The 57,671-nt window shown below is 60.3% G+C and carries 40 protein-coding genes (2 of these 40 only partly in view); 24 read left to right on the top strand and 16 right to left on the bottom strand.

Translation table 11 applies throughout. The features are described from left to right. From mscK to FQ182_RS05430, 3 genes are all read right to left on the bottom strand, one after another. On the bottom strand, positions 1-2,940 hold the 5' portion of the coding sequence (mscK, locus tag FQ182_RS05420; protein WP_149411222.1) for a mechanosensitive channel MscK. It extends 444 nt beyond the left edge of the window; 2,940 of the gene's 3,384 nt are visible here — the first part of the coding sequence; the start codon lies at positions 2,938-2,940; its stop codon lies off the left edge, out of view. Positions 2,941-3,022: 82 nt separating this feature from the next. Continuing rightward, complete coding sequence (locus FQ182_RS05425) at positions 3,023-4,765, bottom strand: potassium/proton antiporter (protein ID WP_149411221.1); 1,743 nt, start codon at positions 4,763-4,765, stop codon at positions 3,023-3,025. A 124-nt stretch (positions 4,766-4,889) separates the two neighbouring features. After that, a complete protein-coding gene (locus FQ182_RS05430; RefSeq protein ID WP_149411220.1) occupies positions 4,890-6,515 on the bottom strand; it encodes a methyl-accepting chemotaxis protein in 1,626 nt (541 codons plus the stop codon). A gap of 274 nt (positions 6,516-6,789) precedes the next feature. On the opposite strand from FQ182_RS05430, the gene FQ182_RS05435 reads away from it, so the two are divergent. Both FQ182_RS05435 and FQ182_RS05440 read left to right on the top strand, forming a co-directional pair. After that, a complete protein-coding gene (locus FQ182_RS05435) occupies positions 6,790-7,020 on the top strand; it encodes a hypothetical protein (protein WP_149411219.1) in 231 nt (76 codons plus the stop codon). After that, complete coding sequence (locus FQ182_RS05440) at positions 7,017-7,319, top strand: cell division protein ZapA (protein ID WP_149411218.1); 303 nt, start codon at positions 7,017-7,019, stop codon at positions 7,317-7,319. The genes FQ182_RS05435 and FQ182_RS05440 overlap by 4 nt, the downstream gene beginning before the upstream one ends. Positions 7,320-7,328: 9 nt before the next feature. On the opposite strand, the gene FQ182_RS05445 is transcribed toward FQ182_RS05440, so the two are convergent. Both FQ182_RS05445 and putA read right to left on the bottom strand, forming a co-directional pair. Beyond that, a complete protein-coding gene (locus FQ182_RS05445; RefSeq protein WP_149411217.1) occupies positions 7,329-9,131 on the bottom strand; it encodes an acyl-CoA dehydrogenase in 1,803 nt (600 codons plus the stop codon). Between the two features lie 272 nt (positions 9,132-9,403). Continuing rightward, complete coding sequence (putA, locus tag FQ182_RS05450; RefSeq protein ID WP_149411216.1) at positions 9,404-13,357, bottom strand: trifunctional transcriptional regulator/proline dehydrogenase/L-glutamate gamma-semialdehyde dehydrogenase; 3,954 nt, start codon at positions 13,355-13,357, stop codon at positions 9,404-9,406. Positions 13,358-13,438: 81 nt separating this feature from the next. Here putA and FQ182_RS29700 point away from each other — a divergent pair, with 81 nt between their 5' ends. From FQ182_RS29700 to FQ182_RS05465, 4 genes are all read left to right on the top strand, one after another. Continuing rightward, the gene (locus FQ182_RS29700) at positions 13,439-13,693 is read left to right on the top strand and encodes a hypothetical protein (RefSeq protein WP_178114390.1); all 255 of its coding nucleotides are present in this window, start codon (positions 13,439-13,441) and stop codon (positions 13,691-13,693) included. 123 nt (positions 13,694-13,816) lie between these two features. Beyond that, positions 13,817-15,301, top strand: coding sequence for a sodium/proline symporter PutP (putP, locus tag FQ182_RS05455; RefSeq protein ID WP_149411215.1), 1,485 nt, complete (start codon positions 13,817-13,819; stop codon positions 15,299-15,301). A gap of 210 nt (positions 15,302-15,511) precedes the next feature. Then, positions 15,512-17,572 (top strand): type VI secretion system tip protein TssI/VgrG, encoded by a 2,061-nt coding sequence (gene tssI / locus FQ182_RS05460; protein WP_149411214.1) that lies wholly within the window; start codon positions 15,512-15,514, stop codon positions 17,570-17,572. After that, positions 17,569-18,282 (top strand): DUF4123 domain-containing protein, encoded by a 714-nt coding sequence (locus FQ182_RS05465; RefSeq protein ID WP_149411213.1) that lies wholly within the window; start codon positions 17,569-17,571, stop codon positions 18,280-18,282. The genes tssI and FQ182_RS05465 overlap by 4 nt, the downstream gene beginning before the upstream one ends. On the opposite strand, the gene FQ182_RS05470 is transcribed toward FQ182_RS05465, so the two are convergent. Further along, positions 18,283-19,551 carry an O-acetylhomoserine aminocarboxypropyltransferase/cysteine synthase family protein gene (locus FQ182_RS05470; protein ID WP_149411212.1) on the bottom strand — a complete coding sequence of 423 codons (1,269 nt, stop codon included), beginning with the start codon at positions 19,549-19,551 and terminating at the stop codon, positions 18,283-18,285. Between the two features lie 217 nt (positions 19,552-19,768). Here FQ182_RS05470 and FQ182_RS05475 point away from each other — a divergent pair, with 217 nt between their 5' ends. Further along, positions 19,769-20,605, top strand: a complete 837-nt coding sequence (locus tag FQ182_RS05475) for a 23S rRNA (adenine(2030)-N(6))-methyltransferase RlmJ (RefSeq protein ID WP_149411211.1) — start codon at positions 19,769-19,771, stop codon at positions 20,603-20,605. Between the two features lie 73 nt (positions 20,606-20,678). Here the strand turns inward: FQ182_RS05475 and msrA are convergent, their stop codons facing one another. The 4 genes from msrA to aceE all read right to left on the bottom strand — a co-directional run bounded on the left by msrA (position 20,679) and on the right by aceE (position 28,729). After that, the gene (gene msrA / locus FQ182_RS05480) at positions 20,679-21,326 is read right to left on the bottom strand and encodes a peptide-methionine (S)-S-oxide reductase MsrA (protein ID WP_149411210.1); all 648 of its coding nucleotides are present in this window, start codon (positions 21,324-21,326) and stop codon (positions 20,679-20,681) included. Positions 21,327-21,399: 73 nt separating this feature from the next. Continuing rightward, positions 21,400-24,090: a bifunctional diguanylate cyclase/phosphodiesterase gene (locus FQ182_RS05485; RefSeq protein WP_149411209.1), complete on the bottom strand. Its 2,691-nt coding sequence runs from the start codon at positions 24,088-24,090 to the stop codon at positions 21,400-21,402. A gap of 353 nt (positions 24,091-24,443) precedes the next feature. Then, entirely contained in the window at positions 24,444-26,072 is a 1,629-nt protein-coding gene (gene aceF / locus FQ182_RS05490; RefSeq protein ID WP_149411208.1) for a dihydrolipoyllysine-residue acetyltransferase, read from the bottom strand. Between the two features lie 11 nt (positions 26,073-26,083). Further along, positions 26,084-28,729: a pyruvate dehydrogenase (acetyl-transferring), homodimeric type gene (gene aceE / locus FQ182_RS05495; RefSeq protein ID WP_149411207.1), complete on the bottom strand. Its 2,646-nt coding sequence runs from the start codon at positions 28,727-28,729 to the stop codon at positions 26,084-26,086. Positions 28,730-29,111: 382 nt separating this feature from the next. On the opposite strand from aceE, the gene glnE reads away from it, so the two are divergent. The 8 genes from glnE to FQ182_RS05535 all read left to right on the top strand — a co-directional run bounded on the left by glnE (position 29,112) and on the right by FQ182_RS05535 (position 39,117). Then, positions 29,112-32,051 carry a bifunctional [glutamate--ammonia ligase]-adenylyl-L-tyrosine phosphorylase/[glutamate--ammonia-ligase] adenylyltransferase gene (glnE, locus tag FQ182_RS05500; RefSeq protein WP_149411206.1) on the top strand — a complete coding sequence of 980 codons (2,940 nt, stop codon included), beginning with the start codon at positions 29,112-29,114 and terminating at the stop codon, positions 32,049-32,051. A gap of 110 nt (positions 32,052-32,161) precedes the next feature. Beyond that, the gene (gene waaF, locus FQ182_RS05505; protein ID WP_149411205.1) at positions 32,162-33,196 is read left to right on the top strand and encodes a lipopolysaccharide heptosyltransferase II; all 1,035 of its coding nucleotides are present in this window, start codon (positions 32,162-32,164) and stop codon (positions 33,194-33,196) included. 1 nt (position 33,197) lies between these two features. Then, on the top strand, positions 33,198-34,256 hold the full coding sequence (waaC, locus tag FQ182_RS05510) for a lipopolysaccharide heptosyltransferase I (RefSeq protein WP_149411204.1): 1,059 nt from the start codon (positions 33,198-33,200) through the stop codon (positions 34,254-34,256). Next, entirely contained in the window at positions 34,256-35,380 is a 1,125-nt protein-coding gene (locus FQ182_RS05515) for a glycosyltransferase family 4 protein (RefSeq protein WP_149411203.1), read from the top strand. The genes waaC and FQ182_RS05515 overlap by 1 nt, the downstream gene beginning before the upstream one ends. Next, on the top strand, positions 35,377-36,183 hold the full coding sequence (gene rfaP, locus FQ182_RS05520; RefSeq protein ID WP_149411202.1) for a lipopolysaccharide core heptose(I) kinase RfaP: 807 nt from the start codon (positions 35,377-35,379) through the stop codon (positions 36,181-36,183). The genes FQ182_RS05515 and rfaP overlap by 4 nt, the downstream gene beginning before the upstream one ends. Further along, on the top strand, positions 36,183-36,917 hold the full coding sequence (locus FQ182_RS05525; RefSeq protein WP_149411201.1) for a lipopolysaccharide kinase InaA family protein: 735 nt from the start codon (positions 36,183-36,185) through the stop codon (positions 36,915-36,917). Before rfaP ends, FQ182_RS05525 begins: the two co-directional genes overlap by 1 nt. Continuing rightward, positions 36,914-37,666, top strand: coding sequence for a lipopolysaccharide kinase InaA family protein (locus FQ182_RS05530; protein WP_149411200.1), 753 nt, complete (start codon positions 36,914-36,916; stop codon positions 37,664-37,666). Before FQ182_RS05525 ends, FQ182_RS05530 begins: the two co-directional genes overlap by 4 nt. Then, positions 37,666-39,117 (top strand): lipopolysaccharide kinase InaA family protein, encoded by a 1,452-nt coding sequence (locus FQ182_RS05535; RefSeq protein ID WP_149411199.1) that lies wholly within the window; start codon positions 37,666-37,668, stop codon positions 39,115-39,117. The genes FQ182_RS05530 and FQ182_RS05535 overlap by 1 nt, the downstream gene beginning before the upstream one ends. A gap of 121 nt (positions 39,118-39,238) precedes the next feature. Here FQ182_RS05535 and FQ182_RS05540 read toward each other — a convergent pair whose 3' ends face one another. Next, on the bottom strand, positions 39,239-41,350 hold the full coding sequence (locus FQ182_RS05540; protein WP_149411198.1) for a TonB-dependent receptor: 2,112 nt from the start codon (positions 41,348-41,350) through the stop codon (positions 39,239-39,241). A 169-nt stretch (positions 41,351-41,519) separates the two neighbouring features. Here FQ182_RS05540 and FQ182_RS05545 point away from each other — a divergent pair, with 169 nt between their 5' ends. The 6 genes from FQ182_RS05545 to FQ182_RS05570 all read left to right on the top strand — a co-directional run bounded on the left by FQ182_RS05545 (position 41,520) and on the right by FQ182_RS05570 (position 48,288). Next, positions 41,520-41,843, top strand: a complete 324-nt coding sequence (locus FQ182_RS05545; RefSeq protein ID WP_149411197.1) for a YceK/YidQ family lipoprotein — start codon at positions 41,520-41,522, stop codon at positions 41,841-41,843. Positions 41,844-42,109: 266 nt separating this feature from the next. Continuing rightward, entirely contained in the window at positions 42,110-43,867 is a 1,758-nt protein-coding gene (locus tag FQ182_RS05550; RefSeq protein WP_149411196.1) for a carbamoyltransferase, read from the top strand. Next, positions 43,868-44,764: an antimicrobial resistance protein Mig-14 gene (locus FQ182_RS05555; protein WP_149411195.1), complete on the top strand. Its 897-nt coding sequence runs from the start codon at positions 43,868-43,870 to the stop codon at positions 44,762-44,764. It abuts the gene before it with no gap. Further along, a complete protein-coding gene (locus FQ182_RS05560; protein WP_149411194.1) occupies positions 44,761-46,173 on the top strand; it encodes a PIG-L deacetylase family protein in 1,413 nt (470 codons plus the stop codon). The genes FQ182_RS05555 and FQ182_RS05560 overlap by 4 nt, the downstream gene beginning before the upstream one ends. Before the next feature lie 88 nt (positions 46,174-46,261). Further along, positions 46,262-47,410: a glycosyltransferase family 4 protein gene (locus FQ182_RS05565; protein WP_149411193.1), complete on the top strand. Its 1,149-nt coding sequence runs from the start codon at positions 46,262-46,264 to the stop codon at positions 47,408-47,410. After that, positions 47,407-48,288 (top strand): glycosyltransferase, encoded by an 882-nt coding sequence (locus FQ182_RS05570; protein WP_149411192.1) that lies wholly within the window; start codon positions 47,407-47,409, stop codon positions 48,286-48,288. The genes FQ182_RS05565 and FQ182_RS05570 overlap by 4 nt, the downstream gene beginning before the upstream one ends. A 59-nt stretch (positions 48,289-48,347) precedes the next feature. Here FQ182_RS05570 and FQ182_RS05575 read toward each other — a convergent pair whose 3' ends face one another. Further along, positions 48,348-50,204: a bifunctional O-antigen ligase/aminoglycoside phosphotransferase family protein gene (locus FQ182_RS05575; protein WP_149411191.1), complete on the bottom strand. Its 1,857-nt coding sequence runs from the start codon at positions 50,202-50,204 to the stop codon at positions 48,348-48,350. A gap of 160 nt (positions 50,205-50,364) precedes the next feature. Between FQ182_RS05575 and msbA the strand changes: the two genes are divergently transcribed. After that, positions 50,365-52,170 (top strand): lipid A export permease/ATP-binding protein MsbA, encoded by a 1,806-nt coding sequence (gene msbA, locus FQ182_RS05580; protein WP_149411190.1) that lies wholly within the window; start codon positions 50,365-50,367, stop codon positions 52,168-52,170. A 139-nt stretch (positions 52,171-52,309) separates the two neighbouring features. Continuing rightward, positions 52,310-53,731, top strand: coding sequence for a bifunctional D-glycero-beta-D-manno-heptose-7-phosphate kinase/D-glycero-beta-D-manno-heptose 1-phosphate adenylyltransferase HldE (hldE, locus tag FQ182_RS05590; RefSeq protein WP_178114391.1), 1,422 nt, complete (start codon positions 52,310-52,312; stop codon positions 53,729-53,731). 222 nt (positions 53,732-53,953) lie between these two features. Here the strand turns inward: hldE and FQ182_RS05595 are convergent, their stop codons facing one another. From FQ182_RS05595 to FQ182_RS05610, 4 genes are all read right to left on the bottom strand, one after another. After that, positions 53,954-54,919, bottom strand: a complete 966-nt coding sequence (locus tag FQ182_RS05595; RefSeq protein ID WP_149411187.1) for a metal ABC transporter ATPase — start codon at positions 54,917-54,919, stop codon at positions 53,954-53,956. A gap of 41 nt (positions 54,920-54,960) precedes the next feature. Further along, complete coding sequence (locus FQ182_RS05600) at positions 54,961-55,773, bottom strand: aldo/keto reductase (protein WP_149411186.1); 813 nt, start codon at positions 55,771-55,773, stop codon at positions 54,961-54,963. Further along, a complete protein-coding gene (locus FQ182_RS05605; RefSeq protein WP_149411185.1) occupies positions 55,770-56,945 on the bottom strand; it encodes an FAD-binding oxidoreductase in 1,176 nt (391 codons plus the stop codon). Before FQ182_RS05605 ends, FQ182_RS05600 begins: the two co-directional genes overlap by 4 nt. Before the next feature lie 165 nt (positions 56,946-57,110). Then, a complete protein-coding gene (locus tag FQ182_RS05610) occupies positions 57,111-57,446 on the bottom strand; it encodes a multidrug efflux SMR transporter (protein WP_149411184.1) in 336 nt (111 codons plus the stop codon). A 103-nt stretch (positions 57,447-57,549) separates the two neighbouring features. Here FQ182_RS05610 and FQ182_RS05615 point away from each other — a divergent pair, with 103 nt between their 5' ends. After that, positions 57,550-57,671: the start of a LysR family transcriptional regulator gene (locus FQ182_RS05615; RefSeq protein ID WP_149411183.1), read on the top strand. Its footprint extends 769 nt past the window's final position; 122 of the gene's 891 nt are visible here — the first part of the coding sequence; the start codon lies at positions 57,550-57,552; the stop codon falls past the right edge of the window.

Consider the following 57,671-nt stretch of genomic DNA (forward strand, 5'->3'; position numbering starts at 1 on the left):
GGTCAGCGACCAGTTGATCAGTTGCCCGGTGATAAAGGTCTTGTTCGGGACAATGATGTCTTTGCGGTCGAAGTCGGTGATGGTGGTGGCGCGGATGCGGATTTTGCTCACCGTGCCCGACAGGTTGCCGATGGTGATGGTGTCGCCGATGCGCACCGGGCGTTCGAACAGGATCATGATGCCGGAGATGAAGTTGGCGAAGATCTCCTGCATGCCGAAGCCCAGGCCCACCGACAGTGCCGCCACCAGCCATTGCAACTTGTCCCAGCTCACCCCAAGGGTGGACAGGGTTGAGACAAAACCGATACCGGCAATTACGTAGGACAGCAGGGTGGTGGTGGCGTAGGCGCTGCCCTGGGCCAGGTCCAGCTTGGACAGCACCAACACTTCCAGCAGCCCTGGCAGGTTGCGCGCCAGAGCGAAGGTGATGCCGATGATGATCGATGCCCCCAACAAGTCGCCGATGCTGATGGGCACCATGCTGATATTGGCGCCGGTGCCGCTGGTGTATTCGTAGAGGGTGATGTTGTCGAGGTAGGAAAACACCGAGATCAGGTCGGACCAGACCCAGTACAGCGCGGCGATAAAGCCGCCGAGCAGGGCCAGACGGATCAGTCGCATCGACTGTTCATTGACCTGTTCGATGTCCAGGGTCGGCTCCTCGATCACCACGTCGCCGTCACCAGCTTCCTTGGCGGCCTGGCGTTTGGCCAAGGCGCGTGAATAGGCCAGGCGCCGCGCGGCAACCCCCAGGCCACGGACGAAGGTGGCTTCGATCACCAGCCAAAACATCAGCAGGTACAGGGTGTTGATCAGGCGGTCGCTGAGCTTGAGGGCGGTGTAGTAGTAACCGAAGCACACGGCGATAAACAGCGCGACGGGCAGTGCGGTAAATAGCACGCCGACGACCTTGCGAAACAGCGAGGCTTTCTCATGGGTCGGGCTGTTGAGCAGCAGGCGACTGAGCAGCCACGCCATCAGCGCGTAGCAGGTCAGTACCACGGCGATGCCCAGCACATCGTCAGCCAGCGCCGCCGGTTGATGCTCGGCGATGGCCACCACGGCCACCAGCGCCAGTACCACCAGCCCCAGCTTGCGAATCCAGCCTTGGAGGAATTCAACCTGGGGTTTTTCCCAGCGGAAATGTAGCTCGGCCACGCCGCCCGGCGCCAGGATCCGATAGGCGGTGTAGAACACCAGCCACGCCTGGGCGATCTGCAACAGGGCCACGCCAAGGTTGGCGTTTTGCCCGCGGGCGTCGATTTGCAGGGCATAGCCGCATAGCGCCAAGGCTAGCGCCACGGGCATTGCCAGCAGGATATTCACCAGGATCGCCATCGGCGTGTGCCATTGGCTGTCACGCTTGAAGTGGCCGATGTCCAGGTGGAACTTTTTCAGTCGGTCGTACAGGTGGCTGCGTCGCCACAGCAGCGCGCCGATCAACAGCAGCAGCGGCAGGAACAGCAGTGGGCGCTGGGTCAGGCCGTCGTAGAGCTCGCTGATGCTGGAGGCCCAGGGCAGGGTGGTGACTTGTTTTTCCAGGCGCTTGGGCACGGTTTCCAGCCATTCGACGTCTAGCGGCTTGTTGCTGGGGATCCAGAACATCTGTTCGTCGAGGGTCGCCCGCAGGCTGGAAGCGGTGCTGAACAGCTGCTTCTGGTTCAGTTGCAGGGTGATGGATTCGTTGAGGGCGGCGCTCAGTTCGCGGTTCAGCCGTTCCAGCAGGTCGGCGCGGGTGATGGCCAGTTCCAGCAGGGTGCGGCGCAGTTGCGGGGTGACCTGGTCGGCCGGCTGGGTCGCCAGCAGGTTGTCGACGTAGGCGCTGGGCGGGTTGATCAACTCGCGCTGCTGGTTGACCTCAAACTGATACAGACGAATGTTGGCGATGTCGTCCGCCAGGTCGCGGTCGACCTTCAGGCGCGGTAATGCCTGCTTCTGCTTATAGAGAATCTTCGACAGTAACAGGCTGCCCTTGAGCACGTTGATCTGCTCATCCAGTGCCGAGTCGCTTTGGGTCACGGTATCCAGTTGCTGCTTGATTTGCAGGTTCTGCTGGGTCAGTTCATTGAGGCGGTCAGTGCTCTTGAGCAGGTAGTCGGACAGCTTCAGGTTGGCCGAGCTTTCGGTCGCCAGCAAGCTGCTGCCGCCGGACTTCTGCGCTTCGATGGACTGTTGGGTGACGGTTTCCTGGGACTGGGCCAGACGTTTCTGGTTGATCAGGGTTTGCAGGTCCTGGATTTCCTGCTCCAGGCGCGCGGTCTTTTCCTGGACCAGGTCCTGCTGGCTGTTGCCCAGGTCCTGCAATTGGCTGTTGCCCGCCAGTTCCTGGCGACGCAGGGGGATCAAGGCGTTGAGGGCCGCCAGTTCGGCGTTCAGCTGATTGCGCTGGTCGCCGCTGAGGCTTTTGCCGTTGTCCTTGCCTGCCTTGAGGATGGTGTTGATTTGCTGGATGCGCGTCTGGCTGCTGCTGATTTCGGTCTGGGCGCGCTCGGGGCGAGTCTGGGCGGCGATGGTCAGGCTGTTGGCGTCGGCCAGGTCCTTTTGCAGGTCGCCTTGCTGGGTGGTGCGCTGCACCAGCAGTTGTTCGAGTTGCGGGATGGGCAAGGTGGCATAACGCTGGGCGACCGGAATTACCTTGGTGGCCTTGAGCCGGATCAGCTCGCGCTGGTTTTCCGTGGTCTGGCGCGGGGCGTCTGCCAACTGGCGTTTGAGGTCGGCCAGGCGCTGCTCGTAATCCTGCTTGTTGCCGAGCAGCGTCAGGGTTTGCTGCAGGATCGCTTGCAGGGCCTTCATGTCCGCATCGGGCAACTTGCGGTCAGGCAGCTTGTCCAGGGTTTGCTGGACAGCGTCGACGCTGGGTGGGTCGGCGGCGTGTACGGCGCTGACACAAAGGCTTAAGCCAAACAGGGCGGTAGCTAAAAAAGTGCGCAGGGTTGTCATGGATACCGGTCGAGCTAGGTGAAAAATAAGGGGTGTCCTGACGTCGAATGCGCGTCATCGCACCGAAATTTACAGGCAGAGTTTAGAGGAAGAGTCCGGGACCCGTGCGACTTCCTTCGGGGAATCTGACGCCGACTTTGCCGATCTTGTTCCCGTCCATCACTGCGACGGTCCAAATGGTGTTGTTCCACTCCACCTGGTCACCCACTACCGGCGCGCCACCGACTTTCTGGGTGATGAAGCGGCTCAGCGGCATGTCCGGATCGATGCCTTCAAGCTTGAGCCCGTACAGTGCCGAAACCGCGCCCAGCTGGGCGTCGCCTTCCAATACGAAGTCGCCGAAGAAGCGTAGGTCCAGGCCCCGTTGCGGTGCTTGGCTGAACAGTTTGCCGAGGGCCGCGAGGTTGTGTTCATGGCCGATCACGCAGAGCAAATCGTCGACTTCCAGCACCGTACTACCCGACGGATGGAGCAGTTGTTGGCCGCGAAACAGCGCGGCGATGCGCGTACCTTCGGGCATTTTCAGCTCGCGAAGGGCGGCCCCGATGCACCATTTCTCCGCACCGAGACGGTAGACGAACAGCTCCCACTCGCTGGTGACGTGCACTTCCAGGGCTGCCCGGGAAATAGGCGCAGGCTCCGGCGGTACCGTCACTTTCAGCAACTTGGCGACCCACGGCAGGCTGGTGCCCTGCACCAGCAACGACACCAGCACGATAAAGAACGCCAGATTGAAGTACAGCTGGGCGTGGGGCAGGCCGGCCATCAGCGGGAACACCGCCAAAATGATCGGCACCGCCCCGCGCAGGCCAACCCAGGCGATAAAGGCTTTCTCGCGATCATGGAAGGCCTTGAACGGCAGCAGGCCGACCATCACCGACAGCGGCCGTGCAAAGAGGATCATCCACAGCGCCAGGCCCAGGGCCGGCAGGGCGATGGGTAGCAAGTCATGGGGCGTGACCAGCAGGCCCAGCACCAGGAACATGCCGATCTGCGCCAGCCAGGCCATGCCGTCGAGCATATGCAGGATGCCATGACGGCTGCGCACCGGACGATTGCCGATCACTAGGCCGCATAGGTACACGGCGAGGAAGCCGCTGCCGTGCAGGGCGTTGGTCATGGCGAAGATAAACAGGCCACCGGCAATCACCAGGATTGGGTACAGGCCGTTGGCCAGGTTGATCCGGTTGACCATCTGCAGCATCAGCCAGCCACCACCCAGGCCGATGATGCCGCCAATGCCGAACTCGCGGATCAGGTGGCCCAGCAGGCTCCAGTGCAAACCGGTCTGGCCGCTGGCGAGCATGTCGATCAGGGTTACGGTGAGAAACACCGCCATCGGGTCGTTGCTGCCGGATTCGATTTCCAGGCTGGCGGTGACCCGTTCGTTCAGGCCCTTGCCGCCCAGCAGTGAGAACACTGCTGCCGCATCCGTTGAGCCGACGATGGCGCCGATCAGCAGGCCCTGGATGATGTTGAGGTCGAACAGCCAAGCGGCGGCCATCCCGGTGAGGCCGGTGGTAATCAACACCCCCACTGTCGCCAGCGACAAGGCCGGCCACAGTGCCACACGAAAACTCGCCACCCTTGTGCGCAAGCCGCCGTCCAGCAGGATTACTGCCAGGGCCAGGTTGCCCACCAGATAGGCGGTCGGGTAGTTATCGAAGATGATGCCGCCGCCATCGACGCCGGCGAGCATGCCCACGGCCAGGATGATCACCAGGATCGGGATACCCAGGCGGGACGAAAGAGAACTCACCAGAATGCTCGCACCTACCAGCAACGCGCCGATCAAGAACAGGCTGTTGATGGTCGTCGCATTCAAAGGCAGTACTCCATAAGCAAGAAAAACTGGGCGCAAACTGACCATGCAGTCTGCGTGCCAGTGATTCTAACCTGTTGAATTGCTGCGCTGTCAAAAAGGTTTTGAGGGTGGGTGTTCAGTTCAATTAAAGGCGGAACCGCCCCACCATCCCATTCAGATCCACCGCCAAACGCGACAGCTCACTGCTCGCCGCACTGGTCTGGCTGGCGCCCGTAGCCGATTGCACCGATAAATCACGAATGTTCACCAGATTGCGATCTACCTCACGGGCCACCTGCGCCTGTTCTTCGGCAGCGCTGGCGATCACCAGGTTACGTTCGTTGATCTCGACGATGGCGGTGTTGATGGTGTCCAGGGACATCCCCGCGCCTTTGGCGATGTTCAGCGTCGACTCGGCGCGTTCGGTGCTGTTGCGCATCGAATCCACCGCATGCTCGGTGCCAGACTGAATGCTGCCGATCATACGCTCGATTTCGCTGGTGGACTGCTGGGTGCGATGGGCCAGGGCGCGCACTTCATCGGCGACCACAGCAAACCCACGGCCGGCTTCCCCGGCGCGGGCGGCTTCAATCGCTGCGTTCAATGCCAGCAGGTTGGTCTGGTCGGCGAGGCCACGAATGACGTCCAGCACCTTACCGATATCCCGGGATTCTTCCGCCAGGTGGCCAATCAATATGGCGGTTGCCTGCACATCGCTGCTCATGCGCTCGATGGCACTGACGGTTTCCTGCACCAGGTCACGGCCATCACCGGCGGAGGACGTGGCATTTTTCGAGGCCTCGGAAGTGCTCACCGCATTGCGGGCCACTTCTTCGACGGCGCTGGTCATTTCGTTGACGGCGGTGGCGGCCTGTTCGATTTCATTGTTCTGCTGGGTCAGGCCACGGGCGCTTTCATCGGTGACGGCATTCAGTTCTTCAGCTGCGGAGGCCAACTGGGTGGCCGAGCCGGAAATACGCTGCAAGGTGTCGCGCAACTTTTCCTGCATCTTCGACATGGCGAGCAGCAAGCGTCCGGCTTCGTCGTCGCCATCGACCTTGATTGGTCGCGTCAGGTTGCCTTCGGCGATGTCTTCGGCGGCGCTCAAGGCCTGGGCAATTGGCTGAGTGATGCTGCGGGTCAACAGCCAGGCGAACAGCATGGTTAGCGTGGTGGCCAGGAGCAACAGGGCTACCACTAGGTTGAAGGCCGAATCATATTGGTCTTCGGCCTGCAGGTTGCTGTCGATGGCCATCCTGTTGTTGATGTCCAGCAGGCGGGTCAGGACGGTATTGACCTGTTCGGAGTTGCTCAGCAGCTCGGTGTTGAGCAGTGCGCTCAACTCTTCTACCTGATTGGTCCGGGACAGGCTCTTCATCCGTTCTTCAATCTGGCGGTACTGCCCCAGCAGGCGTATGTATTCATCGTACGCCGCACGCTCTTCGCTGCCCTCAATCAGTTTTTCGTAGGCACCCTGGGCAGTACGGATCTGCTGATTGCGCAGTTCAAAGGCTTCCAGGGTCTTTTGCTGCACATCCGGTTCGCGATTGGTCAGCAAGCGGTAGGACAGCACCCGCAAACGCAGGGTCAACTGAGTGAACTCATCCAGGGCTCGGATGCTTGGCACGCTGTTCAAGGTGATGTCTTCGGTCACCGCGCGAATCTTGCTCATCTGGTTCAGGGCGAATACACCGAGAAACAACATGAGCGCACCAATGAGCGCGAAGCCGAGAAACGCTCGCGGAGCGATATTCATATTACGAAGAGACATGCTGTGATCCTGGGTAAAGCGCGATCGGCGCGCTTTGAGACGGGTTGTCCATGACCTATCGGTCATACGACTAAAGTCTTGATGGGGTGTGCGCTTTTGTCGCAGTTGAGGGGTGTTGGAGTGGATTCAGGAACCAGATGGTACAAAAGCAGTCACTAAGGCTCCAAAGCGTGGCTTGACCCGTATAATCAAGGCCCCGCGCCAGGATATCCCTGGCTTCCAAGGTGAATTTTCTTTATCGTCACCGCCCTTTTAAAAAGCCCGAGAAATCAAAATGTTAGAAGCATCCCTCAGCCAGCTGGAACAACTTGTCAGTGACCTCGTACAGCAGAACCAAGACCTGCTGGGCACCAATGAAAGCCTCAAGGCAGAAATGGCCCGCATCAAGGATGAGAACGACAGTCTGCAACTGAATCTGATGGAACAGGAAGAAAAGCAGGGCGCCGCCGCCGCGCGTATTCAAGCGTTGGTTGAGCGTGTGAGCGCAGGTCCTGTCAGCGCATGAATCAGGGCGCCGAGGGGATAAAGGTCGTTTCGATTCTCGGTGAGGATTATTCGATCAAGGCACCTGACGGGGAAGGCAGCACCCTGATGAGCGCCGTGACGATGCTCAAGGCGTCATTGGCCACCACCAAGAAAAAGTACCCAACCCTGATCGGTGACAAATTACTGGTGCTGGCGGCGTTGAACCTGTGCGCCGAGCAGATCGAAATGCAAAAGGGTCACCAGCAGGCACTCGACCGTTACCAAGAGCAAGTCAGCGCCACGGTCGAGGTGATTTCCAAGGCCATCGGGCAACCCTGATTTGCCCGGTTAGAACCACTCATCCTGCATACCCAGGCACGTATCATCCCGTGCCTCAAGAATCGCCAGTTCATGATGGCAGCCCGGTACTTCCCATGTCAGGAAGTACCGGGCCGCTTGCAGCTTGCCTTTATAGAAGGCGATATCCGCTGCATTGCCCTTCTCCAGTCCTTCCTCGGCACGAATCGCCTGTTCCAGCCAGCGCCAGCCGATCACCGTATGCCCGAATACTTTCAGGTACAGCGCCGAGTTCGCCAGGCTACTGTTGACCTTGCCCTGGGCGAGGTCGGTCAACAACCCGAGGGTAACGCTCTGCAGGCGCGTCACCAGTTGCTCCAAAGGTTCGCGCAGGGCTGTGAGTGACGGATATTTCTGCGTCCTGGCGCCGGTCTCGGCGATCAGGCGAATCAGTTGCTTCAAACCCGCGCCGCCGTTTTGCGCCAGTTTGCGCCCGAGCAAATCCAGGGACTGAATGCCATGGGTACCTTCATGGATCGGGTTCAGGCGGTTATCGCGGTAGTACTGTTCCACCGGGTACTCACGGGTGTAGCCATGGCCGCCGAGTATCTGGATCGCCAGTTCGTTGGCCTTCAGGCAAAACTCCGATGGCCACGATTTGACGATGGGCGTCAGCAGGTCCAGCAGCTCATGGGCCTGCTTGCGCTCCGTTTCGGTTGCCAGGGTGGTGGTGTCATCAAACAGCCGCGCCGCGTACAGGCCCAGGTCGAAGGCGCCCTCCACGTAAGCCTTTTGCGTCAGCAGCATGCGCTTGATATCGGCGTGCTGGATGATCGAGACCGGCGCGGTGTTCGGGTCTTTACTGTCCGGCAGGCGGCCTTGCGGACGCTCGCGGGCGTACTCCAGTGAATACAGGTAGCCGGCGTAACCGAGCATCACCGCGCCCATGCCGACACCGATCCGCGCTTCGTTCATCATCTGGAACATGCAGCTTAGGCCTTGATGGGGTTTGCCCACCAGATAGCCGACACAGTCGCCGTTATCGCCGAAATTCAGTGCTGTGGACGTGGTGCCGCGCCAGCCCATCTTGTGGAACAGCCCGGCCAGCAGCACGTCATTGCGTTTGCCCAGGCTGCCGTCGTCGTTGACCAGGAATTTGGGCACGATAAACAGCGAAATACCCTTCACTCCGGCTGGCGCGTCTGGCAGCTTGGCCAGCACCATATGTACGATGTTTTCCGACAGTGGGTGATCGCCGCCGGAGATAAAGATCTTATTGCCCTTGAGTCGGTAAGTGCCGTCAGCCACAGGCTCCGCGCGGGTGCGGATATCCGATAGCGATGAGCCGGCGTGGGGCTCGGTCAAGGCCATGGTGCCGAAGAAACGGCCCTCGATCATGGGTTGCAGGAAGCGTTGTTTCTGCTCCTCGGTGCCGAAGCTTTCGATCAGGTTGGCTGCGCCCATGGTCAGGAATGGATACGAGGTCGAGGCGGCATTGGCCGACTGGAAGTGGGCGAAACAGGCCTGGGACAGCAAGGTTGGCAACTGCATGCCACCGGCTTCGAAACTGCGGGCGGCGTTGAGAAAGCCTGCTTCGAGGAAAGCATCGACGGCCGATTTCACTTCGGGAATCAGAATCGCCTGACCGTTCTCATAGCGCGGCTCGTTCTCGTCACCCTTGCGGTTGTGCGGGGCGAAGAACTTCTCGGCAATGCTGCGGGCGGTGCCGATGGCGGCGTCGAAGGTTTCGCGGTTGTGTTCGGCAAACCGCTCACGCTGGGTCAGGCCCTCGGCATCGAGGACTTCGTACAGCTCGAAAGCCAGATTGCGGGAACTGAGCAGCATCTCGGACATGGCGGCTTACCTGTGTGGGAATGGGCCGAGTCTAAGTGCGCAAATAGAGGCTGGATAGCAAGATTGATGTGGGTGATGGAGGGGCAGAACGAGGCGATGATTACATCAGTATAGTGAGTGGGTCGTTGTGGCGAGCGGGCTTGCCCGCGTTGGGCTGCGTAGCAGCCCCAAAACCAGTCACCGAGTGTTTTCAGGTAGATCTCGATGGCTGGTTTTTGGAGCGCTTCGCGCTCCAACGCGGGCAAGCCCGCTCGCTACAACAAGCACTTTATTTAACCGATAGTCATCAAGCTGGCGTTACCGCCCGCCGCCGCGGTGTTAACACTCAACGCCCGCTCAATCACCAGGCGCTCCAGGGCAATCCCGGTTTCGCCCGAAGACAAGCCATGAACCCCGACAATCGCCCCGCCCCGCTTGGCCACTTGCTGGCAAACCCCGCGTAGTTGGTCGCAGTCGCCGTGATGCAGGACGGCATCGAACACGGTTTCGTCCTTGGTCCAGTCGGCCACCAGCTTGATCTTCGCTTGAATTTCCTTCGGCAAACGTGCGAACAGTGCCTTGGTCAATTCAGCTTCCGGCCACACCGCCGAGCTGCCTACAGCCAGCACGGCAGCCAGTTGTGTTAGCAAATCGCCTTCCACTTCCGCCAGGCACAATACGTGCTCACGGGGCAGGATGGCGTAGCTGTTGCGCTCGCCGGTCGGGCCAGCTAGCAGGCGGGTGATACCGCTTTGCGATTGCGTAGCGAACTGCACGCACAACGCGCTCAGTTCCACCAGTTTGCTGCTGTCAGCCCAGGCTTGCAGGGCGCTCAAAGGCTTGCTCATGGCATCGCGCAGGCGAACATCCGGTGCGGCCAGTGCATCCCCACGAACGAAGGATTGCTCGATCGCGTCCGTAGGGCGAGTCGACAACAGACGGTACAGGTACAGCGGGCCACCAGCCTTCGGTCCCGTACCCGACAAACCTTCGCCGCCAAATGGCTGCACGCCGACCACTGCACCGACGATGTTGCGGTTGACGTAGACGTTACCGGCATGGACGTTGTCGATCACCTTGGCGATGGTCTCGTCGATACGGGTGTGCACGCCCAGGGTCAGGCCGTAGCCGGACGCATTGATCTGTGCGATCAGTTGGTCGATCTCTTTGCGCTTGTAGCGCACCACGTGCAGCACCGGGCCGAAAATCTCCCGTTGCAGCTCGTCGAAGCTTTCCAGTTCGATCAGGGTTGGCATCACGAAGGTGCCGCGTTTGACTTCTTCGCCGTCGGCAATCGCTACCTGGTACACGGTGCGACCTTTGTCGCGCATGGCCTGGATATGCTTCTCGATGCCAGCCTTGGCTTCGGCGTCGATCACCGGGCCGATATCTACGGATAGGCGCTCAGGGTTGCCGAGGCGGCATTCAGCCATCGCGCCTTTGAGCATTTCGATCACGCGATCTGCCGAATCTTCCTGCAAGCACAGTACGCGCAGGGCCGAGCAGCGTTGACCGGCACTGTCGAAGGCCGAGGACACCACGTCGATGACCACTTGTTCAGTCAGCGCCGAGGAGTCGACGATCATTGCGTTCTGACCACCGGTTTCGGCGATCAGCGGAATCGGACGGCCCTGGGCATCCAGGCGACCAGCGACATTGCGTTGCAACAAGCGCGCGACTTCGGTGGAGCCGGTGAACATCACGCCCTTGACGCGATCATCACCCACCAGGCGGGCACCGACGGTTTCGCCCTGGCCCGGCAGCAGTTGCAGCACGCCTTGCGGGATACCGGCTTCCAACAACAGGCGCACGGCCTGGGCGGCGACCAGCGGCGTTTGTTCCGCAGGCTTGGCCAGTACCGGGTTGCCGGCGGCCAATGCGGCAGCCACTTGGCCACTGAAAATCGCCAGCGGGAAGTTCCACGGGCTGATGCAGACCACTGGGCCCAATGGGCGGTGGGCATCGTTGGTGAAATCGTTGCGTGCCTGCACCGCGTAGTAACGCAGGAAATCCACGGCTTCGCGCACTTCGGCGATGGCGTTGGCGAAGGTCTTGCCGGCTTCGCGGGCCAGCAGGCCCATCAGCGGCTGGATTTCGCCTTCCATCAAGTCGGCGGCACGCTCAAGGATCGCGGCGCGTTCGGCGGGCGGAGTGGCCTGCCAGATCGGCGCGGCCTTCAGGGCACACTGGATGACGTTGTCGACGTCTTCGACGGTCGCTTCCTGCACGTGGCCGACCACGTCACGGTGATCGGACGGGTTCAGCACCGGAGCAGCAGCTTCGTTGCTCGACGGGCAACCGAGCATCGGTGCGGCTTTCCAGTTGTTATGCGCGGAAGCCAGCAGGGCGCAGGACAGCGACGCCAGACGGTGTTCGTTGGCCAGGTCGATGCCCGCGGAGTTGGCGCGCTCGGCACCATACAGGTCACGCGGCAGCGGGATACGCGGGTGCGGCAGACCGAGGCCGCCTTCCTGCGTCGCCATCCGCTCGATGCTGGCCACTGGATCGGCCACCAGCGCCTGAATCGAGATGGACTGATCGGCAATCTGGTTGACGAACGAAGTGTTCGCGCCGTTTTCCAGTAGGCGACGCACCAGGTACGCCAACAGTGTTTCGTGAGTACCGACCGGTGCGTACACGCGGCACGGACGGTTCAACTTGCCTTCTGAAACTTTGCCTACAACTTGTTCGTACAGCGGTTCACCCATGCCGTGCAGGCATTGGAACTCGTACTGGCCGGGGTAATAGTTCTGACCGGCAAGATGGTAGATCGCCGATAGGGTGTGGGCGTTGTGGGTGGCGAACTGCGGGTAGATGACTTCCGGTACCGACAGCAGTTTGCGTGCGCAGGCAATGTAGGAAACGTCGGTGTACACCTTGCGGGTGTATACCGGGTAGCCTTCCAGGCCTTCCACTTGGGCACGCTTGATTTCGCTGTCCCAGTACGCGCCTTTTACCAGGCGGATCATCAGGCGATGACGGCTGCGACGAGCTAGGTCGATCACGTAGTCGATCACATACGGGCAACGTTTCTGATAAGCCTGGATCACAAAGCCGATGCCGTTCCAGCCGGTCAGTTGCGGCTCGAAGCACAGGCGTTCCAGCAGGTCGAGCGACAGCTCCAGGCGGTCGGCTTCTTCGGCATCGATGTTCAGGCCAATGTCGTATTGCTTGGCCAGCAGGGTCAGGGACAGCAGGCGCGGGTACAGTTCGTCCATCACGCGCTCGTATTGGGCGCGGCTGTAGCGAGGGTGCAGTGCCGAAAGCTTGATGGAGATGCCCGGGCCTTCATAAATCCCGCGACCGTGGGAGGCTTTGCCGATCGAGTGGATGGCTTGTTCGTACGAGGCCAGGTACTTCTGCGCGTCGTGTTCGGTGAGTGCTGCTTCACCGAGCATGTCGTAGGAATAACGGAAGCCTTTGGCTTCGAACTTGCTGGCGTTGGCCAGGGCTTCGGCGATGGTTTCGCCGGTGACGAACTGCTCGCCCATCAGGCGCATGGCCATATCGACGCCCTTGCGGATCATCGGCTCGCCGCTCTTGCCGATAATGCGGCTCAAGGACGAAGTCAGGCCTGTTTCGTTGTGGGTGGCGACCAGTTTGCCGGTTAGCAGCAGGCCCCAAGTGGCAGCGTTGACGAACAACGACGGGCTGTTGCCCAAGTGCGGCTGCCAGTTGCCGGTGCTGATCTTGTCGCGGATCAGTGCATCGCGAGTGCCTTTGTCCGGGATGCGCAGCAGCGCTTCGGCCAGGCACATCAGTGCCACGCCTTCCTGGGACGACAGGGAGAATTCTTGCAGCAGGCCTTGCACGATACCGGCCCGGCCGCCTGCGCTCTTCTGATTGCGCAGTTTCTCGGCAATCGAGGCGGCCAGCTTGTTGGTGGCTTCAGCCATTTGCAGCGGCAGGCGAGCCTGCTCGATCAGCATCGGCACCACTTCCGGCTCAGGGCGGCGGTAAGCGGCGGTGATCGAGGCGCGCAGTACCGATTGCGGCAGGATGCTCTCGGCGAACTCCAGGAAGCACTGATGGGCGTGGTCGTTCTGGACCTCACCGGCATCGTCGGCGTCCTTGCTGCTCAAGCCATTGAGCTCATTCAGGGTTGCACCACCCTCAAGTTTCTCCAGGTAATTGAAAATTGCCTGCTTGATCAGCCAGTGCGGCGTGCGATCAATGGAGGTCGCGGCGGCCTTGAGGCGTTCGCGGGTTGGGTCATCAAGTTTGACCCCAAGGGTGGTCGTAGCCATATTTTTATCCTCATGGGTGCCACTACTGCGCGGCATTAGCTGGCGGCAAGATTAGCTTCGCGCTGAAAGAGGTGCAACCGGGTGCAACCCTTTTTTCTCGGAAAAGAGCGCTGCTCGTCAGGAAAAAATCTCAACTCGACCAAATCGGCTTTTGTTGGTGCATTTGCTTCTGGATTTTGCTGTTTTTACTCCAAAAAGGAGCAAGAACAAGCCGTTTGCCGAAAAAAACAGCGAGGTGCAACTTATTCTCAAAAAACTGGTTGCACCTTATTTGCTTTGTTGAATAGCATTCGCGGCCAAGGTGCAACCAGCTGTAAAGTTCGGTTCATCGGCTGATGGCTTTCCTGGGGAAACGTCAGTCATAAATGCGCGGCATGCAGCTTCGTCTACCAACCTAAATCGTTGGTAGCCGTCCTGACAGACCGCCGCTACATAAAAACAATGCCAGGGCGTAACTCAATGAGTGTAAGTAATCCCACCTTGATCACGTTTGTGATCTACATCGCGGCAATGGTGCTGATCGGCCTCATGGCCTATCGCTCCACCAACAACCTTTCCGATTACATTCTTGGCGGTCGCAGCCTCGGCAGCGTGGTTACCGCGCTCTCGGCCGGTGCCTCGGACATGAGCGGCTGGTTGCTGATGGGCTTGCCCGGCGCGATCTATATGTCCGGCCTGTCGGAAAGCTGGATCGCCATCGGCCTGATCGTCGGTGCCTACCTAAACTGGCTGTTTGTCGCCGGTCGCCTGCGGGTACAGACCGAGCACAACGGCGACGCGCTGACGCTGCCGGATTACTTCTCCAGCCGTTTCGAAGATAAAAGTGGTCTGCTGCGCATCATCTCTGCGGTGGTGATCCTGGTGTTCTTCACCATTTACTGCGCTTCCGGCATCGTTGCCGGTGCCCGCCTGTTCGAAAGCACCTTCGGCATGTCCTACGAGACCGCGCTGTGGGCCGGTGCTGCTGCGACCATCGCCTACACCTTTGTCGGCGGCTTCCTGGCAGTGAGCTGGACTGACACCGTACAAGCCACGCTGATGATCTTCGCGCTGTTGCTGACGCCGGTCATCGTGCTGCTGGCCACCGGCGGCGTCGATACCACGTTCCTGGCGATCGAAGCGCAGAACCCTGACAACTTCAACATGCTGAAAAACACCACCTTCATCGGCGTCATCTCGCTGATGGGCTGGGGCCTGGGTTACTTCGGCCAACCGCACATCCTGGCGCGTTTCATGGCGGCGGATTCGGTGAAGTCGATTGCCAATGCCCGACGCATCTCCATGACCTGGATGATCCTGTGCCTGGGCGGCACCGTGGCGGTGGGCTTCTTCGGTATCGCCTACTTCTCGGCACACCCGGAAGTCGCCGGCCCTGTGACCGAGAATCCTGAGCGGGTGTTCATCGAACTGGCCAAGCTGCTGTTCAACCCATGGATCGCTGGCGTGCTGCTGTCGGCCATCCTGGCTGCCGTGATGAGCACCTTGAGCTGCCAGTTGCTGGTGTGCTCCAGCGCCCTGACCGAAGACTTCTACAAAACTTTCCTGCGCAAGAACGCTTCCCAGGTTGAGCTGGTGTGGGTCGGTCGTGCAATGGTGCTGCTGGTTGCGTTGATCGCCATCGCCATGGCCGCCAACCCGGAAAACCGTGTACTGGGCCTGGTTAGCTACGCCTGGGCCGGTTTCGGCGCTGCGTTCGGTCCTGTGGTGCTGATCTCGGTCCTGTGGAAAGGCATGACCCGCGACGGCGCACTGGCCGGTATCCTGGTCGGCGCGATCACCGTGATCGTCTGGAAGCACTTTGAGTTGCTCGGCCTGTACGAAATCATCCCAGGCTTCATCTTCGCCAGCCTGGCGATCTACTTCGTGAGCAAGATGGGCGCGCCGAGTGCTGGCATGGTTGAGCGCTTTGATGCGGCCGAGAAGGATTTCAAACTCAACAAGTAATGGTTCTGGTGGGGCATTGATTGCCCGCTGAATTGAAAACGGCCCACATTCTTTGGATGGCGGGCCGTTTTTTATGGGCGTGATTCAGGCGGGTGATCCGAGGACTCAGGCGCTCGCAGCGTAGGGATTTACTGAATTGCTCGCCGCGCGTTCAGTTCGGTAAATGGCTGGTGCAGAATCCCTCGCCTATCACTCGCAGAGAAACACCGGATGTTCGCTCCTGCCAATCAAAGTGCCTTTACCCTGACCCTCGATGGTGTACCCAGCGACCTCAAGGTCCTCGAATTCAGAGGGGAGGAAGCCATCAGCCAGCCCTACTGCTTTGATCTGGAGCTGGTCAGCGAACAGCCAGACCTTGATCTGGAAAGCCTGCTGCATCGTCAGGCTTTCCTTGGCTTCGACGCTCAGGGGCATGGCATTCATGGTCTGCTCTACCGGGTTGCTCAAGGTGACGCGGGCCGTCGGCTGACCCGCTATCAGATCAGCCTGGTGCCGCAGTTGACCTATCTGAAACACAGCAGCCACCAGCGTATTTTCCAGCACAAGCGCGTGCCACAGATCATCGCGCTGGTGCTGGAGGGGCAGGGGATTCAGAGCGATGCCTTTGAGTTCCGGGTGGGGGGTGTTTATCCCGAGCGTGAGTACTGCGTGCAGTTCGATGAAACCGACTTGGCGTTTGTTCAGAGGCTGTGTGCCGAGTCGGGAATTCACTATCACTTCCAGCACCGCCCAGAGGGCCACCTGTTGGTGTTTGGTGATGACCAGACTGTGTTTGCCCAAGGTGACCAGCCAACCCAATACGCGCCCGGTTCCGGGATGGTGGCTGATACACCGGTGATCAACCGCTTTTCGGTGCGTCTGGAGACCCGGACAACGGGTGTGAACCTGCGCGATTACAACTTTCGAAAACCGCGTCTGGAGCTGGAAAGCGAAGCCCTCGGTGAGCAGCTTCCTTCTCTGGAAGATCACGATTATCCAGGCCACTTTACCGATCGCCCCCACGGCAAATACCTGGCGAAACGCGCCCTGGAGCGTCACCGCAGCGACTATCGGCTGGCTCATGGTAGTGGTGATCAATCGTCGCTGGTGAGCGGCCAGTTTCTCAAACTGGCAGGGCACCCTCGCCAGGAGTGGAATGATTTGTGGCTGGTGACGCAGGTGACCCATGAGGGTAAGCAACCCCAGGTGTTGGAGGAGTCTGTTACCGATACGGCGGATGATGGTTGGTGTCAGGGTTATCGCAACCAATTCACCGCCACGCCTTGGGATGTGCCATTTCGTGCGCCTCTGCCGGCACCTCGTGCGCCGATCTGCGGGTACCAGAACGCGGTAGTCACCGGGCCAGTGGACAGTGAAATTCACTGCGATGAATACGGTCGGGTCAAGGTGCAGTTGGCCTGGGACCGAGGCGGTGCATACGACGAGCATTCAAGCTGTTGGCTGCGGGTTGCCAGCGGTTGGGCTCATGAGCATTACGGCGCAGTGTTGATCCCTCGGGTGGGCATGGAGGTGTTGGTCGGTTTCATCAATGGTGATGCCGATATGCCGCTGGTGGTTGGCTGTCTGGCCAACGCGGCGACGCTGGTGCCCCTAGATTTGCCGGCAGACCAAACCCGCAGCATCTTCCGTAGCCAAAGCAGCCCCGGTGGCGGTGGCTACAACGAACTGCGCATCGAAGACCGCAAGGGCGCCGAGGAAATCTACCTGCGTGCCCAGCGCGACTGGACCCAGCACGTGTTGCACGATCAGCGCCTGCAAGTGGATAACCGGCGCAGCGTGAAGGTCAGTGGCCAATCGCGCCATGAGCTGCACGGTGAGGAGCAGCGCGTTACCCATGGCAATCGCCTGACTGAACTCAAGCAGGATGATCATCTGGTGATTGCCGGGGCACAGCAGGTGCAACTGGCCAGTCACTCGCTGCAGGCGGGGCAGAAGATTCACTTGAGTGCCGGGCAGCAGATTGTCGTCGACGGGGGCGCCAGCGTGACCCTGCAAGCGGGAGGCCAGTGGATTACGGTGTCGGCGGGCGGGATTTTCAGCAGCTCGCCGATTCAGATTGGCGGTGCGCCCCAGGCAGGGGTGGTGACTGCGCCATTGCTGCCAGGTGTCCAGAAGGCTTTGTTGGCCGTCCTGGCGGCGCCGTTGAGCGTGGCACAGGTAGTGAGCCTCAAGCGCCGCGCGCCGTTTTGTGAGGAGTGCGAGCGCTGCAAGAGCGGCGTGTGCAACTCCCCGCCGTATCGTGGCGCGCCGTTGAGCGGAGCCTCTTTATGACCAGCCCTCGTGATTGGCTGGCCCGCGAACCTTTGCAGGCCGGTGAGCAGTTGTTCGCCATATTGGGCAATGCCAGCCAATGCAAACCGGTTGAGGCCTGGCGGCTGGCCGGCGGCGGCTTGCCCAGTTCCGTCTGGGCCAACAGCGAGTATGGGGCGTGGGAGGAGGTCATGCCCTATGTCGCGGTGGTTGTCGCTGACAGTCCCTTTCTTGATTGGGTCGCTGAATGCGAGGCCGCCGACTGGGGCTGGCTGGGCGTATCGTCCTGCCCTTTACAAACCGTTGTCGATCATCTGCGCAGCCTGACCAAGGTGCTGTTGCCAGAGGGGCAGGTGGTGTTTTTTCGCTTTTGGGACGGGACGTATCTACTGCCTGTCCTGGAGGCGCTCGGGCCTGAGGCGGGTGGGGTGATTCCCGTATTCGGGCGGTATTGGATCAATGGTCAACACCATGCAGTTGCCGGAGCATTGGCAGGCGCTGTGGGGACCAGCCCTTGGTGGGAGGTTCCGCCACAGGTTCTCAAGCAGTTGGGCGAGCATTCGACCGCTCCTCTGGTGGACAACCTGCTGCAATGGCTGGAAGAGGAGCGACCGGACCTGCATCAGGCGTTCGCGATCACGACCTTGAAGCACAAGGTCGCGTATTTTGTGCGCAAGCCTGGCGGTGATCAGCGGGCGTTGGCCGCCTACCTCACCGCCGAGCTGGGTTGATCAGGCATTGAGCGACTGCTGCAAGTCCTCGATCAGGTCTTCAATAGCTTCAATACCCACCGACAGGCGAATCATTTCTGGCCTGACGCCGGCCTTGGCCTGTTCCTGCTCATTCATCTGCCGATGGGTCGTGGAGGCAGGATGGCAAGCCAGGGACTTGGCGTCGCCGATGTTCACCAGGCGCTTGAAAATTTGCAGAGCATCGTAGAAGCGCACGCCGGCATCAAAGCCGCCCTTCAAGCCGAAGGACAGAATCGCCGAAGGTTTGCCCTGCATGTATTTCTGTGCCAGATGATGGTGTGGGTGATCCGGCAGGCCGGCGTAGCTGACCCACTCGACCTGCGCATGACCTTGCAGGAACTGCGCAACCTTCAGCGCGTTCTCGGTATGGCGCTCCATGCGCAGCGCCAGGGTTTCCAGGCCTTGCAGCAGCAAGAAGGCGTTCATCGGTGCCAATGCCGCACCGGTGTTGCGCAGCGGTACGGTACGGGCGCGGGCGATAAACGCCGCCGGGCCGAATTTTTCGGTGTAGACCACGCCGTGATAGGCCGGCTCCGGTTGGTTCAGGCCGGGGAATTTTTCCGGATATTTCGTCCAGGGAAAAGTGCCGCTGTCGACGATCACGCCACCCAAGGAGTTGCCGTGGCCGCCAACGTATTTGGTCACCGAGTGCACGACGATGTCGGCGCCGAACTGGATCGGCTTGCACAGGATCGGCGTAGCCACGGTGTTGTCCACCATCAGCGGTACATCACGGGCGTGGGCGACGTCGGCCAGGGCTTCGATGTCGATGATATTGCCCGCCGGGTTGCCGATACTTTCGCAGTACACCAGCTTGGTGTTGTCATCGATCAGCTCGGCGATGGCCTCGGCCGAATCGTCTCGGGCAAAGCGCACGTCGACACCGAAACTCGGTAGCAGGTGGGCGAACAGGGTATAGGTGCCGCCGTAAAGCTGTGGAGTGGTGACAATGTTGTCGCCGGCGCGGGTCAGGGTCTGGATCGCATAATGAATCGCCGCGCTGCCAGCCGATACGGCCAAGGCAGCAATCCCGCCTTCCAGGGCTGCCATGCGTTGTTCCAGCACGTCATTGGTGGGGTTCATGATCCGCGTGTAGATGTTGCCGGGAACATCCAGGTTGAACAGGTCGGCGCCGTGCTGGGCGTTATCGAATTCGAAGGCGACGTTCTGGTAGATCGGCACGGCAACGGCCTTGGTGGTCGGGTCCGACTTGAAGCCGTGGTGCAGGGCGATAGTGGCGTCTTTCATGAGCGTTGTTGACCTCCTTGGAAATGGTTTATGTACTGGGGGCTACTGCGCAGCCTAACGCGGGCAAGCCGGCTCGCCACAATAAGCGCGCTGCCGCGCTGTATTTAGATTGTTTTCAGAGATGCGCCTGTGTTTGCGATATAAGCACCACCTGGCGCGCAACCCTGCACCTTTGCCCGCGTAAAAGGTAAACTTCGCCCCCTGCGCAGGAGCAACCATGAATTATCGTCACGCCTTTCACGCCGGCAACCACGCCGATGTCTTCAAACACCTGACCTTGACCCGCCTCATCGCCCTGATGTCGCGCAAGGAGCAGCCGTTTGCCTATCTTGATACCCACGCCGGAATTGGTCTGTACGACCTTCAGGGCGACCAGGCCAACCGCACCGGTGAATACCTGGAAGGCATCGCCCGGCTATGGGACGCGACGGACCTGCCGCCGCTGACAGCCGACTACATGCGCGTGCTGCACGAAATGAACCCGGATGGCCAGTTGCGCTACTACCCAGGCTCGCCGGAGCTGGCGCGGCGCCTGACTCGCCCGCAGGATCGCGTGCTGCTCAATGAAAAACACCCCGAAGACGGTGTGTTGCTCAAGGACAACATGAAGGGTGATCGTCGGGTCAAGGTGCACCTGGGCGAAGGCTGGCATGTACCGCGGGCACTGCTGCCGGTGCCGGAAAAACGTGCATTGATGTTGATTGATCCGCCGTTCGAAAAACTCGACGAGATGCAGCGCTGTGCCGCCTCCCTCAAGGAAGCTATTGGCCGTATGCGTCAGACCGTCGCGGCGATCTGGTACCCGGTCAAGGACCAGCGCATGTTGCGCCGCTTCTACCAGGACCTGGCGGGCACCGGGGCGCCGAAGTTGCTGCGGGTGGAATTACTGGTGCATCCGTTGGACACGCCCAATACCCTGAACGGCTCGGGCTTGGCGATTGCGAATCCGCCGTGGGGGCTGGAGGAAGAATTGCGAGAGCTGCTGCCATGGCTGTCCAAGCAACTTGGGCAAACCCAGGGTGGGTGGCAGATGGATTGGCTCATTGCTGAATGAAAGCTTCAAGCTGCAAGAAGCGCGTTCCTGCTCTTACTTGCAGCTTGAAGCTTAAAACTTGCAGCTCCGATCTTCAGATCGGACAAGTCACGCCTGTGCCGCCAATCCCGCAGTAGCCGGCCGGATTTTTTGCCAGGTACTGCTGGTGATACGCCTCGGCGAAGTAGACTGTCGGAGCCTCTTCGATTTCCGTGGTGATTGTGCCCAGGCCAGCCTTGCTCAGCTCGTTCTGATAAGCCTGTGCACTGGCCTTCGCTGCGTCCAACTGCTCAGGCGTAGTGGCGTAGATCACGGAACGATACTGGCTGCCGATGTCATTGCCCTGGCGCATGCCCTGGGTTGGGTTGTGCAGTTCCCAAAACATTTTCAGCAGGTCTTCGTACTTGATCTTGGCCTGGTCATATACCACCAGTACCACTTCGCTGTGGCCGGTCAGGCCCGAGCAGACTTCTTCATAGGTCGGGTTCGGCGTGTAGCCGCCAGCATAGCCGGCCACCGTGCTGACCACGCCTTCGTGCTGCCAGAAACGGCGTTCCGCGCCCCAGAAACAGCCCAGGCCGAAGATCGCGAAGCCTACATCGTCCAGGAATGGGCCCAGCAGCGGGTTGCCATTGACGAAGTGCGTCTCGGGCAAGGTCATTGGGGTTTCACGGCCAGGCAGAGCTTGTTCTTGAGTGGGAAGCACGTTTTTGTTCACCAGGATTTCCGAGCGCAAGACCATGTTCAGTCCTCTCAGTCAGATTGAGTTAACAGAGTAATTCAGACCGCCAGTGTGCCCGAGTGTTACAGCGCTGTCAGGCGATTGGCCCGCGAGGATAGCGTTTAAGTCTTTCCAGCAACTCGGAACCGGGGATGGGCCGGTCGAACAGGTAGCCCTGGCCGACGTCGCAGCGATGGCGGCGCAGGAACGCCAGTTGCTCGGCGGTTTCGATGCCTTCGGCGACGACCTTGAGCTTGAGGTTATGGGCCATGGCGATCACCGCTGAGGTGATTTCCATATCGTCCTGGTTGTCCGGGATCTCATGGATAAAGCTGCGATCGATCTTGATGATATCGATGGGGAATTTTTTCAAGTAGCTGAGCGACGAGTAGCCGGTACCGAAATCGTCCATGGCCAGGGTCAGGCCGAAACTCTTCAGCTGGTCCAATTGCAGGCGCGTGTCTTCGGTGGCCTCCAGCAGCAGGCCTTCGGTCAGCTCCAGCTCCAGCAAATTGGCAGGCAGCTGTTCTTCCTTGAGGATGGCGGCAATTGAGGCCACCAGGTCAGGGTCGGAGAACTGCTTGGGTGACAGGTTGATCGCTACCTGCAGGTTGCCCATGCCGGCGGCGCTCAGTCGTTTGCTCATGCGGCAGGCCTGGCGGGCGATCCACTTGCCGATGGGGATGATCAGCCCGGTTTCTTCGGCCACACTGATGAACTGATCCGGTCGGATCATGCCTTTTTCCGGGTGATTCCAGCGCAACAGCGCTTCCATCCCCAACAGGCGGCCGCTGCGCAGGCACAGTTTTGGCTGGTAGAACACGTCCAACTCGTTCTGGGTCAGGGCGCGGCGCAGGTTGTTTTCCACGAACAGTTTGTAGCTGGCCTCGGCGTTCAGCGCTTCGGTGAACACCTGGACCTGATGTTTGCCATTGGCCTTGGCCTTGTGCAGCGCCAGGCCTGCGTTGCGCATCAGGGTTTGCGGGTCGCGGCCGTGCAGCGGGGCGCAGGCCAGGCCCACGGAGCCGGTGACGCTGATCAGTTGGTTGTCGACAAACATCGGCTTGTCGAGGGTCATCAGCAACTGGAATGCCACCTGCTGGCCGACCTCAAGGTCGGTATTGTCCAGCAGCACCGCGAACTCGTTGCTGGCGAACCGCGCCAGGCTGCCGCCGGTGCTCAGGCTGTTGCGCAGGCGCCGGGCCAGGCTGATCAGCAGCTTGTCGCCGGTCTGGTGGCCGAGGCTGTCGTTGATTCGCTTGAAGTTGTCGATGTCCACCAGCAGCAGGCTGATGGGAGTGTCGCTGTCCCGGGCAAAGCGTTCGTCGAGGTTGCGGATGAACGCCGGACGGTTGCCCAGGTTGGTGAGGTTGTCGGTATAGGCCAGACGCTCGATGCGCTGCTGGGCCAGCTTGGTTTGGGTGATATCTTCGTAGATGCCGATGTAGTGGGTCAGCTCGCGATTGTCGCCATAGACCCTGGAGATCGACAACTGCCCCCAGTAGGGCTCGAGGTTTTTGCGTCGGCTCTTGAATTCGCCTTGCCAGCTGTTGCTCTTGGCCAGGCTCGATCGTGCGTCGAACAACAGCGCACTGAGATTCTCCAGGGCCGGCAGTTCCGACAGCTTGTGGCCGTGGACTTCTTCGGAGCTGTACTGGGTGATCGCCGTAAAGCTGGGGTTGACGTACTCCACCACGCCATCGCAATTGACCAGCAGAAATGCGTTGGCACTTTGCTCCACGGCCCGCTGGAACAAATGCAGGGCGCTGGTGGCGGTGCGACGGTTGTGGTTGTTGATCACCTGGGCGAACTGGTCGGCCAACTCGCCGGCAAAAGCAATCTCGTCAGCCTGCCAGGCTCGGGTGGTGCCGCTTTGCTCCAGGCACAATACGCCCACCACTTGGCCATCGATGCGGATACTGGCGTCGAGCATGGCGTGGATATCCCGCGGGCGCAGACTCTCGGCCATCTCCCGTGTGCGCGGGTCGCGCATGGCATTGCCGGCATCAATTGCGCGGCTGGTTTGCAGGGCTTCCAGGTAATCCGGGAAGCCGCTGGCGTCGATGGGCATGGGCAGGTGGTGTTGCTGATCGGCGCGGTGGAAGGCGGAGATCGGCACCAGATGCTGGTCTTCCAGGTTCCAGATGCTGGCACAGTCGATCTGATAAATATCGCAGGCGCTGCGGGTGATCAGTTCAGCGGCTTCTTGCAGGGAATTGTTGGTGCTGTAGCGCTGGCGGGCCAACAGCAGGATCAGTTCCTGCTGGGCGCGCACCCGTTCCAGGTGTTGCAGTTGTTCCTGTTGCGTGCGTTGGTTGAGTTCCAGGGCGATCTGCAAACGGCTGTTTTGGTCTTCCAGGTCGGCGGCGGGCATCGGTGTCAGGTTGCTGAACAGGCCGTCCACCACCATCAGGTAGCCGCGCAATAGGTGGCGATTGTGCTGTTTGTAGGCTTCGCCCAGTTCCAGCAGGTTCAAGGGGCCGTGGCTGGTGTGCAGGGTGTAGCGCACCAGGTAATGGGGGCTGGCCGTCAGTTGCTGTTGAATCGCGTCATGCAACTGATAGCGGGCCTGGGGCTCCATCAGGCTGGCGTAGGGCGAGCCGATCAGGGAGCACAGTTCCATCGCCGGGAGGCCGAACTGTTTTTCGCAATTGGGATCAAGGTACAAGAGTGCCCAGCTTGCCTCATTTAGCCGCTCGAAACGCAGCATACCGAGGCGCGAAGGCACCGGTAATTGCGTCACTACCTCGGCCGCCGTTCGGGCGACATCGGGTTGGCTTTTCATGGGGGAACTCGCTTGGAAAAATGCGCATTGCGCCGGGCTCACGCCCTCTTTACTGCTGTCTGCGGCAAGGTTGCATCATGCAGCACGGACTGACAAGAGAGGATGAAGGCTAAGTGCTATAAGTGCGTTATCGGCAGGGCGGGGGATTTCTGCAATTGGGGTGATGGGTGGTTTGTGGTGAGGGGGTTTGCCGGATCTGCGTATCGCCCCCGTTGGGCTGCGCGGCAGCTCCAATAGGATTACAAAAAACAGGCAAAAAAAGCCCCGCCAAATTGGCGGGGTTGAGGTACGAGCGTGGCGCTCGGAAAACCTTGAAACCAGGCCTTCCCTATCAGAGGAGGGCCCGTTGTGGCTTAAAGCAGGATGGTGCGGATGTCCGCCAGCAGGTCGCTCAGACGCTTGGTGAAGCGAGCAGCAGCGGCGCCGTTGATCACACGGTGATCGTAGGACAACGACAGTGGCAACATCAGCTTGGGCTGGAAGGCTTTGCCGTCCCACACAGGCTGGATGGTGGCCTTGGAAACGCCGAGGATCGCGACTTCCGGTGCGTTGACGATTGGCGTGAAGCCAGTGCCGCCAATGTGCCCGAGGCTGGAGATGGTGAAGCAAGCGCCTTGCATGTCGTCTGCGGTGAGCTTCTTGTCACGGGCCTTGGCAGCCAGCGTAGCGGCTTCGGCAGCCAGTTGCAGCAGGTTCTTCTGATCAACGTTCTTGATCACAGGCACCAACAGGCCGTCCGGGGTATCGACCGCGAAGCCGATGTTCACGTACTTCTTGCGAATGATCGCCTTGCCGCTAGGTGCCAGCGAGCTGTTGAAGTCCGGCAGTTCCTTGAGCAGGTGCGCGCAGGACTTGAGCAGCAGTGGCAGGATGGTCAGTTTGACGCCGGCTTTTTCGGCCACGGCTTTCTGCGCGATGCGGAAAGCTTCCAGGTCGGTAATGTCGGCCTGGTCGAACTGAGTCACGTGCGGAATGTTCAGCCAGCTGCGGTGCAGGCTCGACGCGCCGATTTGCATCAGGCGGGTCATTGGCACTTCTTCGGTTTCGCCGAAGCGGCTGAAGTCCACAACCGGGATCGGCGGAATACCAGCACCGCCGGTAGCGCCTGCGGCCGGAGCCTCCTTGGCCTTCTGCATCATGGATTTGACGTAGACCTGCACGTCTTCCTTGAGCACACGACCGTGGGGGCCGCTGGCCGTTACCGCGTTCAACTCGACGCCGAACTCACGGGCCAGTTGGCGCACGGCAGGGCCGGCATGAACCTTGGCACCGCTTGGCGCAGGCGCAGCAGCAGGGGCCGGTGCGGCCTCGGCTTTTGCAGCAGGCGCTGGAGCGGCGGCCGGGGTCGCCTCAGCCTTGGCGGCTGGTGCGGCCGCGGCGGCAGGAGCTTTTTCAGCAGGTGCAGCAGCACCCTGGACTTTCAGCTTGAGGATGAAGTCACCCGTGCCGACTTCGTCATCCAGCTTGACGCCAATGCTTTCCACCACGCCGGCAGCCGGCGATGGGATTTCCATGCTGGCCTTGTCGGATTCCAGGGTGATCAGCGACTGGTCGGCTTCGACGGTGTCGCCGACCTTGACCAGCAGCTCGATGATCTTGGCCTTGCCCGACGAGCCGATGTCCGGAACATGAATGTCCTGGACTGTGGCGGCGGCCGGGGCCGGGGCCGCTGGGGCCTCGGCAACAGCGGCAGGCTTCTCGGCGGCAGCCGGGGCCGCAGCAGGAGCCTCAGGCGCCGCGGCAGCGGCACCCTCGACTTCCAGTTCCAGCAGTTCGTCGCCTTCTTTCAGGCGGTCGCCCAGCTTCACTTTCAGGCTTTTGACCACGCCGGCCTTGGGAGCAGGGATTTCCATGCTCGCCTTGTCCGATTCCAGGGTCAGGATGCTCTGGTCGGCTTCGATACGGTCGCCGACCTTCACAAACAGTTCAATTACTTCCCCTTCACCGCTGCCGATGTCAGGTACGCGAATGAGTTCGCTCACAGAAAATCTCCTCAGCAGTCCAGTGGGTTGCGTTTTTCCGGGTTGATCCCGAACTTGACGATAGCTTCAGCCACCACCTTAGGTTCGATATCACCACGGTCAGCCAAGGCTTCCAGGGCTGCCAACACCACGAAATGACGGTCAACTTCGAAGAAGTGACGCAGCTTCTTGCGGCTGTCACTGCGGCCGAAACCGTCGGTGCCCAGGACTTTGAATTCCTTGGACGGGACCCACTGGCGAATTTGTTCAGCAAACAGTTTCATGTAGTCGGTGGAGGCGATAACCGGACCCTTACGGCCAGTCAGGCACTCTTCTACGTAGCTCAGCACAGGCTTCTGACCTGGGTGCAGACGGTTGCTGCGCTCCACGGCCAGGCCATCGCGACGCAGTTCGTTGAAGCTGGTAACGCTCCACACGTCCGCGCCGATGTTGAACTCTTCACGCAGGATTTTCGCCGCTTCACGGACTTCACGCAGGATGGTGCCGGAGCCCATCAGCTGCACGTGGTGCGCCGCTTCCTTGGTGTCTTCTTCGAGCAGGTACATGCCCTTGATGATGCCTTCCTCGACACCGGCCGGCATGGCTGGCTGCTGGTAGGACTCGTTCATCACGGTGATGTAGTAGAAGACGTCCTGTTGCTCTTCGGTCATCTTCTTCATGCCGTCCTGGATGATCACCGCCAGCTCATAGCCGTAGGTTGGATCAAAGGTGCGGCAGTTCGGGATGGTGCCCGCCAGGATGTGGCTGTGACCGTCTTCGTGTTGCAGGCCTTCGCCGTTCAGCGTGGTCCGGCCAGCGGTGCCGCCGATCAGGAAGCCACGGGTACGGCTGTCGCCAGCAGCCCAGGCCAGGTCGCCGATACGCTGGAAACCGAACATCGAGTAGAAGATGTAGAACGGCAGCATCGGCTGGTTGTGGCTGGAGTACGAAGTACCGGCAGCGATGAAGGAGCTCATGGCGCCTGCTTCGTTGATGCCTTCTTCGAGAATCTGGCCCTTCTTGTCTTCGCGGTAGAACATCACCTGGTCTTTATCGACTGGCTCGTAGAGCTGGCCGACGGAGGAGTAGATGCCCAACTGGCGGAACATGCCTTCCATACCGAAGGTACGGGCTTCGTCCGGGATGATCGGGACGATACGCGGGCCGATTTCCTTGTCCTTGACCAGTTGCGCGAGAATTCGCACGAAGGCCATGGTGGTGGAGATTTCACGGTCGCCCGAGCCGTCCAGGATCGCCTTGAGGGTCTCCAGTGGTGGCGTCGGAATGCTGATGCTTTTGGCGCGACGCTGTGGCACGAAACCGCCCAGTGCAGTGCGGCGCTCGCTCAGGTAGCGGGCTTCGGCGCTGCCTTCTTCAGGTTTGAAGAACGGCAGGTTTTCCAGCTCTTCGTCCTTGACCGGGATGTCGAAACGATCGCGGAACAGCTTCAGGCTTTCAACATCAACCTTCTTGGTGTTGTGCGCGGTGTTTTTCGCTTCGCCGGCGCCAGTGCCATAACCCTTGATGGTCTTGGCCAGGATGACGGTAGGTTGTTCTTTGTGGTTGACCGCTTCGTGGTACGCCGCGTAGACCTTGTACGGGTCGTGGCCACCACGGTTGAGCTTCCAGATCTCGTCGTCGGACAGGTCGGCAACCATCGCCTTGAGTTCAGGCGTGTTGAAGAAGTGTTCGCGAACAAACGCGCCGTCTTTGGCCTTGTAGTTCTGGTACTCGCCGTCGATGACTTCGTCCATCCGGCGTTGCAGGATACCGTCGACGTCCTTGGCCAGCAGTGGGTCCCAGAAACGGCCCCAGATGACTTTGGTGACATTCCACTGAGCTCCACGGAACACACCTTCGAGTTCCTGGATGATCTTGCCGTTGCCGCGAACCGGGCCGTCGAGGCGCTGCAGGTTGCAGTTGATGACGAAGATCAGGTTGTCCAGCTTTTCGCGGCCAGCCAGGGAGATCGCGCCCAGGGATTCCGGCTCGTCGCACTCGCCGTCGCCCAGGAAACACCAGACTTTTTGCTTGCCCTCCGGGATGAAGCCACGGGCTTCCAGGTACTTCATGAAACGCGCCTGGTAGATCGCCTGGATCGGGCCCAGCCCCATGGATACAGTCGGGAACTGCCAGAAATCGGGCATCAGCCAAGGGTGCGGATAGGACGACAGGCCATGACCGTCGACTTCCTGGCGGAAGTTGTTCATTTGTTCTTCGGTGATGCGACCTTCCATGAACGCGCGGGCGTAAACGCCTGGCGAGGTGTGGCCCTGGAAGTAGATCAGGTCGCCGCCGTGTTCTTCGGCCGGGGCCTGGAAGAAGTAGTTGAAGCCGATGTCATACAGGGTTGCGCTGGAGGCGAAGCTGGAGATGTGACCGCCCAGGTCAGAATCTTTCAAGTTCGTGCGCATTACCATGGCCATCGCGTTCCAGCGTACCAGCGAGCGAATGCGGCGTTCCATGAACAGGTCGCCAGGCATGCGTGCTTCGTGGGTAACGGGGATGGTGTTGCGGTACGGTGTGGTGATGGCGTAGGGCAGTTGCGAGCCGCTGCGGGTCGCGAGTTCGCCCATACGGGTCATCAGGTAGTGAGCACGGTCTTCGCCTTCTTTGTCGAGAACCGATTCCAGGGCGTCCAGCCATTCCTGGGTTTCGACGGGATCGAGGTCTTGCATGGCTTGCTCCAGGGCGGAAAGGCTTCCAGAATCGGTTGCCTGAGTTTGCGACTGGCCTTGTGGGCAGACGACATAAATTCTTGGATGACCGGAGATTGTTCCGGCGTTGTGTAGTTTTACTACAAATCGTCGGCCATTTCAGCCTTTCGAATGTATATACGAGTAGTAAAACTACAGAAGAGTGAGCTGTTGGCTCCTTCTGGTTGGTGAGAATAATCGTTATTGTGGGTCTTTTGCGAACAAGAAAAGGTGAAGAATTGATGTTGACTGCCAAAAACGAAAAGTTTTCAGCTATTTCTAACTTTTGTTCGACAGTCCTTCACCGAGCGTGGTTCTTGCTATCACCGCAACAGGCCTTTCACATGCCGATCAAGGATAGACCATGAGCCTTCCAATGCTGGCTGAACTGCCAGCCATTCTTTTGCCGTTTGTCAGTCGTGCCGAGCAATCGTTGCGCGCCGCCGTGGCGCAACTGGACGACGACCATGGTCTGTCCGACTGGACGCCGCAACGTTGGGCCGACTTCGCCCGGGTCTGCGCCGCTAGTGATTTTGTCAGTGAACAGAGCGTTCGTGACCCTGTGATGTTGTTGGAACTGGTGGCCTGGGGCGAGCTGGATCGCGGTTTTGCACCCGATGAGCTGTGCGGGCAGATCGCGGGTGCTGTGCAACAAGCCGAAACAGAAGATGAGCTGGGTCGCTGCCTGCGCCGCCAGCGCACTCGCCAGCAAGTACGGATCATCTGGCGCGACCTGACCCGACAGGCGGACCTGGTCCAGACCTGCCGCGATTTGTCAGACATGGCCGACGCCAGCATCGACCAGGCCTATCAATGGCTGTACCAGCGCCATTGTGTCCAGTTCGGCACACCCACCGGCCGACGTAGCGGCGAGCCGCAGCCGATGGTCATTCTCGGCATGGGCAAGCTCGGCGCGGTGGAGTTGAACCTGTCGTCGGACATCGACTTGATCTTTGCCTATCCGGAAGGCGGCGAGACCGTAGGCGTCAAGCGCTCCCTGGACAACCAGGAGTTCTTCATCCGCCTGGGCCAGAAGCTGATCAAGGCCCTTGACCCGATGACGGTCGACGGCTTTGTATTTCGCGTCGACATGCGCCTGCGGCCCTACGGTTCATCCGGGGCGCTGGTGCTCAGCTTCAATGCATTGGAGCAGTACTACCAGGACCAGGGCCGTGACTGGGAGCGCTACGCCATGATCAAGGCGCGGGTGGTGGCCGGGGATCAGGTGGCCGGCGCGCAACTGCTCGACATGCTGCGACCGTTTGTCTACCGCCGTTACCTGGATTTTTCCGCCATCGAAGCGCTGCGCACCATGAAGCAGCTGATTCAGCAGGAAGTGCGGCGCAAGGGCATGGCCGAGAACATCAAGCTGGGCTCTGGTGGTATTCGTGAAGTGGAATTTATCGCCCAGGCGTTCCAGCTTATCCATGGCGGTCGCGATTTGAGCCTGCAGCAGCGCCCACTGTTAAAGGTGCTTGGCACCCTGGAAGGGCAGGGTTACCTTCCGCCGGCGGTGGTCGCCGAGTTGCGCAATGGCTACGAATTCCTGCGCTACACCGAACACGCGATCCAGGCGATTGCCGACCGGCAGACGCAAATGCTTCCGGACGGCTTAGAGGATCAGGCGCGGATTGCCTTCATGATGGGCTTCCCGGACTGGACGGCGTTCCATGAGCGGCTGATGTACTGGCGCGGTCGGGTGGACTGGCACTTTCGCCAAGTCATCGCCGATCCGGATGAAGAGGAGGGCGAGGAAAGCGAACTGGTGGTGGGCGGAGAGTGGTTGCCGCTGTGGGAAGAGTCCCAGGACGAAGAAGCCGCTTGCCGTCAGTTGCACGAAGGCGGTTTTGTCGACGGACCCAAGGCATTGAGGGCCTTGGCCGGACTGCGCGGCAGCCCGCAATTGCGCGCCATGCAGCGTCTGAGCCGTGAGCGTCTCGACGCATTTATCCCGCGTTTGCTGGCCCAGTCGGTCGAACATGCCAGCCCGGACCTGGTGCTGGAACGCGTGTTGCCGTTGGTTGAAGCGGTGGCACGGCGTTCCGCGTATCTAGTACTGCTGACGGAAAACCCTGGCGCCTTGCGTAGGCTGTTGACCCTGTGCGCTGCCAGCCCGTGGATCGCCGAGCAGATCACCCGCTTCCCGTTGCTGCTGGACGAATTGCTCAACGAAGGCCGCCTGTTCAAGCCGCCTCTGGCGCCGGAGCTGGCTGCCGAACTGCGCGAGCGCCTGACGCGGATCCCCGAAGACGACCTTGAGCAGCAGATGGAAGCCCTGCGCAATTTCAAGCTGGCCCACCGCCTACGGGTCGCCGCCTCGGAAATCGCTGGCAGCCTGCCATTGATGAAAGTAAGTGACTACCTGACCTGGCTCGCCGAAGCGATTCTCGAACAAGTGCTGGCCCTGGCCTGGCGCCAGACCGTCGCTCGCCACGGTTCGCCGCAGCGTGTGGACGGCACCCTGTGCGATCCTGGGTTCATCATTGTCGGTTATGGGAAAGTGGGTGGTATCGAACTGGGGCATGGTTCGGACCTGGACCTGGTGTTTATTCACGACGGTGACCCGCAAGCCGAAACCGACGGCGCCAAACCCATCGACGGTGCGCAGTTTTTTACCCGATTGGGCCAGCGAATCATTCATCTGCTGACCACCCAGACCAACTCCGGGCAACTGTACGAGGTGGATATGCGCCTGCGACCGTCAGGCGCTTCCGGTCTGTTGGTCAGTTCCCTGGGGGCGTTTGCCCGTTATCAGGAAAATGAAGCCTGGACCTGGGAGCATCAGGCTCTGGTGCGGGCGCGGGTATTGGTGGGCAGCCAGGACGTTGGTCGTGCTTTTGAGCAAGTGCGGGCCCAGGTATTGGGGCGTGCGCAGGACCTGGCGAAGCTACGCCAGGAGGTCAGTGAGATGCGCGCCAAGATGCGTGACAATCTGGGAACCAGGTCCACGGCGGCCGGCACCGGGGCCAATGCCTTCGAGCCCACGGCCTCGTTCGACCTCAAGCAGGACGCCGGAGGTATCGTCGATATTGAATTTATGGTGCAATACGCGGCTTTGGCGTGGTCTGCGCAACATCCTTCGTTGCTACGCTACACCGACAATATCCGCATCCTGGAAGGCCTGGAGCAGGTCGGGCTAATGCCCGCCGCCGATGCCCATCTGCTGCGTGAGGTCTATAAGGCCTACCGTTCCGTCGCTCATCGTCAGGCTTTGCAGAATGAGGCCGGGGTGGTCAGCGGTGACCAGTTCGCGGACGAACGGCGCCAGGTGAAGCGAATCTGGAAGGAACTGGGGTTAAGCTGAAACAACTTTAATGTGGGACATTTTTTAATGTGGGAGCTGGGTGTGCCATTCCCGCACAGACTATCGAGGCGGGGAGGCATGAGCCTCCCCGTATCGTTTGTGGAAACTACATGAATATTCTGATCGTTGGGCCCAGTTGGGTCGGTGACATGGTGATGGCGCAGACACTGTTCCAGTGCCTGAAACAACGTCATCCCGACTGCGAAATCGACGTGCTCGCCCCCGAGTGGAGCCGGCCGATTCTGGAGCGTATGCCCGAGGTGCGTCAGGCCTTGAGCTTTCCGCTCGGCCATGGCGCCCTGGAGCTTGCGACCCGTCGACGCATCGGCAAGTCCCTGGCTGGCCAGTACGACCAGGCGATCCTGCTGCCCAATTCGATGAAATCGGCGTTGGTGCCATTCTTCGCCGGCATCCCCAAGCGCACCGGCTGGCGCGGCGAGTTCCGTTACGGCTTGCTCAACGACGTGCGCAAGCTCGACAAGGCGCGTTACCCGCTGATGATCGAGCGTTTTATGGCCCTGGCCTACGCGCCCGGTGCCGAGTTGCCGACGCCGTACCCGCGCCCCAGCCTGCAAATCGATCCGGTTACCCGCGACGCGGCCCTGGCCAAATTCGGCTTGACCCTAGACCGGCCGGTGCTGGCGCTGTGCCCTGGCGCCGAGTTTGGCGAGTCCAAGCGCTGGCCGTCGGAGCACTACGCCAAGGTCGCCGAGATAAAAATTCGCGAAGGTTGGCAAGTCTGGCTGTTCGGCTCGAAAAATGATCACTCGGTGGGTGAAGACATTCGTCAGCGTTTGATTCCGGGACTGCGCGAAGAAGCGGTCAACCTCAGCGGCGACACGTCCCTGGCCGAGGCCATCGACCTGTTGTCCTGCGCCGATTCGGTGGTGTCCAACGATTCCGGCCTGATGCACGTTGCTGCTGCGTTGAATCGCCCGCTGGTAGCGGTGTACGGCTCCACTTCCCCGGATTTCACCCCGCCGTTGGCCGACAAGGTCGAAGTGGTGCGGCTGGGTCTGGATTGCAGCCCGTGCTTTGACCGTACCTGCCGTTTTGGCCACTACAACTGCTTGCGCCAGTTGCTGCCGCAGCCTGTGGCCGACGCCTTGCAGCGGTTGCAGGGCACTGTGGTCGAGGTTCGCTGAGTTGCGGGTACTGGTGATCAAGACCTCATCCCTGGGCGATGTGATTCATGCCTTGCCGGCGTTGACCGACGCGGCCCGGGCGATTCCGGGGATTCGCTTTGACTGGGTAGTGGAAGAAGGTTTCGCCGAAATCCCTACCTGGCATCCGGCGGTGGACAAGGTGATTGCTGTGGCGATTCGCCGCTGGCGCAAGAACATCTGGCAGACCATCAAGAGCGGCGAATGGCGGCGCTTCAAGCAGCAAATCCAGTCGACCAAATACGACTTGGTGATCGACGCTCAGGGCCTGCTGAAAAGCGCCTGGTTGTCCCGCTACGTGCGCGCCCCGGTGGCCGGTTTCGACAAGCAGTCGGCCCGTGAACCCATCGCGGCGCATTTCTACTCCCGCCGTCTGGCCGTGGCCCGTGGGCAACACGCGGTGGAGCGCTTGCGCCAACTATTCGCCGTGGCCTTGGGTTATGACCTGCCCAAGGGGCTGGGAGATTACGGCCTGAGCGTCGACAAACTGCTGGGTTTGCCGCCGAAGAAGCCGTTTGTGCTGCTGCTTCATGGCACCACCTGGGACACCAAACATTGGCCCGAAGTCTATTGGCGCGAACTGGCCGAGCGTATGGGTAGCCTGGGCGTGGACGTGAAGCTGCCTTGGGGCAACGCCGCCGAAAAGGCTCGCGCCGAACGCCTGGCCCAAGGCCTGAAGAACGCCGAAGTGCTGCCCAAGCTGAACCTGGCGGGGGTGGCGCGAGTACTGGCGGGCGCCAAGGCCTGTGTCGCCGTCGATACCGGCCTCGGCCATTTGGCCGCCGCCCTGGACGTGCCGACTATTTCCCTGTTCGGTCCCACCAATCCAGGCCTGACAGGCGCCTACGGTAAGGCGCAGATCCATTTGGGCAGCGACTTCCCTTGCGCGCCGTGCCTGCAAAAAAAATGCACCTATCAACCGACTGCCGAAGATCAGCACCGGTTTGATATCAAGCGCGAGTGGCCGCTGTGCTTTACTCGCTTGAACCCTGAGCGTGTGGCAAATCGGTTAAGCACGTTGTTACTGGCTGAGGAACACTGATGCAACTGGCTTTTGTCCTCTACAAGTATTTCCCCTTTGGTGGCCTGCAGCGCGACTTCATGCGCATTGCCCTGGAGTGCCAGCAGCGTGGCCACAAGATTCGTGTTTACACCCTGATCTGGGAAGGCGACGTGCCGCCGGGTTTCGAAGTGCTGGTGGCGCCGGTCAAGGCGCTGTTCAACCATCGTCGTAACGAAAAACTCTACGCCTGGATTCAGGCCGACCTGGCCAAGCGCCCGGTGGACCGTGTGGTGGGTTTCAACAAGATGCCGGGGCTGGACGTGTACTTCGCCGCCGACGGAGTCTTTGAAGACAAGGCGCAAACCCTGCGCAACCCGATGTACCGCTGGTTCGGCCGCTATAAGCACTTTGCCGAATACGAGCGGGCGGTGTTCGACAAGGACGCCAAGACCCAAGTCATGGTGCTCTCCGAGCATCAGCAGGCGTTGTTCAGCAAGTATTACGGCACTCCGGCCAGCCGCTTTCACTTCTTGCCGCCAGGCATCAGTCGTGACCGTCGTGCACCGCCCAACGCCGCCGAGATTCGTGCCGAGTTTCGCCGCGAATTCGGTCTGGCTGAAGATGACCTGCTGCTGGTGCAAATCGGTTCGGGCTTCAAGACCAAGGGTGTTGATCGCAGCCTCAAGGCCGTGGCCGCACTGCCGTGCGCTTTGAAGAAACGCACCCGGCTATTTGTAATCGGCCAGGACGACCCCAAAGTATTCCAATTGCAGAGTGCCGCGCTGGGCTTGGGTGATCAGGTGCAGTTCTTCAAGGGGCGCAGCGATATCCCGCGTTTCCTGCTGGGGGCGGACCTGTTGATCCACCCGGCCTACAACGAGGCGGCCGGCATGGTGCTGATCGAAGCGGTGGTCGCCGGCCTCCCGGTACTGGTGAGCAAGGTCTGTGGTTACGCCTTCTACATCGACAAGGCCCAGAGTGGCCGGGTGTTGGACGAACCGTTCGAGCAGGCCCAGCTCAACCAGTACCTGGTCGATATGCTCGACGACAATGCAGCGCGCGCGGCCTGGAGCTGCAATGGCCTGGTCTTCGCTGAGACGGCCGACCTCTATAGCATGCCGCAGTACGCTGCGGACCTGATTCTGGCGGAGCCAAACCGATGAAGTTGATTCTTGCCGAACCGTTCAAAACCTTGTGGGCCGGACGCGATGCGTTCGCCGAAGTCGAGAAGCTGGACGGCCAGGTGTACCGTGAACTCGATGCCCGCCGTACCTTGCGTACGGAAGTGGACGGCCACGGTTTTTTTGTGAAAGTCCATCGGGGGATCGGCTGGGTCGAAATCCTCAAGAACCTGATCACCGCCAAGTTGCCGGTATTGGGCGCGGGCCAGGAATGGCTGGCGATCCAGCGCCTGCAGGAAGTCGGCGTGCCGACCATGACCGCCGTGGCTTACGGCGAGAAGGGCAGCAACCCGGCAGACCAACACTCATTTATCGTCACCGAAGAGCTGGCGCCTACCGTCAGCCTCGAAGACCTGAGCATGGACTGGCTCAAGCAGCCGCCCGTACCTGTTATCAAGCACGCGCTGATCGCCGAAGTGGCCCGCATGACCGGCATGATGCATCGCGGCGGGGTCAATCACCGTGACTGCTACATCTGCCATTTCCTGCTGCACACCGACAAGCCGCTGGTGGCCGACGATTTCAAACTCTCGGTGATCGACCTGCACCGTGCCCAGGTACGCCCGAAGATCCCGCTGCGCTGGCGCAACAAGGACCTGGCGGCGCTGTACTTCTCGGCATTGGATATCGGCCTGACCCAGCGTGACAAATTTCGCTTCCTCAAGGGCTATTTCCAGCAACCGCTGCGCCAGATCCTGGCTGAAGAAGCGGCCTTGCTGGACTGGCTGGAAGGCAAGGCGGCCAAGCTCTACGCCCGTAAACAACGTTATGGGGATGCGCTCTGATGGCGGGTTGGAACCTGGAACCCGCTTACGCCGCCCTGGCGGATGATTTTGGTAGCCTCGACGCGGTGTTCGCCCTGCAAGGTGAGCGGCTGACCCACGATCCGCTGTCCGAAGTCATTCGTGTCGAGCGCGGCGGGGTCAATTATTACGTCAAGCGTTACGTCGGCGCCGGCAAGGGCCTGCGTCGCTACCTGGGCAGGCCGCGGGTCAAGTCCGAGTGGCAGAACCTCAAGCGCTTCGCCAAGTGGGGCATTCCCACCGCTGACGTGATCGCCTGGGGTCTGGAACGCAAAGGCATAGCCTATGACCGCGGGGCGATGATCACCCGCGAGTTGCCCGAGACTGAAGACTTGTCGGCGTTGGCCGAACGCAATGACCCGCAATTGTCGGACCCTGTTTGGGTCGACAAGGTCAGCCGCCAGCTCGCCGAATACACCCGGACCATGCACGACCACTGCTTTACCCACAACGATTTGAAGTGGCGCAACCTGCTGATCGACGACCAGCAAACCCTGTACCTGATCGACTGTCCCAACGGCGCTTTCTGGCGTGGCTTCTGGCTCAAGTACCGGATCACCAAGGATCTGGCGTGCCTGGACAAGGTCGCCAAGTATCACTTGTCGGCCACTCAGCGCCTGCGGTTTTACATGCAGTATCGTCAGAGCAAGCACTTGAGTGCGTCGGACAAACAGAGAATTCGCCATGTGGTGAAATTTTTCGAGGGCCGCGAATGAGTGACTTCCTGGCGGCTGAAGATCGCGCGCTACTTGAGCGCAACGGTCTCGGCACTTTTGACGCGCTGTGGGCCAAACAACTGGACGCAGTGGACGAGCCCAACACCAGCCGTGGCGGCTGGAGTAGCGTGTTTCGCCTGGAGCTGGAAGGTCACGGTTACTACCTCAAGCGCCAGAGCAACTACCTGACGCGCACCTTGCAGCGGCCTTTTGGCGAACCGAGCTTTGCCCGAGAGTTTCGTAATATCAGCCGCTATCGGCGGTTGGGCATTCCGGCGTTACAGGCGGCCTTTTTTGGCGAGCGTAAAGTTGCTGGCGAACATCGGGCGATGTTGCTGACCCGCGCCCTGGATGGCTGGAATGACCTGGATTCGTTGCTGGAACAATGGTCTGCACTGAGCGACGACCAGCAGCGGGCAATCTTGCAGGCCTGCGGCCAATTGGCGCGGCAACTGCACAGCGTCGGCCAGGTTCACGGCTGTTTTTATCCCAAGCATATTTTCCTCCAGGCCACGGGCGACGGTTATGCCGCGCAGTTGATCGACCTGGAGAAAACCCGGCCGCTGTTGTTTGGCTGGCGGGATCAGGTCAAGGACCTGGAGCCGCTGTTGCGCCGGGCACCACAATGGTCACAAGATCAGGTTCGCCAATTGTTGGCGGCGTATCTCGATCAGCCTGAAGATAGTTTGCTGGTCGATACCTGGGCCCAGCGCCTGGCGGCTCGCCGCAGTCACAAGGAGACCCGTTGATGCGTTTGTCCGAACTGAAAAGTGTCGGTCGCACCCCCAGCTTACCCCTGAGTGTGGAACTGGCGGATGCGGCGGGCCCTGGGCAGTTGCAACTGTTGAGCCTGCTGCGGGTGTTACCGGGCCAGCGCTATGTGGGTGCGGCGATCTGGCGCGGCCGGCCGGTACTGGCCAAGCTATTGGTCGGCAGCAAGGCCGCCCGGCATTTTCAGCGTGAACTCAAGGGTGTGCGCCTGCTTGCTGAGCAAGGGCTGACCACCCCGCTGTTGCTGGCCGATGGGCTGAAAGAAGGCGAGGGCGGCTGGTTGCTGTTCGAGCTCCTGGAGGGTGCCGAGAGCCTGGCTGACGCCTGGCATGGCGTCGAAGCCTTACCGCCGTTGGCTGATGAGCAACAAACGGTTCTGGCCCAAGCGCTGGTCGCGATTGCTGCGATGCACGCCAAGGGCTTGTGGCAGGAAGACCTGCACCTGGACAACTTGCTGCGCCAGGACGGCAAGCTATACCTGATTGATGGTGCCGGGATCTGCGTCGAACAAGCGGGCAAGCCGCTGTCGCGCAACCGGGTACTGGAAAACCTCGGGGTGTTTTTCGCGCAATTGCCGAAAAACCTCGAACCGTTTACCGAAGAGCTGTTGGTGCATTACCTGCTGAGCAACGGCGAACACGCCTTGCCGCTGGAAGCCCTGCAAAAGCAGGTGCATAAAGTCAGCGTCTGGCGCTTGAAGGACTTCCTCGGCAAGGTTGGTCGCGAATGCACGCTGTTTAGTGTGTTGCGCGGGCCTTTTTCCTTGCGCGCGATCCGTCGCGAAGAAGAAGCGGCGATGTTGCCGGTGCTGGAGCAGGCCGATGCTTTGCTCGACCAGGGTCATCTGTACAAGACCGGCGGTGCGGCCAGTGTGGTCAAAGTTGAGGTTGCCGGCCGGCCGCTGGTGATCAAGCGCTACAACATCAAAGGCTTCGCCCATTGGCTCAAGCGCTTCTGGCGGCCGAGCCGGGCCTGGCATTCCTGGCGCGAAGGCAATCGCCTGGCGTTTCTGGGGATTGCTACGCCCAAACCGTTGGCGCTTCTGGAAAAGCGCTTTTTCTGGTTGCGCAGCCGCGCCTACCTGATTACCGAATACCTGCCGGGGCCGGACATCATTGAGCATTTTGCCCCCTATGTTGAAAGCGGTGACGCGCCCGAAGCCGAGTTGCTGGCGTTGGAGCATCTGTTCGGCGAGTTGATCCGCGAGCGCATCAGTCATGGGGATTTCAAGGGGCACAACCTGTTCTGGCATGGGGATCGTTGGGCGTTGATTGACCTGGATTCGATGTGTCAGCACGGCTCGATTGGCAGCTTCGCCCAGGCGTATGCCAAGGATCGTGCGCGGTTTATCCGCAACTGGCCCGAGAGCAGCGCGTTGTATCGGGTGATTGATCAGCGGTTGCCCAGGGAGATTGTTGGCGCTGCTTGAATCCCATCGCGGGTAAGCTCGCGATGGGCATAGGTATCTACACATCTTCCACAGCTTACTACGAGAAATTGCGTAGATACCTAGGCCACGATGACGCCAGATTGAGCACCGCAAGACTGGATCAGAACTGGTATTCAGCCCCCGCCCCCGCAAACCACGACCTTCCTGGCGCCGCTTCGTAATAGCGATCATTGCCATCCCCGACAATTACCGATCCGACATACTGGCGATCGAGCAAGTTATCCAGTCGCAAGGTTTGGTGAAAGGCCCAGTGCTCGACCTTCTGCTCAAACCGCGCACGCCAGTTGAACACGCTGTAGCCCGGCGCGGCGCGTTGCTGGTTGGTGTCTTCGACGTAGACCTTGCTGCGGTACATGCCCTCGATGGCGGTGCTCACCCAATCTCGGGGTTTCCAGTTCAGTTCGGCGAAGAGTGTGGTTTGTGGCACGCCGGGCAGGTAGTTACCTTTGTCCACTGCTTTTGCGCCGCCGCCGAAGTCGCTGTCGTAAGTGGCCTGCAGGCGGGTGTAGGCGATGTTGGTGCTCCACTGTTCGCTAAGCTGGCTTTCGATGCCCAGTTCAAAGCCTCGGCGCAAGGTACGGCCAGCGTTCTGGTAGCTGGTACGGCCATCCTTGGATGCTTGTACCACCAGTTCATCCTCGGTGGTGATTTGGAAAACGGCAGCATTGATTCGCGTGCTGCTGTTCAACTGCGCCTTCAATCCCACTTCATATTGAGTGCTTTCGGACGGTTTCAGGCCGAAGTTGAAGCCTTCGATATTGCCCGGCGCATACGCCAACTCCGCCTGAGTGGGCGTCTCGAAACCCTTGCCAGCGCTGACATAGCCGTGCAGGTCGGGGGTGAAGGCGTACATCACGCTCATCGATGGCGTGTTTTTCTGGTAGGTCTTGTTACCGCTGGAATCGCCTTTGCTCAGGAACTGGTCGTCGACGTCCAGTTCCATGGTGCTGTGGCGCAGCCCGGCTTGCAGGGTCCAGTTGTCGATGGCCCAGTTGGTCTGGATGTAAGGGTCGAGGCTGCGGGCGGTATCGATTTCATCGCGGCGCAGTTGGCCTTTCACGCCCAGGGTGGTACCGCTGTAGTTTTGATAGCCGTGGCGGCTGTCTTCGCTCTGGTCGAAGTCCAGGCCTGCGATGATCATCAACTCGCCGGGTGCGCTATCGATGGGTTGCATCCAGCGCACGCCGCCGCCGTAGAACTTTCGGTCGAATTGCACCACCCCGCCACCACGTTCGTTGGCGGGGTTAAGTTCTCCCGTATTCGTGAACTTCGGAATCGACAAATACTGAATCACACTCCGCCGCCCGGTATAGGCAGTGGCCTGCAAGGTAGCGCCACCGAAATACCGTTCGTAATTCATCCCCAACTGCTGGTGATCGATACTCTTGCGGGTGTTGTACTGCAGCGCATTGCTGCTCACCGAGCGCGGGTCGGCCTTGTACGCGTCCCAGGTTTGCCCCAGCGGGTCCTGAGTGCCGTTCTGCTCCAGGCTGCTGTAGATCAGCGCCATTTTGCTGTCTTCATCGGGCTCGAAGTTGAGCTTGGCGAAGGTCTGGTCGCGGCGGGCGCTGCTGTGGTCGCGGTAGCCGTTGGTGTCCATGCGCGAGGCGTCGAGGACGAAGCCGGCGCCGTCCACCGCGCCTTCGGCAGTGAGGTGGTTTTTGTTTAGGCCATCGCTGCCAAACAATGTTTCGGCACCGATGCGCGGTGGGCCTTCGCCGTCACGGGAGAACATCTGAATTACCCCGCCGGCGTTGCTGCCGTAAAGGGTGGCTGCCGGGCCGCGCAGTACTTCGATGCGCTCGGCGGTGTCGAGGTTGAAGGTGGCGGCCTGGCCCTGGCCGTCCGGGGTGCTGGCGGGGATGCCGTCGGCAATCAGCTTGATGCCGCGCACGCCAAACGCCGAGCGAGCACCGAAGCCGCGGGAAGAAATCTGCAAGTCCTGGGCGTAGTTCTGGCGGTTCTGCACCACCAGCCCTGGCACTCGCGACAGGACTTCGGAGGCGTTGATGCCCAGTTGGCCGTCGCTGATCTGCTCGCGGCTGATGCTGTCCACCGAATACGGTAGATCGAAGCTGGGGCTGGCGCTGCGTGAGCCGGTGACGACACTCGGGTCGAGGATAAGCGGTGCACCGTCTGCCAGGGCGGCGCTGCACAGGCCCAGCAGGCCAGGCAACAACAGGACAAAGCGGGAGGGGACGGGTGTGTTCATGAGTAAGCCAGGGTCCGGGGCACGCAAAAGTGCGCGAGTTTAACGATTCAGCCAGCTTTTGCCATTTCGGAATATTCCTACGTGGCGTGATGGTGCTCAGGGTCTGGGTAGCGAATAAGGCCGATGTTAGTGTGGCTGACGATTTGGAGGGCTTACCTTAATGATAAAAATGACTGCTGCACTTATCGCTGCCTCGCTGGTCTTGAACGGATGCGGGACAGTCAACACAGTGCTGCGCGAAGACGCCGCCGCGGCACGTGAGCTCAGAAAAGTAAAAACCTATTGTCAGTCGATTCCTCGTGTTTACAGCGGCGTGGCCTTTGATTTTTGCGCGCTGCACGCAGCGCCAGATCCCACCGGAATATTGGTGCCGCTGGTACTGGTGGATATAACGGTGTCGGGCATTGTCGATACAGTTGTATTGCCTTATACGATTTATCGGCAGGGTGCCGATGGCAACATCAGTATTTATTGGCGGCCAGGTCGTTCATGAAGAGGCTGCAGTCTAATCGTCCATCCTTTGGCTAACCCTCCCCACTTATGTCTAAAGAAGTGCTTCATAAGTCGTACGCCAAAAGGCCTGCTTGCGTCGAGATCTTCCGCTGGTCCCGCAGTGACAACCGGTCGCCATAAACGCTAGATCATCCCGGCACGTCTTTACGCTATAATCTCGCCCTTTAGCTGTTTCTCGCTTAGGCGAGGGGCACACTTTTTTCAGGCGCACGCGCCTGCATGCAGACTAAAAGAGGCTAGACCCCTGTGGCATTGACGATTCTTGGCCTGTCCGGCGCCCTTAGTCATGATCCTTCCGCAGCCTTGTATATCGACGGCAAGCTGATCGCGGCCGCTGAAGAAGAGCGCTTCGTACGCGACAAACATGCAAAGAACCGCATGCCCTATGAGTCGGCGAAGTTCTGCCTGGAACAGGCCGGCATCAAGCCTTGCGACGTTGATGTGGTGGCGATTCCTTTCGCCCCGATCAGCCTGTTCGGCGAAGCCCGCTGGCACTACGCCAAGCGTTACTGGTATGCCCCGGACCGCGCCCTTGACGCGATCCTGATGGGCAACCGTCGCTACAAGCGCTATCGCAACAAGATCGTCTGGTGCCTGGAGCAACTGGGCTTCGATCCGAAGAAAATCAAGATCGAACCGGTCGAACACCACTTGGCTCACGCCTCCAGCGCCTATCACTGCTCCGGTTTCCAGGAGAAGACGGCGATCCTCGGGATCGACGGCAAGGGTGAGTACGCCACTACGTTCTTCGGCTACGGCGAAAACGGCAAGATCCACAAGATCAAGGAATTCTACGATCCGGATTCCCTGGGCGGCCTGTACGGCGCGATCACCGAGTTCCTCGGTTTCGAGATGCTCGACGGTGAGTTCAAGGTCATGGGCATGGCGCCGTATGGCGATGCCAGCAAATACGACTTCTCGCGCCTGGCCTCCTTTGAAAACGGCGAACTGGTGATCAACACCGACTACGCCAACGTCATCGGCCTGCGCCGCTATAAAGAAAAGGGCAAGGGTTTCTACTTCTCGCCAAAACTGATCGAGTGGCTGGGTCCAAAGCGCGAAGGCGATATTGCCGACGAGCCTTACATCCATTACGCCGCCAGCATGCAAGCGTTGTTCGAGAAACTGTCCTTGCAGATGATCGACCATTACCTGGGCGACATCCTCAAGGAGACCGGCAAGCTGGCCTACGCCGGCGGCTGTGCGCTGAACGTCAAGTTGAACCAGAAGATCATTGCCCGCGATGACGTCAAGGAGCTGTTCGTGCAGCCGGCGTCCGGCGATGCCGGCACCGCCGTCGGTGCGGCCGCCTATGTGTCCAACGCCCGTGGTGTACCGGTGGAGAAGATGGAACACGTCTTTCTCGGCCCGTCCTATAGCAACGAAGACGTGATCGCCGCCTGCGCCAAGCACCCGAGCAAGCCTAAGTGGCGCCAGATCGAAAACACCCCGAAACGCATCGCCAAAATCATGGTCGACGGCAACCCGGTGGCCTGGTTCCAGGGCCGCATGGAGTTTGGTCCGCGTGCCCTCGGCGGTCGTTCGATCATCGGTTGCCCAAGCGCCACCGGCGTGGCTGACCGGATCAACCACCAGATCAAGTTCCGCGAGCGTTGGAGGCCTTTCTGCCCGTCGATGCTCGACACCGTCGCCCCACAGATGATCAAGGTCGATCACCCGGCGCCGTTCATGACCTTCACCTTTGAAGTGTCGGATGAGTGGAAAACCCGCGTGCCGGAAGTGGTCCATGAAGATGGCACCTCCCGCGCCCAGGTGCTCAAGCGCGAATACAACCCGCGCTACTACGACATGATGAAAGAGCTTGAAGTGTTGACCGGCAACGGCGTGTCCCTGAACACCTCGCTCAACCGTCGTGGCGAAGCGATGATTTGCTCGCCCACCGATGCGCTGAACATGTTCTTCGGTTCCGACCTTGAGTACCTGATCATGGAAGACATCCTCGTGGTCAAGGACGGCGTGGACCCTTATGACGCTGTGGTTTAAATGCTGAACCGCTTCCAGGGCTGGCGTGAACGTGGCTGGACGCCTGTCGAGGCCGAGGTTTACGCCCAGGCCTGGCAGCGTTTCGGCGGCAGCGTGGCGACTCATCCGCAGGTTGTCGAGCGGCTGGCGAACCTGGCGCAGATTCCGGTGCGTTACCTGGGCTGGGAGCAGGACGGTGAACTCAAGGGGGCGATTGCCACCTGGGGGCGCGACCTGGCCCTGTCCAAGGACGTGCTCAAGCGCAAAGGCAAAAAAGGCCTGTTCGACCTGGGCAACGCTGAGATCATTCTGCCGATTGCCGCTGATGCGCAATTGCCGTTGCGCCATCGTGCCCGCTACCTGTCGGCCCTGAACGATGGGCGCGTCAGCACCCTCAAGCCCCAGGCCGAGCAGTTGGCCATGGCGCGTACCCCTGAAGACCTGTCGAAGAAGTTTCGCTACAACCAGCGCCGCGAACTGCGTTTGCTGGAAGAAGCGGGCGGCGTGGTGCGGGCGGTCAGCGAGTTTTCCAGCACTGAGCTGGCGGCGATCTATTGCGATCTGTTCCAGCGCCGCTGGGGTTTTCCGGCAGCCGGTGCCGAGCGCCTGGCCGAGGTGCTGGAACTGCTCAAGGAGTTCCTCTTAGGCTCGGTACTGTTTCTCAACGACGCACCGATTGCTGTGCAGTTGGTGTATCAGGTGCAGGCCCCGGAGTGGGTCAGCGCCGAATACGTCAATGGCGGTGTTGATCCCGAAACCAAGGCATTCAGCCCTGGTAGCGTGCTGAGTTTCCTCAACACGCAAAGCGCCTGGGAACAGGCGCGGGCCAGTGACAAGCCGCTGCGCTTCTCCTTCGGTCGCGCCGACCGCGAATACAAGGAGCGCTGGTGTAACCCGGTGCCGGTGTTCAGCGTATGAGTCGCAAGCAACAACTGCTCAAGCGCCATCGCCGCAACAAGCGCATTGCGCTGTTGCTTGGCTTGCTGGTGTTGATAGCCGCAGGCGTTCTGGTGGCCTGGTGGCTGCCGCTGATTCTGGCGGTGGTGGTGTGGGCGGCCCATGAAGCCTGGTTTGCCGATCATCTTTTCTACTTGCCCAGCGATGACTATCAATACGCCTTTGCGGCCAGTAGCGAGCAGCCGGGCGTGCGCCTGGATGCGGGGCGGCTGGTGTTGGATTCTCCAGTCGAGTTGGCGGGCGATGAAACCTTGATCCTGGGCGTACAGCTCAAAAGCCATTGGCTTGGACGGTTTTTCGATCCTGCGGTGGAGTTGCTCGGTGCGCAAACGCCTGACCGGCAAGTCTTCGAGCGTGGCGTGGCCGGTGTGCGTTACCTCAACCTCACGGGTTCGGCAGAGGCGCTGGCGAGCGGAACTTTGCGTTTGCGTGGGCGCTTCTGTCGTCTCAAGGGACAGCCGACGCTGTGGCTGTTCCGCCAGCCGGACTACCGTCGGCAGCGGGTGATGGTCATCGCACCCCACGCCGACGATGCCGAGTTGGCCGCATTCAGCCTGTACAGCCAGGCTGATGAAAGCTGGGTTGTCACCCTCACTGCCGGCGAAATTGAGGCCCAGCACTATCAACAGATGGGCCTGCCCAAGGCGGACGCTGCGCGTATCAAAGGCCGATTGCGCGCCTGGGACAGCGTCACTGTGCCCCGTTGGGCGGGTGTTCCCGAGGCGCACTGCGTGCAATTGGGGTACTTCTGTATGCAGCTGTCGGCCATGCAGGCCGCGCCGGACCAGCCCCAAGACTCCCGCGAAGCACAATTGGACGATACGCGGTTGTTCCGCCAATTCAATTCCCTGGCGCTGCCTGGCGATGTGGATGGCGCACCGACCTGGAGCAACCTGATTGCCGACTTGCGGGCGCTGTTGCTCAAGGCTCGCCCGGAGGTGATTGTGTTGCCGACGCCGCTGCTGGATCCGCACCCGGATCATATCTGCGCTCACGCGGCGATCCTTGAAGCCTTGCAAGGCCTGGCCTGGCAGCCCACGACGTTGCTCGGCTACGCCAATCACCTGCATGATAACGACCGCTGGCCGATGGGCGACTCCGGTGCCGGCGTAGCCCTGCCGCCACGTTTTGATTCAGCGCTTGAGCTTGTACCTTGCAGCTTGCAGCTTACTTTGAGCCAGCAGCAGGACAAGGCCATGGCCCTGGGCATGATGCACGACCTGCAACCGCGCGCGCCGTTCAAGCGCCGATTGCGTCGCCTGTTGCAGCAAATGCTGGCGGGCCGCGGTCCATCGCCTTACGGAGAGAACGAGTTCTTCCGCAAGGCCGTGCGTCGCCATGAATTGCTGTGGGTCCTGAAGCAGGACTGAGACCTTATTGAGGGCAAGTGGAGAGCCGCTTGCCAAACCCTTTTTCGTCGGGCCGCGTGCCCGCAGCCCGATTGCAGCATGGAGAGTTATGAAGCCTCGTTACAAGGTTTTGCAGTTACAGCCGGACTACAACGTCAAGACCAATGACTTCGCCGACCTCGGTGAGCAGATCGTCAAATCGTTGCCGGTTGAACGTTTCGAGGTGACATCGGGGTACCTCAGTGGTCGTCCGTTACCCGGCCAGCCTCTGAGCGTGGCGGAGCACTCCCACTACTTCGAGCTGCCGGAAAAATCGCTCAAGGGCATCCGTTTCGGCGCCATGTGGCAGATCTACAAGTATTGCCGCGAACAAAAATTCGACGTGGTCATCTGTAACCGTTTCAAGTCGGTGAACATGATGCTGTCCCTCAACCGCTGGTTGAAGATCCCGCTGTGCATCGGCATCTCCCACGGTTTTGGTGAATACGCCCGTGGCTACCGTCGGCGCCAGACCCAGAGTTGGGTCAGCCCGGCCTGGCGGTTTGTTGGCGTGTCGGCAGCGGTCAGGGATTACCTGGTGGACCTCAACTGTGGGTTCACCCGTGAAAACACCACCTTTGTCACCAATGCCATCGACATCCCCCAGGCCGAAGCCTTGCAGTTGCCTCGTGATGAGGCGCGCAAAGCCCTGGGCTTGCCGCTGGATGCACGGATGATTGGCGCCTTGGGCCGCTTGGTGCCGATCAAGGGCCACACCCATTTGCTGCAAGCCTTTGCCTCTCTCAAGGACAAATATCCTGAGGCTCAGGTGGGCATCATCGGTTCCGGCCGCGCCGAAGCGGATCTGCGTGTCGACATCGAACGTCTCGGCCTGACTGGTCGCGCGCACCTGCTGGGCTTTCGTGAAGATGGCATGAAGTATGTGCGAGGCTTTGACATCTGGACCATGCCGTCGCTGTTCGAAGGCCTGGGCCTGGCACTGCTGGAAGGCATGAGCGGGCACTTGCCGATCATTGCTTCCAACGGTCCGGCCATGTTGCCGCTGGTGGAAGGTGCTGGTGGCCTGTCCCATGATCCGGGCAATGTCGAGCAGTTGGCGGCGGCGCTGGACACTTACCTGGCCATGAGCGACGAACAGTTGCGGGCCAAGGGCGAACAAGTGTTCCGCTACCTGGAAGCAAACCACACCCTGGCCGAGTTCCAGCACAAATATCTGGACCTGATCGAAACCGGTCTGCGAGAAGTAGGTAAAGCATGAGTCAGCAACAACCTCTGGTCACGGTGATCATCGCGTCCTACAACCACGCTGCGTATATCGAACAGAGCATCCTCAGTGTGCTCGGCCAAACGTATCCGAACATCGAGTTGCTGGTGGTCGACGACGGCTCCAAGGACAACAGCGTCGAGCTGATCCAGCGTCTGCAGGCCGAGCACGGTTTTGATTTCCAGGTACAGCAGAACCATGGCCTGACCAACACCCTCAATGGCGCCATCGCCCGCGCCAAGGGCAGCCTTGTTGCGCCTTTCGGTTCCGATGACATCATGCTGCCAGAGCGCATCGCTACCCAGGTTGCCTACATGGAGGGCAAGCCGAAGGTCGGGATCTGCGCCGGTAATATTGAATTGATCGATGGTGACGGCAAGCCGTACCCGGAAAAGAAGCAGCGCCGCGACTTGCCGTTTCGCAGCCTGGATTTTGATGACCTGTTCCTGGACCGCAAGCCGTTCCCGCCTGCACCGACCTTGATGATTCGCCGTGAAGCGCTGGAGCAGGTGGGAGGCTTTGATCCACTGATCCCGCTGGAAGACTTGCTGATCGAACTGAAGATCACTCACGCCGGCTACACCATCGACGTGCTGAACGTGGTGATGGCGCGCTATCGCCAGCACGCCACTAATACGTACAAGAACCATCGGTACATGATCCAGAACATCCTCAAGACCTACGGTTTGTTCAGCGATCATCCCGCCTACGACCAGGTGCGTTACAACTTCCTGAATTCAATGTTCCTCAAGACCGCCGACCGCGACCGTCCGCTGGCGCGGGAGGTCCTCAAGCAGATCCCGTTGAAGTTCTGGGGGCGCAAGACTTTACGTGGGTTGGTGCGGCTGTACCTGGCGCCACTCAGGAACTGAGTGGCCAGGCAAGAAGGCTGTTGAAGAAGGCGAGTATCAGTGAGTGATAGTCGCCTTTTTTATGCGGCTGGTTGTGAGAGGCTCAGCACTTGCTCGCGGATTTTTGCCGTGGCGGCGGGGCTTGCGACTGACGAATAGCCTTTGGCCAACTGTTCGAAATGCACCTCGAACAACCAGTTGCGATCCTGTGGATAGCGTTGCATATGCCGCAGGTTGCGCTGCCTGAGGGTATTGCTCAGGGAGGACGGCAGGATGCGCATGTCTGCCAGGTCAATCAGACCGAACTCACCGTCGTCCATCAACAGCACATTGCCTAGGTGCAGGGAGCGGAAGTACACGCCGCGCTCGTGCAGCTGGGCCATGAATCGACCAAAGCGCTCAATCAGCGATTCGCGCAGGCTGCTGTCCAGGCTTTGCAGGGCCTGACGCAGTGTCAGGCCGGGCAGCGGCTGGTAAGTGACAGCGCTGCTGCCATCACGCAAGCGATACAGATTGAGGATCTCGGGGGTCGGAATACCCAGCATCCGCAGTTGCTCACTGTTGCTGGCAAAACGTTCGGAATACGGATTGAAGCTGCCGGAGGTGTACCAGCGGCGGGGCCGGAAGACCTTGAGGAAGCTGCCGTCTACCAGGCGCAGGACTTTGGGGCCAAGGCCATCGGCTTCAATCACGTGGGTATTGCTGCACAGTTGATCGAAAGCCTGGGGCTTGAGGGTGTGCACTGGCATGCGCAACAGGCTGCGGCGGCGCTGGGCGATGCTCAGGCCGGCGATCAACGCCAGGGGAACCCATAGCAGGAACCAATGTTCCTTGGGTCGCGAGAGGATGCCGCCCCCTTCGGTCAGGCCAGCACCGATGCCATAGACCAGCAGGGTTGAGGCGAGGATGAACAGCGGCTGGGCGCGTTCCTTGAGGCCTTTATACAATCCCCAGCCGAGCATGAAGGCCCACGGAATAAAGCCGATGATGCCGACGTAATAGAGCACTCCGAGGGCAAAGTTGTGAGGCTCGCGTAGTTGATAACCATCGGCGAGCGTCAGGTACAGCTCCGAATCGTAGCTGTGGCCGATCCATGGGTGCTCGGCGATCCGTTGCAGCGACATGCCCCATAACTCGAAACGGAAGGAGGAGCCGCGCTGGGTAATCTGTTCGGGGAAGAACAGCAAAATGGCTGCTGCGGCCAGTGCCAATCCGGTAATCATTAGTGCCGAGCGCCGGTTGCGGGCGGTAAAGCTGAGCCAGAGCACCGACAGCACCAACGCTACCAGTGGTGTTCTGGAACCCGTGGCCAGGACTGCGGCAACCATGATCGCCAGCGCCGGCGCTGCGAACCACAGCACTTGCAGGCGCTTGCTGGTGGCGCAAACGAACAGCCAGTAGACGCTGAAAAAACCGAAGAGATGAGAACTGAGCAGTGGATTGTCCAGGGCACCCATGCCGCCGACCATCCGCATCCCAGGCTCAAAGCCTTTAGCGAATGCCACCAGGTTGAGGGCGCTGACCACCAGTGCAATCACTGCTGCACTGAAGAAGATCGGTTTGAACAGTTCATTGCGGTAGTGCAGCAGCAGGCCGCAGCCGGCAAACAGCATGAAGGTATGCAGAGGGCGTTTGAACAGATCGGTATCGGGATGATGTTCCGGGCTCCAGAGCAAACTGATCAATGCCCAGGCTGAGAACATCGCGAAGGCAATCGCCAGGGGCTCCCTGAAAACCTGCTTGAGTTCACTCGGGCGCAGGCACAGGAGCAGCAGTGTTGGCGCGCTGAACAGACCGTAATAAAACTTGTGTAAGATATTTCGATTGGTGACGAAGAACAGGGCGCTCAAGAGGAGCAATAAGCCAATAGGCAAGATCCATAGGCACAGAAAGTCAAATACGCGATTTGAGCCATAGGTGAGACGCTTGGAGTGCATACAGAAAAGCCATTCCGGAATAGAGAAAGCCGACCATCTTAAAGTAGTGGCTAATTAATGTCGCGTGCCGGGGCGAACCGGGCCTAGGCTAATGCCGGGTGCAAGTACAACAGAGAAGCTGTGCTAAAGTCAGCCTCCTTTTTCAAAACCGCCGCGTGATATGACCGACTCTAGTCCGAGCGCAAGCCCTTCGAGCTTGAAAATATACTTCCGCCTGCTCAGCTATGTTAAGCCCTATGTCGGCTTGTTCGCGCTGAGTATCGTCGGCTTTCTGATTTTCGCCTCGACCCAGCCCATGCTGGGGTACATCCTCAAGTACTTTGTCGACGGCCTGTCCAACCCTGAAGCGGTGCTGTTTCCCAGCGTCCCCTTCCTGCGTGACCTGCAACTGCTGCAGGCAGTGCCGCTGCTGATCATCCTGATCGCCGCCTGGCAGGGCCTTGGCTCGTTCCTGGGTAACTATTTTCTGGCCAAGGTTTCCCTGGGGCTGGTTCACGACCTGCGGGTGCAGTTGTTCAACAACCTGCTGACCTTGCCCAACCGTTATTTCGACAATCACAACTCCGGGCACCTGATTTCGCGCATCACCTTCAACGTGACGATGGTCACGGGCGCTGCTACCGATGCCATCAAGGTGGTGATTCGCGAAGGCATGACGGTGATCTTCCTGTTCGCCTCGCTGCTTTATATGAACTGGCGCCTGACGCTGGTGATGATCGCCATCCTGCCGCTGATTGCGGTGATGGTCAGCACGGCGAGCAAGAAATTTCGCAAGCAGAGCAAGAAGATTCAGGTGGCGATGGGCGACGTCACCCACGTAGCCTCGGAAACCATCCAGGGCTACCGTGTGGTGCGCAGCTTCGGCGGTGAGGTCTACGAGCAGAAGCGCTTCCAGAAGGCCAGCCTGAGCAACACCAACAAGCAATTGCGCATGACCCGTACCGGCGCGATCTACACCCCGGCACTGCAACTGGTGATCTACACCGCCATGGCCGTGCTGATGTTCCTGGTCCTTTATCTTCGTGGTGATGCCTCGGCCGGTGACATGGTCGCCTATATTACGTTGGCTGGCCTGTTGCCCAAGCCGATTCGCCAACTGTCGGAAGTCAGCTCGACCATCCAGAAAGGCGTGGCCGGTGCCGAGAGCATCTTCGAACAGCTGGATGAAGACGCTGAAATTGATCGCGGCACTATTGAGCGTGAGGCGGTCAGCGGTCGCCTGGAAGTGAGCAACCTGAACTTCACGTATCCGGGCACCGATCGTCATGTTCTCAAGGACATCACGTTTACTGCTGAGCCTGGGCAGATGGTCGCGCTAGTGGGGCGTTCGGGCAGCGGCAAGTCGACCCTGGCCAGCCTGATCCCGCGCTTCTACCATCATGAAAGTGGCGAGATCCTGCTGGACGGTGTGGAGATCGAGGACTATCGCCTGCTCAACCTGCGCCGGCATATCGCCCAGGTGACCCAGCACGTGACCCTGTTCAGCGACACTGTGACCAACAACATTGCCTACGGTGATCTGGCCGGGGCGCCACGGGAAGCGGTTGAAGCTGCCGCGGCCGATGCCTATGCCAAGGACTTCATCGATCAGTTGCCCAAGGGCTTCGATACCCATATCGGCGAAAACGGTGTGCTGCTGTCCGGTGGCCAACGCCAGCGCCTGGCGATTGCCCGGGCATTGCTCAAGAACGCGCCGTTGCTGATTCTCGACGAGGCAACTTCGGCGCTGGACACCGAGTCCGAGCGGCATATCCAGGCTGCCCTGGACAAGGTCATGCAGGGCCGTACGACCCTGGTGATTGCTCACCGCCTGTCGACCATCGAAAAAGCCGACCTGATCCTGGTGATGGATGATGGCCGGATCGTCGAGCGCGGCACCCATAGCGAACTATTGGCCCAGAACGGCTACTACGCGCGCCTGCATGCCATGGGCCTGGATGCGCCGGTTTCGGCGAATATCACCTGAACCAGTGGTTGTGCCTGGCCCTGTGAGGGCCAGGCTAAGCCCATTTCTATCAGCAACATCTTCTGTGCAGACCCCCACAAGCCTTTGACAACCCTGTGCTAATATCGCGCCCCTGTTCATTTTGTATGTGGGTTGCTCCATGAAGTTGTCCATGCCGCGATTCGATCAAGCCCCTGTCTTGGTGGTCGGCGATGTCATGCTCGACCGTTACTGGCATGGCGGTACCTCACGGATTTCCCCTGAGGCACCGGTACCGGTAGTCAAGGTCGAGCAAATCGAAGACCGCCCAGGTGGCGCTGCCAACGTCGCCCTCAACATTGCTGCGCTCGGTGCCCCGGCCTCCCTCGTGGGTGTGACCGGCGACGACGAAGCCGCCGACAGCCTGGCCAACAGCCTGCGCGGTGCCGGCGTGCGTGCGCTATTCCAGCGCATTGCCCATCAGCCGACCATCGTCAAGCTGCGGGTCATGAGTCGTCACCAGCAATTGCTGCGTATCGATTTCGAAGAACCCTTCGCCACCGACGCCCTGGCCCTCAGTGAGCAGGTCGACGAGTTGCTGGAAGGCATCAAGGTATTGGTGCTATCCGACTACGGCAAAGGCGCGCTGAAGAACCACCAGATGCTGATCCAGGCCGCCAAGGCCCGTGGCATCCCGGTGCTGGCCGATCCCAAGGGCAAGGACTTCTCGATTTATCGAGGCGCCAGCCTGATCACGCCGAACCTCAGCGAATTTGAAACCATCGTCGGCGGTTGCGCCGATGAGCACGAGTTGGTGACCAAGGGTGCCAGCCTCATGGCCGACCTCGACCTGGGCGCCTTGTTGGTGACCCGTGGCGAGCACGGCATGACCTTATTGCGCCCCGGCCATCCGGCCATGCACTTGCCGGCGCGGGCCCGTGAAGTATTCGACGTCACCGGTGCCGGAGATACGGTGATTTCCACCTTGGCCGCGGCTATCGCGGCTGGCGAAGAATTGCCCCATGCAGTGGCCCTGGCCAACCTGGCCGCCGGCATCGTGGTCGGCAAGCTGGGTACCGCGGCCATCAGCGCCCCGGAACTGCGCCGTGCGATCCAGCGTGAGGAAGGTTCGGAGCGGGGCGTGTTGAGCCTTGAGCAATTGCTGCTGGCCATTGATGACGCCCGAGCCCATAACGAGAGCATCGTCTTCACCAATGGTTGCTTTGACATCCTGCACGCCGGTCATGTGACCTATCTTGAGCAGGCGCGAGCCCAGGGCGATCGTTTGATCGTTGCGGTCAACGATGATGCATCAGTCAGCCGCCTGAAAGGGCCGGGTCGGCCGATCAACAGCGTCGACCGGCGCATGGCGGTTCTGGCCGGGTTGGGAGCGGTGGACTGGGTGATCAGCTTTGCCGAGGGCACCCCGGAGAGCCTGCTGGCCCAGGTCAAGCCGGACGTGCTGGTCAAGGGCGGCGATTACTCGGTCGACCAGGTGGTCGGTGCCGATATCGTCAGCGCCTATGGCGGGAAGGTCAAAGTGTTGGGGCTGGTGGAAAACAGTTCGACCACGGCGATTGTCGAGAAGATCCGCAACAACTGATAGGGGTTTAGTGTGGGGCTTGCCTGCGATAGCCATGGGTATCTATGCATCGTGCCGCCCCGCTATTTTCGTAGCTGTCGAGCCCCGGCGGGCTGCGTCAGGTGTGACTCGGTGCTGGGCTGATCTGAGAGCGGTGGTGCGGCCGACGTAGCTGCTACGGCGGTTCCTGCCTTCAAGATGTGTCGATACCTATGCTGCGATAGCATTACCTCGGTAGTCCTGTTACCGGTTTGCCTTTTTCGGCACGATTTTGCGCAAAATCTGCCGCGCCCTGCCAGTCAGCTGTTTCAGCTTCGACTCTTTCTCCGGCGCACTCAGCCCCTGCTGCCTGAGCCAATCCTTCCACCTGATCCGTTCCTCGCGCACCAGCCAACCTTCCTGCTGGGCGAAGCTCTCTGCCAGGTACAAACCCCGCGTACTGGCCGGGTAAAGCTGATCCTTTTTCAAGGTATACAGCTCGGCGCAGGGCTGGCCATCCTTGAGGGGCATCAGGTACAGGTCGGGGCGTTGGCGGTCCAGGCGGGCCACCAGTTGATCACCTTCCAGGCGCTCATCAACATGAAACAGGCTCAGGGACTTGGCCTCTTTCGGCACTTCCAGGCGCAGGTCATAAATCAATTGCAGCGACGCCGTGGGCAGATGCACATAGGCCTGTGGGCGTTCGATCAACTGCATATTGGCGCAACGCACTGGGCGGGCGGCGCCGGACAAGGGCGAGAGGCGAAACGGCAGCGCTTCGCGGTAATGCAGGGCGGATGAGTAGGGCGCCGGCAGCCAGGTGTCGTTGAAGCGGCCGCCGAGCCAGCCTTCCGGGGTTTCCAGCAGGCATTCTTCGGCGATTTCCTGGATGGCGGTGTGCAGCGGCAGGTTCAGTTCGTGGGCCGGGACATAGCCGGAGATCAGTTTGAGCACCACGTCGCCGCGATCCTGCCGACGCTGGCGCACCAGCACCCAGTAATTGCGATTCTGCCAATGCAGCGTCAGGCGTACCGACACGCCAAGGTTGGCCAGCTCCAGGGAGAAGCGCTCGGCGTCTGCTACGTCCACCGGCTTGCGTCGTTGCAGGGTCTGGGCGAAGTTGAGCGGCATGCCCACGCTCTGGTAACTCAAGCCTTCGGGGGTGGCTTCGACGAACAGTGGCAGTGTTTTAAAGTTGCTGGGGTTTTTTCTTATGAGCGTTCGCGGCATGTCGGCTCCTCCTTGCGTCGGGGTCGGCCGCGTCGGCGGCATCAGAGTTGGCGAATGACCTTGGCAGCGGTCGCCACGTTATGGGCGAGGTGCAGCGGATTGATGGTCCCGACAATAGCACTGGCCACGCCGGTTTGCGCAAACAACAAGATGAAACTGGCGTGAATTGGATCCATTCCCGATTCAAGGCAGGCGTGACCACTGGCCAGGGCCTTTTTTACCAGGATGCCTTTGCCGTGGGCGGCGGCATAATCGATCACGGCTTTTTCGCCCTGTTCGTTCAGGTTGTAGGTGACCATGGCGCAATCACCCTGTTCCAGAGCCTTCACGCCACCTTCGACGGTTTTGCCGGAGAAGCCGAAACCGCGAATCTTGCCCTCGCGCTTGAGGTCTGCCAGGGTCTGGTAGACCTCACAGTCGTTGAGGATGTGCAGGTCATTGCCGTCGGAATGCACCAGTACCAGATCGATAAAATCCGTTTCCAATCGTTGCAGGCTACGTTCCACGGAAAGGCGGGTGTGGGCGGCGCTGAAGTCATGGCTGGACACGCCATCGGTGAACTCTTCACCGACCTTGCTGACAATCACCCACTCCTGGCGCTGGCCGCGTAACAGCGGCCCCAGGCGCTCTTCGCTGCGCCCGTAGGCGGGCGCGGTGTCGATCAGGTTAATGCCCAGTTCCCGCGCCTGGCGCAGCAGCATTCGCGCCTCGTCGTCGTTCGGAATTTGAAAGCCGTTGGGGTATTTCACGCCTTGGTCACGGCCCAGCTTGACGGTACCCAGACCCAGCGGCGACACCAGCAGGCCAGTGCTGCCCAGCGGGCGGTGAAGGTCATGCAGGGTCGGCAGGGTCATGGCAACAGTTGCTCCCAGGCGGGTTGGGCGATGGTCGGTTTCGGCAGGTCGGGCAGTGTTTGCGCTGGGCCGGGCTTGATGCCGTCACGGTCCAGTGCCTCGATCACGCGATCGGCGAAGTCCGGCGCCAGGGCCAGCTTGGTCGGCCAGCCCACCAGCAGTCGATCCTGCTCGGCAAGGAAGGCGCTGTCCGGCCGGGTCAGACCCGATTGCAAGGGTTCGGCGCGGTCCACGCGCAAGGTGGCCCATTGGGTCTGGCTCATGTCGATCCAGGGCAACAGATGGGCCAGATCTTTTTGCGCAGTGGCAATCTGTTCGGCGGGCGTGCGAGCCACGCCTTCGGCCTCGGCAATATCACCGCCTATGTACCAGACCCAATTGCCATCGGCCGCCGGGTGAGTGGTCACGGTGACGCGCGGCTTGGTGCCGGCGCCCAGGCAGTGGGCGTACAGCGGCTTAAGGCCGGGGCCCTTGGCGATGATCATGTGCAGCGGGCGGCATTGCATGGCCGGCTGGCTCAGTCCCAGTGCGCTCAGTAGATCGGCGGTGCCGGCGCCAGCACTGAGGACGATGCGCTGGGCGCGGATTTCGCGGCCATCGACCTTCAAGCCAACCAATGCGTCATTTTCCAGCAGTGGTTCGATCTGCTGCCCGGCGAGCAAGCCGTCGCCGGCCAATTGCGCCAGGCGTTCGATCAGGCTCGGCACATCCACCACCAACTCGGCCAGGCGATAGACCTTGCCCTTGAAGCGGCGGTCTTGCAGCGCCGGCGGCAGGTCGTCGCCCTTGACCTGATTGACGCGACCACGCACCGCCTTGCTGGCGAAGAAACTGGTGAGATTGCCGGCCAGGGTGCCGGGAGACCATAGATAGTGGGCCTGGGACAGCAGGCGCACGCCGGACAGGTCCAGCTCGCCATTTCCCGCGAGAGCTTCGCCCCAGCGGCGGGGCATGTCGGCGATGGCTTCGGAGGCGCCGGTCAGGACACCGTGCAAGGCGTACTTGGCCCCGCCATGAATAATCCCCTGGGACTTCACACTTTGCCCGCCGCCGAGGGTGGCATTCTCCACCAGTACCGTGGAAAAGCCCTGGCTGCGCAGGCGCGCATTGAGCCAGAGGCCGGCAACTCCGGCGCCGACAATCAGAACGTCGGTGGAAATAACGGATGGCATGGGGCAACCTCAGTGTTCAAGACAAGAGGCTCAGTATACAGACTCATGAAATGGATCTTTGCCCGGGATCAATGCAACACGCTCTCTAATGGCAGACCTGTCGCAGGAGCTATCGAGTGAAACGAGGCTGCGAATTTCGAACCCACTTGAGCCTCAAGTGAAAGATCAGTGCCCCGCCGTTTTCGAAAACAATTGAATCACCACCACCCCCAGTACAATTAGCGCCATCCCCAGCATCGCCGGAATGTCGAGTTTCTGCCCGTAGATAAACAGCGCGGCGATGCTGACCATGACAATACCCATCCCGGCCCACACCGCATAGGCCACGCCCACCGGCACGGTGCGCACTACAAGCGTCAGCATCCAGAACGCCACGCTGTAACCGACGATCACTAGCAGCAGCGGGATCGGTGTGCTGAAGCCCTTGATGGCTTTCATGGAAACAGTAGCGATCACTTCCGAGCAAATGGCAATGGCCAGATAGTAGTAGGCGACGTTCATGGGTAAATCCTCGGTGTGTGGCTTGTTTGATGAGGTCGGCATTCTAGAGACTCTTCAGATGGGGTAAAGTCATTACCTATCTGAATTGAAGATGGGTTAAGCCATGAGTGTGCAGTGGAGCCTGGAACAGATGCGTCTGTTTGTCAGCGTTGCCGAGCAGCGTTCGTTTTCGGCGGTGGCGCGTGACCAGCGCAAGGCGCAATCGGCGGTGAGTAATGGGATTGC

The sequence above is a fragment of the Pseudomonas sp. ANT_H4 genome, assembly GCF_008369295.1.
Classification (GTDB): Bacteria; Pseudomonadota; Gammaproteobacteria; order Pseudomonadales; family Pseudomonadaceae; genus Aquipseudomonas.

Bases quoted from the DNA above. Each gene is read 5' to 3' on its own strand.
- FQ182_RS05430 (WP_149411220.1), bottom strand. From the start codon at position 6,515: ATGTCTCTTCGTAATATGAATATCGCTCCGCGAGCGTTTCTCGGCTTC.
- FQ182_RS05435 (WP_149411219.1), top strand. From the start codon at position 6,790: ATGTTAGAAGCATCCCTCAGCCAGCTGGAACAACTTGTCAGTGACCTC.
- FQ182_RS05440 (WP_149411218.1), top strand. From the start codon at position 7,017: ATGAATCAGGGCGCCGAGGGGATAAAGGTCGTTTCGATTCTCGGTGAG.
- FQ182_RS05445 (WP_149411217.1), bottom strand. From the start codon at position 9,131: ATGTCCGAGATGCTGCTCAGTTCCCGCAATCTGGCTTTCGAGCTGTAC.
- putA (WP_149411216.1), bottom strand. From the start codon at position 13,357: ATGGCTACGACCACCCTTGGGGTCAAACTTGATGACCCAACCCGCGAA.
- putP (WP_149411215.1), top strand. From the start codon at position 13,817: ATGAGTGTAAGTAATCCCACCTTGATCACGTTTGTGATCTACATCGCG.
- tssI (WP_149411214.1), top strand. From the start codon at position 15,512: ATGTTCGCTCCTGCCAATCAAAGTGCCTTTACCCTGACCCTCGATGGT.
- FQ182_RS05465 (WP_149411213.1), top strand. From the start codon at position 17,569: ATGACCAGCCCTCGTGATTGGCTGGCCCGCGAACCTTTGCAGGCCGGT.
- FQ182_RS05470 (WP_149411212.1), bottom strand. From the start codon at position 19,551: ATGAAAGACGCCACTATCGCCCTGCACCACGGCTTCAAGTCGGACCCG.
- FQ182_RS05475 (WP_149411211.1), top strand. From the start codon at position 19,769: ATGAATTATCGTCACGCCTTTCACGCCGGCAACCACGCCGATGTCTTC.
- msrA (WP_149411210.1), bottom strand. From the start codon at position 21,326: ATGGTCTTGCGCTCGGAAATCCTGGTGAACAAAAACGTGCTTCCCACT.
- FQ182_RS05485 (WP_149411209.1), bottom strand. From the start codon at position 24,090: ATGAAAAGCCAACCCGATGTCGCCCGAACGGCGGCCGAGGTAGTGACG.
- aceE (WP_149411207.1), bottom strand. From the start codon at position 28,729: ATGCAAGACCTCGATCCCGTCGAAACCCAGGAATGGCTGGACGCCCTG.
- glnE (WP_149411206.1), top strand. From the start codon at position 29,112: ATGAGCCTTCCAATGCTGGCTGAACTGCCAGCCATTCTTTTGCCGTTT.
- waaF (WP_149411205.1), top strand. From the start codon at position 32,162: ATGAATATTCTGATCGTTGGGCCCAGTTGGGTCGGTGACATGGTGATG.
- FQ182_RS05515 (WP_149411203.1), top strand. From the start codon at position 34,256: ATGCAACTGGCTTTTGTCCTCTACAAGTATTTCCCCTTTGGTGGCCTG.
- rfaP (WP_149411202.1), top strand. From the start codon at position 35,377: ATGAAGTTGATTCTTGCCGAACCGTTCAAAACCTTGTGGGCCGGACGC.
- FQ182_RS05525 (WP_149411201.1), top strand. From the start codon at position 36,183: ATGGCGGGTTGGAACCTGGAACCCGCTTACGCCGCCCTGGCGGATGAT.
- FQ182_RS05530 (WP_149411200.1), top strand. From the start codon at position 36,914: ATGAGTGACTTCCTGGCGGCTGAAGATCGCGCGCTACTTGAGCGCAAC.
- FQ182_RS05535 (WP_149411199.1), top strand. From the start codon at position 37,666: ATGCGTTTGTCCGAACTGAAAAGTGTCGGTCGCACCCCCAGCTTACCC.
- FQ182_RS05540 (WP_149411198.1), bottom strand. From the start codon at position 41,350: ATGAACACACCCGTCCCCTCCCGCTTTGTCCTGTTGTTGCCTGGCCTG.
- FQ182_RS05545 (WP_149411197.1), top strand. From the start codon at position 41,520: ATGACTGCTGCACTTATCGCTGCCTCGCTGGTCTTGAACGGATGCGGG.
- FQ182_RS05555 (WP_149411195.1), top strand. From the start codon at position 43,868: ATGCTGAACCGCTTCCAGGGCTGGCGTGAACGTGGCTGGACGCCTGTC.
- FQ182_RS05560 (WP_149411194.1), top strand. From the start codon at position 44,761: ATGAGTCGCAAGCAACAACTGCTCAAGCGCCATCGCCGCAACAAGCGC.
- FQ182_RS05565 (WP_149411193.1), top strand. From the start codon at position 46,262: ATGAAGCCTCGTTACAAGGTTTTGCAGTTACAGCCGGACTACAACGTC.
- FQ182_RS05570 (WP_149411192.1), top strand. From the start codon at position 47,407: ATGAGTCAGCAACAACCTCTGGTCACGGTGATCATCGCGTCCTACAAC.
- FQ182_RS05575 (WP_149411191.1), bottom strand. From the start codon at position 50,204: ATGCACTCCAAGCGTCTCACCTATGGCTCAAATCGCGTATTTGACTTT.
- msbA (WP_149411190.1), top strand. From the start codon at position 50,365: ATGACCGACTCTAGTCCGAGCGCAAGCCCTTCGAGCTTGAAAATATAC.
- hldE (WP_178114391.1), top strand. From the start codon at position 52,310: ATGAAGTTGTCCATGCCGCGATTCGATCAAGCCCCTGTCTTGGTGGTC.
- FQ182_RS05595 (WP_149411187.1), bottom strand. From the start codon at position 54,919: ATGCCGCGAACGCTCATAAGAAAAAACCCCAGCAACTTTAAAACACTG.
- FQ182_RS05600 (WP_149411186.1), bottom strand. From the start codon at position 55,773: ATGACCCTGCCGACCCTGCATGACCTTCACCGCCCGCTGGGCAGCACT.
- FQ182_RS05605 (WP_149411185.1), bottom strand. From the start codon at position 56,945: ATGCCATCCGTTATTTCCACCGACGTTCTGATTGTCGGCGCCGGAGTT.
- FQ182_RS05610 (WP_149411184.1), bottom strand. From the start codon at position 57,446: ATGAACGTCGCCTACTACTATCTGGCCATTGCCATTTGCTCGGAAGTG.